Origin of the sequence: Jiella endophytica, from assembly GCF_004519335.1 — a bacterium.
Lineage (GTDB): Bacteria > Pseudomonadota > Alphaproteobacteria > Rhizobiales > Rhizobiaceae > Jiella > Jiella endophytica.
Genome location: NZ_SOZD01000002.1, coordinates 512,971 through 568,103 on the forward strand (window position 1 = coordinate 512,971; position 55,133 = coordinate 568,103).

55 protein-coding genes (1 of these 55 running past the window's edge) are annotated in these 55,133 nt (G+C 66.1%); 25 read left to right on the forward strand and 30 right to left on the reverse strand.

Annotated elements, in window-relative coordinates; translation table 11 throughout:
• Positions 1-7, reverse strand: the 5' end (the start) of a protein-coding gene (locus E3C22_RS07440; RefSeq protein WP_134761375.1) for a LysM peptidoglycan-binding domain-containing protein. Its footprint begins 2,987 nt before the window's first position; 7 of the gene's 2,994 nt are visible here — the first part of the coding sequence; it begins with the start codon at positions 5-7; the stop codon falls past the left edge of the window.
• Positions 8-463: 456 nt separating this feature from the next.
• On the opposite strand from E3C22_RS07440, the gene rpmH reads away from it, so the two are divergent.
• From rpmH to E3C22_RS07470, 6 genes are all read left to right on the forward strand, one after another.
• The gene (rpmH, locus tag E3C22_RS07445; protein WP_084410411.1) at positions 464-598 is read left to right on the forward strand and encodes a 50S ribosomal protein L34; all 135 of its coding nucleotides are present in this window, start codon (positions 464-466) and stop codon (positions 596-598) included.
• Positions 599-630: 32 nt separating this feature from the next.
• Positions 631-1,020: a ribonuclease P protein component gene (rnpA, locus tag E3C22_RS07450; RefSeq protein ID WP_134761845.1), complete on the forward strand. Its 390-nt coding sequence runs from the start codon at positions 631-633 to the stop codon at positions 1,018-1,020.
• Positions 1,020-2,828 (forward strand): membrane protein insertase YidC, encoded by a 1,809-nt coding sequence (gene yidC, locus E3C22_RS07455; protein WP_134761376.1) that lies wholly within the window; start codon positions 1,020-1,022, stop codon positions 2,826-2,828. Before rnpA ends, yidC begins: the two co-directional genes overlap by 1 nt.
• Positions 2,829-2,904: 76 nt before the next feature.
• Positions 2,905-3,543 (forward strand): CatB-related O-acetyltransferase, encoded by a 639-nt coding sequence (locus E3C22_RS07460; protein WP_134761377.1) that lies wholly within the window; start codon positions 2,905-2,907, stop codon positions 3,541-3,543.
• Complete coding sequence (yihA, locus tag E3C22_RS07465; RefSeq protein WP_134761378.1) at positions 3,540-4,208, forward strand: ribosome biogenesis GTP-binding protein YihA/YsxC; 669 nt, start codon at positions 3,540-3,542, stop codon at positions 4,206-4,208. Before E3C22_RS07460 ends, yihA begins: the two co-directional genes overlap by 4 nt.
• A 186-nt stretch (positions 4,209-4,394) precedes the next feature.
• Complete coding sequence (locus tag E3C22_RS07470) at positions 4,395-4,625, forward strand: hypothetical protein (RefSeq protein WP_134761379.1); 231 nt, start codon at positions 4,395-4,397, stop codon at positions 4,623-4,625.
• Positions 4,626-4,804: 179 nt separating this feature from the next.
• On the opposite strand, the gene E3C22_RS07475 is transcribed toward E3C22_RS07470, so the two are convergent.
• The 3 genes from E3C22_RS07475 to E3C22_RS07485 form a co-directional block, all read right to left on the reverse strand.
• The gene (locus tag E3C22_RS07475; RefSeq protein ID WP_245514829.1) at positions 4,805-5,266 is read right to left on the reverse strand and encodes a c-type cytochrome; all 462 of its coding nucleotides are present in this window, start codon (positions 5,264-5,266) and stop codon (positions 4,805-4,807) included.
• A 228-nt stretch (positions 5,267-5,494) separates the two neighbouring features.
• The gene (locus E3C22_RS07480; RefSeq protein WP_134761381.1) at positions 5,495-6,097 is read right to left on the reverse strand and encodes a superoxide dismutase; all 603 of its coding nucleotides are present in this window, start codon (positions 6,095-6,097) and stop codon (positions 5,495-5,497) included.
• A gap of 134 nt (positions 6,098-6,231) precedes the next feature.
• On the reverse strand, positions 6,232-7,116 hold the full coding sequence (locus E3C22_RS07485) for a branched-chain amino acid aminotransferase (protein ID WP_134761382.1): 885 nt from the start codon (positions 7,114-7,116) through the stop codon (positions 6,232-6,234).
• Positions 7,117-7,331: 215 nt separating this feature from the next.
• On the opposite strand from E3C22_RS07485, the gene E3C22_RS07490 reads away from it, so the two are divergent.
• Positions 7,332-7,994, forward strand: a complete 663-nt coding sequence (locus E3C22_RS07490; RefSeq protein WP_245514831.1) for a haloacid dehalogenase type II — start codon at positions 7,332-7,334, stop codon at positions 7,992-7,994.
• Positions 7,995-8,231: 237 nt separating this feature from the next.
• Positions 8,232-8,939, forward strand: coding sequence for a L,D-transpeptidase (locus E3C22_RS07495; RefSeq protein WP_134761384.1), 708 nt, complete (start codon positions 8,232-8,234; stop codon positions 8,937-8,939).
• A gap of 108 nt (positions 8,940-9,047) precedes the next feature.
• Here E3C22_RS07495 and E3C22_RS07500 read toward each other — a convergent pair whose 3' ends face one another.
• Positions 9,048-9,668, reverse strand: coding sequence for a YdeI/OmpD-associated family protein (locus E3C22_RS07500; protein WP_134761385.1), 621 nt, complete (start codon positions 9,666-9,668; stop codon positions 9,048-9,050).
• Between the two features lie 243 nt (positions 9,669-9,911).
• Between E3C22_RS07500 and E3C22_RS07505 the strand changes: the two genes are divergently transcribed.
• The 3 genes from E3C22_RS07505 (at position 9,912) to E3C22_RS07515 (ending at position 12,844) form a co-directional block, all read left to right on the forward strand.
• Positions 9,912-11,489, forward strand: a complete 1,578-nt coding sequence (locus E3C22_RS07505; protein WP_134761386.1) for an FAD-dependent oxidoreductase — start codon at positions 9,912-9,914, stop codon at positions 11,487-11,489.
• Positions 11,490-11,651: 162 nt separating this feature from the next.
• Complete coding sequence (locus E3C22_RS07510; RefSeq protein ID WP_134761387.1) at positions 11,652-12,206, forward strand: sigma-70 family RNA polymerase sigma factor; 555 nt, start codon at positions 11,652-11,654, stop codon at positions 12,204-12,206.
• Positions 12,206-12,844: an NrsF family protein gene (locus tag E3C22_RS07515; protein ID WP_134761388.1), complete on the forward strand. Its 639-nt coding sequence runs from the start codon at positions 12,206-12,208 to the stop codon at positions 12,842-12,844. The genes E3C22_RS07510 and E3C22_RS07515 overlap by 1 nt, the downstream gene beginning before the upstream one ends.
• Positions 12,845-12,856: 12 nt before the next feature.
• On the opposite strand, the gene E3C22_RS24440 is transcribed toward E3C22_RS07515, so the two are convergent.
• On the reverse strand, positions 12,857-13,270 hold the full coding sequence (locus E3C22_RS24440; protein ID WP_167591682.1) for a hypothetical protein: 414 nt from the start codon (positions 13,268-13,270) through the stop codon (positions 12,857-12,859).
• Between the two features lie 178 nt (positions 13,271-13,448).
• Between E3C22_RS24440 and E3C22_RS07525 the strand changes: the two genes are divergently transcribed.
• Together E3C22_RS07525 and E3C22_RS07530 are read left to right on the forward strand one after the other, a co-directional pair.
• Positions 13,449-15,077, forward strand: coding sequence for a long-chain-fatty-acid--CoA ligase (locus E3C22_RS07525; protein ID WP_134761389.1), 1,629 nt, complete (start codon positions 13,449-13,451; stop codon positions 15,075-15,077).
• 174 nt (positions 15,078-15,251) lie between these two features.
• Entirely contained in the window at positions 15,252-16,172 is a 921-nt protein-coding gene (locus E3C22_RS07530) for a DUF1499 domain-containing protein (RefSeq protein WP_134761390.1), read from the forward strand.
• A 20-nt stretch (positions 16,173-16,192) separates the two neighbouring features.
• Here the strand turns inward: E3C22_RS07530 and E3C22_RS07535 are convergent, their stop codons facing one another.
• Positions 16,193-17,113 (reverse strand): MBL fold metallo-hydrolase, encoded by a 921-nt coding sequence (locus E3C22_RS07535; RefSeq protein WP_134761391.1) that lies wholly within the window; start codon positions 17,111-17,113, stop codon positions 16,193-16,195.
• A 135-nt stretch (positions 17,114-17,248) separates the two neighbouring features.
• Positions 17,249-18,412 (reverse strand): DUF3616 domain-containing protein, encoded by a 1,164-nt coding sequence (locus E3C22_RS07540; protein ID WP_134761392.1) that lies wholly within the window; start codon positions 18,410-18,412, stop codon positions 17,249-17,251.
• Between the two features lie 200 nt (positions 18,413-18,612).
• Here E3C22_RS07540 and E3C22_RS07545 point away from each other — a divergent pair, with 200 nt between their 5' ends.
• The 5 genes from E3C22_RS07545 to E3C22_RS07565 all read left to right on the forward strand — a co-directional run bounded on the left by E3C22_RS07545 (position 18,613) and on the right by E3C22_RS07565 (position 23,329).
• Entirely contained in the window at positions 18,613-19,068 is a 456-nt protein-coding gene (locus tag E3C22_RS07545; RefSeq protein WP_134761393.1) for an RrF2 family transcriptional regulator, read from the forward strand.
• A 372-nt stretch (positions 19,069-19,440) separates the two neighbouring features.
• A complete protein-coding gene (locus tag E3C22_RS07550; RefSeq protein ID WP_134761394.1) occupies positions 19,441-20,451 on the forward strand; it encodes a sulfate ABC transporter substrate-binding protein in 1,011 nt (336 codons plus the stop codon).
• A 10-nt stretch (positions 20,452-20,461) separates the two neighbouring features.
• Positions 20,462-21,313, forward strand: coding sequence for a sulfate ABC transporter permease subunit CysT (gene cysT / locus E3C22_RS07555; protein ID WP_134761395.1), 852 nt, complete (start codon positions 20,462-20,464; stop codon positions 21,311-21,313).
• Positions 21,303-22,244: a sulfate ABC transporter permease subunit CysW gene (gene cysW, locus E3C22_RS07560; protein WP_134761396.1), complete on the forward strand. Its 942-nt coding sequence runs from the start codon at positions 21,303-21,305 to the stop codon at positions 22,242-22,244. Before cysT ends, cysW begins: the two co-directional genes overlap by 11 nt.
• A gap of 44 nt (positions 22,245-22,288) precedes the next feature.
• On the forward strand, positions 22,289-23,329 hold the full coding sequence (locus tag E3C22_RS07565) for a sulfate/molybdate ABC transporter ATP-binding protein (protein ID WP_134761397.1): 1,041 nt from the start codon (positions 22,289-22,291) through the stop codon (positions 23,327-23,329).
• Positions 23,330-23,392: 63 nt separating this feature from the next.
• On the opposite strand, the gene E3C22_RS07570 is transcribed toward E3C22_RS07565, so the two are convergent.
• The 3 genes from E3C22_RS07570 to E3C22_RS07580 form a co-directional block, all read right to left on the reverse strand.
• Entirely contained in the window at positions 23,393-24,895 is a 1,503-nt protein-coding gene (locus E3C22_RS07570; protein ID WP_134761398.1) for a vWA domain-containing protein, read from the reverse strand.
• A 165-nt stretch (positions 24,896-25,060) separates the two neighbouring features.
• Positions 25,061-26,386 carry a lysine N(6)-hydroxylase/L-ornithine N(5)-oxygenase family protein gene (locus tag E3C22_RS07575; RefSeq protein ID WP_134761399.1) on the reverse strand — a complete coding sequence of 442 codons (1,326 nt, stop codon included), beginning with the start codon at positions 26,384-26,386 and terminating at the stop codon, positions 25,061-25,063.
• A complete protein-coding gene (locus E3C22_RS07580; protein WP_134761400.1) occupies positions 26,383-27,483 on the reverse strand; it encodes an MFS transporter in 1,101 nt (366 codons plus the stop codon). The genes E3C22_RS07575 and E3C22_RS07580 overlap by 4 nt, the downstream gene beginning before the upstream one ends.
• A 109-nt stretch (positions 27,484-27,592) precedes the next feature.
• Here E3C22_RS07580 and E3C22_RS07585 point away from each other — a divergent pair, with 109 nt between their 5' ends.
• From E3C22_RS07585 to E3C22_RS07595, 3 genes are read left to right on the forward strand one after another with little or no spacing between them, the layout of a single operon-like run.
• Positions 27,593-29,233, forward strand: a complete 1,641-nt coding sequence (locus E3C22_RS07585; RefSeq protein WP_134761401.1) for an IucA/IucC family protein — start codon at positions 27,593-27,595, stop codon at positions 29,231-29,233.
• Entirely contained in the window at positions 29,230-30,108 is an 879-nt protein-coding gene (locus E3C22_RS07590; protein WP_134761402.1) for a GNAT family N-acetyltransferase, read from the forward strand. Before E3C22_RS07585 ends, E3C22_RS07590 begins: the two co-directional genes overlap by 4 nt.
• Before the next feature lie 2 nt (positions 30,109-30,110).
• The gene (locus E3C22_RS07595; protein ID WP_134761403.1) at positions 30,111-31,850 is read left to right on the forward strand and encodes an IucA/IucC family protein; all 1,740 of its coding nucleotides are present in this window, start codon (positions 30,111-30,113) and stop codon (positions 31,848-31,850) included.
• A 36-nt stretch (positions 31,851-31,886) separates the two neighbouring features.
• Here E3C22_RS07595 and lpxB read toward each other — a convergent pair whose 3' ends face one another.
• From lpxB to E3C22_RS07665, 14 genes are all read right to left on the reverse strand, one after another.
• Positions 31,887-33,041: a lipid-A-disaccharide synthase gene (gene lpxB, locus E3C22_RS07600; protein ID WP_134761404.1), complete on the reverse strand. Its 1,155-nt coding sequence runs from the start codon at positions 33,039-33,041 to the stop codon at positions 31,887-31,889.
• Positions 33,038-33,940, reverse strand: a complete 903-nt coding sequence (locus tag E3C22_RS07605) for an LpxI family protein (protein WP_134761405.1) — start codon at positions 33,938-33,940, stop codon at positions 33,038-33,040. The genes lpxB and E3C22_RS07605 overlap by 4 nt, the downstream gene beginning before the upstream one ends.
• Positions 33,941-33,945: 5 nt before the next feature.
• Positions 33,946-34,752 carry an acyl-ACP--UDP-N-acetylglucosamine O-acyltransferase gene (gene lpxA / locus E3C22_RS07610; protein ID WP_134761406.1) on the reverse strand — a complete coding sequence of 269 codons (807 nt, stop codon included), beginning with the start codon at positions 34,750-34,752 and terminating at the stop codon, positions 33,946-33,948.
• A 2-nt stretch (positions 34,753-34,754) separates the two neighbouring features.
• On the reverse strand, positions 34,755-35,222 hold the full coding sequence (gene fabZ / locus E3C22_RS07615; RefSeq protein WP_134761407.1) for a 3-hydroxyacyl-ACP dehydratase FabZ: 468 nt from the start codon (positions 35,220-35,222) through the stop codon (positions 34,755-34,757).
• Positions 35,215-36,276 carry a UDP-3-O-(3-hydroxymyristoyl)glucosamine N-acyltransferase gene (gene lpxD / locus E3C22_RS07620; protein WP_134761408.1) on the reverse strand — a complete coding sequence of 354 codons (1,062 nt, stop codon included), beginning with the start codon at positions 36,274-36,276 and terminating at the stop codon, positions 35,215-35,217. Before lpxD ends, fabZ begins: the two co-directional genes overlap by 8 nt.
• Positions 36,277-36,321: 45 nt before the next feature.
• A complete protein-coding gene (bamA, locus tag E3C22_RS07625; protein ID WP_134761409.1) occupies positions 36,322-38,769 on the reverse strand; it encodes an outer membrane protein assembly factor BamA in 2,448 nt (815 codons plus the stop codon).
• A gap of 196 nt (positions 38,770-38,965) precedes the next feature.
• On the reverse strand, positions 38,966-40,105 hold the full coding sequence (gene rseP, locus E3C22_RS07630; protein ID WP_134761410.1) for an RIP metalloprotease RseP: 1,140 nt from the start codon (positions 40,103-40,105) through the stop codon (positions 38,966-38,968).
• A 252-nt stretch (positions 40,106-40,357) separates the two neighbouring features.
• A complete protein-coding gene (locus E3C22_RS07635) occupies positions 40,358-41,209 on the reverse strand; it encodes a phosphatidate cytidylyltransferase (protein ID WP_134761411.1) in 852 nt (283 codons plus the stop codon).
• A gap of 4 nt (positions 41,210-41,213) precedes the next feature.
• Positions 41,214-41,954 (reverse strand): isoprenyl transferase, encoded by a 741-nt coding sequence (locus E3C22_RS07640; RefSeq protein ID WP_134761412.1) that lies wholly within the window; start codon positions 41,952-41,954, stop codon positions 41,214-41,216.
• 26 nt (positions 41,955-41,980) lie between these two features.
• Entirely contained in the window at positions 41,981-42,532 is a 552-nt protein-coding gene (gene frr, locus E3C22_RS07645) for a ribosome recycling factor (protein ID WP_134761413.1), read from the reverse strand.
• 45 nt (positions 42,533-42,577) lie between these two features.
• Entirely contained in the window at positions 42,578-43,297 is a 720-nt protein-coding gene (gene pyrH, locus E3C22_RS07650; RefSeq protein ID WP_134761414.1) for a UMP kinase, read from the reverse strand.
• A 255-nt stretch (positions 43,298-43,552) separates the two neighbouring features.
• Complete coding sequence (tsf, locus tag E3C22_RS07655; RefSeq protein ID WP_134761415.1) at positions 43,553-44,479, reverse strand: translation elongation factor Ts; 927 nt, start codon at positions 44,477-44,479, stop codon at positions 43,553-43,555.
• 153 nt (positions 44,480-44,632) lie between these two features.
• Positions 44,633-45,457 carry a 30S ribosomal protein S2 gene (rpsB, locus tag E3C22_RS07660; RefSeq protein ID WP_245514835.1) on the reverse strand — a complete coding sequence of 275 codons (825 nt, stop codon included), beginning with the start codon at positions 45,455-45,457 and terminating at the stop codon, positions 44,633-44,635.
• 252 nt (positions 45,458-45,709) lie between these two features.
• Complete coding sequence (locus tag E3C22_RS07665; protein ID WP_134761416.1) at positions 45,710-46,840, reverse strand: EipB family protein; 1,131 nt, start codon at positions 46,838-46,840, stop codon at positions 45,710-45,712.
• A 131-nt stretch (positions 46,841-46,971) separates the two neighbouring features.
• Here E3C22_RS07665 and E3C22_RS07670 point away from each other — a divergent pair, with 131 nt between their 5' ends.
• The 4 genes from E3C22_RS07670 to E3C22_RS07685 all read left to right on the forward strand — a co-directional run bounded on the left by E3C22_RS07670 (position 46,972) and on the right by E3C22_RS07685 (position 49,970).
• Positions 46,972-47,439: a RidA family protein gene (locus E3C22_RS07670; protein WP_134761417.1), complete on the forward strand. Its 468-nt coding sequence runs from the start codon at positions 46,972-46,974 to the stop codon at positions 47,437-47,439.
• Positions 47,440-47,446: 7 nt separating this feature from the next.
• Positions 47,447-48,178, forward strand: coding sequence for a glycerophosphodiester phosphodiesterase family protein (locus tag E3C22_RS07675; RefSeq protein WP_134761846.1), 732 nt, complete (start codon positions 47,447-47,449; stop codon positions 48,176-48,178).
• Positions 48,179-48,217: 39 nt separating this feature from the next.
• On the forward strand, positions 48,218-49,441 hold the full coding sequence (locus tag E3C22_RS07680; protein WP_134761418.1) for a GNAT family N-acetyltransferase: 1,224 nt from the start codon (positions 48,218-48,220) through the stop codon (positions 49,439-49,441).
• Between the two features lie 100 nt (positions 49,442-49,541).
• Entirely contained in the window at positions 49,542-49,970 is a 429-nt protein-coding gene (locus E3C22_RS07685) for an HIT family protein (RefSeq protein WP_134761847.1), read from the forward strand.
• A 302-nt stretch (positions 49,971-50,272) separates the two neighbouring features.
• Here E3C22_RS07685 and E3C22_RS07690 read toward each other — a convergent pair whose 3' ends face one another.
• The 5 genes from E3C22_RS07690 to E3C22_RS07710 form a co-directional block, all read right to left on the reverse strand.
• Entirely contained in the window at positions 50,273-50,635 is a 363-nt protein-coding gene (locus tag E3C22_RS07690) for an AzlD domain-containing protein (RefSeq protein WP_134761419.1), read from the reverse strand.
• Complete coding sequence (locus E3C22_RS07695; protein ID WP_134761420.1) at positions 50,635-51,372, reverse strand: AzlC family ABC transporter permease; 738 nt, start codon at positions 51,370-51,372, stop codon at positions 50,635-50,637. Before E3C22_RS07695 ends, E3C22_RS07690 begins: the two co-directional genes overlap by 1 nt.
• Before the next feature lie 123 nt (positions 51,373-51,495).
• The gene (gene clpA / locus E3C22_RS07700; protein ID WP_134761421.1) at positions 51,496-53,985 is read right to left on the reverse strand and encodes an ATP-dependent Clp protease ATP-binding subunit ClpA; all 2,490 of its coding nucleotides are present in this window, start codon (positions 53,983-53,985) and stop codon (positions 51,496-51,498) included.
• Between the two features lie 8 nt (positions 53,986-53,993).
• Entirely contained in the window at positions 53,994-54,341 is a 348-nt protein-coding gene (gene clpS, locus E3C22_RS07705; protein ID WP_134761848.1) for an ATP-dependent Clp protease adapter ClpS, read from the reverse strand.
• Between the two features lie 232 nt (positions 54,342-54,573).
• On the reverse strand, positions 54,574-55,023 hold the full coding sequence (locus tag E3C22_RS07710; RefSeq protein WP_134761422.1) for a phasin family protein: 450 nt from the start codon (positions 55,021-55,023) through the stop codon (positions 54,574-54,576).
• Positions 55,024-55,133 lie beyond the last annotated feature (110 nt).

Genomic DNA, 55,133 nt, shown 5'->3' on the forward strand with positions numbered 1-55,133 from the left:
GCTGCATGTCACCGCTCAATCAGGGCGGCATGGAACGCGCCGCGAAAAAATGTCGTCTGACAGAGCTTGACATTTAACCAACCAAGGCTTGCGCCACAAGCATTCGCTCGGCCTGGGGGCCAGCCGGCCAGGGGCTTGTCCACCGCCGTGGATGGAAGGGGCCCGGCAATCCTCAGGAAGCCGATGGCGTCCCTCCATCAAAGGCCGGCGGCGACCCCCGATCGAGAAGGCGGCGAACAAGGCCGGCCCGAATCATTTCCCCCTGCCGCCCGGTGCTGCGCCCGCTTTCTGCAGCATCGCAGGAAAAGACGGGAATTGACTTTTGCGCCATCGCCTTCCTATAAGCGCCCAGCGAGCGGGCGGTGCTCCGCGCGATGATGAATTGCGCTCGGATGCCCGCGCCGGATTTCCGGACCACACATGACTGAAGGGCCCGCGTCCTGAAAACGCGCGGGATTAGACGATGAAGCGTACCTACCAGCCTTCGCGGCTCGTCCGCAAACGCCGCCATGGCTTCCGCGCCCGCATGGCGACGAAGGGTGGCCGCAAGGTCATCGCCGCGCGCCGGTCGCGTGGACGCAAGCGCCTGTCGGCCTGACGGAGCGTGTGGCGATCGCACGATCGCCGCTTATGGCCGCTGAAAAGCTCAGGAAGCGCGCGGAATTTCTGGCCGCGCGAAGGGGCCGTCGGCTGAACGGCCCATTTTTCTTCGTCGAGGCGCTGCGGCGCGCCGACGAGGGGCCGGCCCGCTTCGGCCTGACGGTGACCCGCAAGATCGGCAATGCCGTCGAACGCAACCGCATCCGCCGCCGGCTGCGCGAGGCGATCCGCATTTACGCCGAGGCTGACATGGTGCCGGGCATCGATTATGTGATCGTTGCGCGCCGCGAGGTGCTTTCGGCGCCGTTCGCCACCCTGTCAGAGGAATTGCGGAAACGCTTCTCCCGGATGGCCGGGCCAAACCAGAAGACGGACAGAAACGGCGAAGGCCGATCCGAGCGCCGATCGAGGTCTGATTGATGGAAAACAACCGCAACTTCATGGTCGCCATGGCGCTCTCCATTGCGGTTCTGATCGGCTGGCAATATTTCGTCGTCAGTCCGCGCATGGATTCGCAGCGCCAGGCCGCCGAGACCAGCCAGGCCGACCAGGGCTCGCTGCAGACGCCGCAGACGCCTGCCGGCACGAAGCAGGACGAGACGGTCGCCCCTGCGGGTCGCGAAAGCGTCATTTCCAGCCCGCAGCTGCCGGTGTCCGAGGATCGCCAGGCCGTCATCGCCGGCGGCAACCGCATCGCCATCGACACGCCGCAACTGTCCGGCTCGATCAATCTCAAGGGCGCCCGGATCGACGATCTGCGGCTGAAGAAGTATCACGAGACCGTCGAGGATTCCTCGCCCACCATCGTGCTTCTCTCGCCGGAGCAGCTTCCCAACGGCTATTTTACCGAGACCGGCATCATCGTCCCCGGCAAGGGCCCGGTGGTCGGCGCCTCGACCGAGTGGCAGGCGCCGGACGGCGCCAAGCTCACCCCCTCGACGCCGGTGACGCTGACGGCCAAGGCCGACGGCCTGACGGTGAACCGGACGATCTCGGTCGACGACAATTTCATGTTCACCGTCGAGGACGCCATCGTCAACGATGGCGGCGCACCGGTGAAGGTGTCGCCCTATGGCCGCGTCGTGCGGTACTCCAAGCCTGAGGTCGCCTCGGCCTACGTCCTCTTCGAGGGGCTTCTCGGCGTCTTCGGCGACGAGGGCCTGAAGGAAGTCAAATACTCCTCGATCGAGGAGGACCAGAAGGACCCGCAGCCGAAATCGACCGGCGGCTGGCTCGGTATCACCGACAAGTACTGGGCGACGACGCTGATCCCGGAGGGCTCCCGCCCCTTCAGCGGCCAGTTCCTCTACATGACCGGCCAGCGGCCGCACTATCAGAGCGAGTTCGTCGCCGATCCGATCGACGTCGCGCCGGGGCAGACGGCGACCTCGACCACCCGGACCTTCGCCGGGGCCAAGGTCGTCGACATCATCGACGGCTACGAGGACACGCTGAACGTCCGGCAGTTCGGCCAGCTGATCGACTGGGGCTGGTTCTACTTCATCACTCGGCCGATGTTCCATGTGATCGACTACATCTACAAGCTGCTCGGCAATTTCGGCCTGGCGATCATGGCCGTCACCGTTCTGCTCAAGCTCGTCTTCTTCCCGTTGGCCAACAAGTCCTACAAGTCGATGGCCCGGATGAAGACCGTCCAGCCGAGGATCATGGAGCTGCGCGAGCGCTTCAAGGACGACAAGCAGAAGCAGCAACAGGAGATGATGCGGATCTACAAGGAGGAGAAGATCAATCCGGCCGCCGGCTGCTGGCCGATGCTCATCCAGATCCCCGTCTTCTTCGCCCTCTACAAGGTGATCTACGTCACCATCGAGATGCGCCACGCGCCGTTCTTCGGCTGGATCCAGGATCTCGCAGCGCCGGATCCGACCTCGATCTTCAATCTCTTCGGGCTGATCCCGATCACCCTGCCGCATCTCCTGATGGTCGGCGTCTGGCCGCTCCTGATGGGCATGACGATGTTCGTCCAGATGCGGCTCAACCCGACGCCGCCGGACCCGGCGCAGCAGATGATCTTCACCTGGATGCCGGTGATCTTCACCTTCATGCTGGCCTCCTTCCCGGCCGGCCTGGTGATCTACTGGACCTGGAACAACACCCTGTCGATCATCCAGCAGAGCGTGATCATGAAGCGCAACGGCGCCAAGATCGAGCTGTGGGACAATCTGAAGGGTACCTTCCGAAGACGGGAGAAACCCTCGGAGGGCTGACCGGACCCCGGCGGGTTCGCCGCAAATGCATCCGGGTCGGCACGTTGCCGGCCCGTCTCCGCGGAAGGAGCCTGTCATGCACGGGCCATCGCCTGATACGCTCTATCCCCTGCCGGGCTATCCTCGCGCGGTCTTCCTGAAGAACGTCGTCACGCGTCCGAACATCATCGTCGGCGACTACAGCTACTACGACGATCCGGACGGTGCCGAACGCTTCGAAGAACGCAACGTGCTGCATCATTTCGACTTCTACGGCGACCGGCTGATCATCGGGCGCTTCGTCGCGATCGCTGCCGGCACGCGCTTCGTGATGAACGGCGCCAACCATGCCATGGGCGGGTTCTCGACCTATCCGTTCAACATTTTCGAGAGCGGCTGGGAGGCAGGTTTCGACATTTCCAGCTGGACCGGCCAGAGCCGCGGCGACACGCGGGTCGGCAACGACGTGTGGCTCGGCATGGAGAGCCTCGTCATGCCGGGCGTGACCATCGGTGACGGCGCCATCGTCGCTGCGCGTTCGACGGTGGTTTCGAACGTCGCCCCCTATTCGGTCGTCGGCGGCAATCCGGCGCGGGAGATCCGAACCCGCTTCGACCGCGCGACCGTCGCGCGGCTGCTCGCCGTCGCCTGGTGGGACTGGCCGGCCGACAAGATCACCCGCAACCTCGCCGCCATTCGCGGCGCCGACATCGAGCTTCTGGAGGCTGCCACATGAGCGCGGCAGAGCCTGGACAAACGCCCGCAAGCGAAGCCGACAGGCGCTTCTTCGCAAAGCCCTGGGTCTTCGTGCGCGGCGTGCCGGCGCTGAAGTTCCTGCCGCCCGAAGGCCCGCCGGAGATCGCCTTTGCCGGCCGGTCGAATGTCGGCAAGTCGTCGCTGATCAACGCGCTGCTTGGCCAGAAGGGCCTTGCCCGCACCTCCAACACGCCGGGCCGGACCCAGGAGCTGAACTTCTTCGTGCCCGACGGCTTCGGCTCGCCGGAGGCGGGGCTGCCGCCGATCGCCCTCGTCGACATGCCGGGCTATGGCTATGCCAAGGCGCCGAAGGAGCGGGTCGACGCCTGGACCGAACTGGTCTTCGACTATCTGCGCGGGCGCGCCAGCCTGAAGCGGGTCTTTTTGCTGATCGACGCCCGCCACGGCATCAAGGCCAAGGACGAGGAGGTGATGAAGCTCCTCGACAAGGCGGCGATGTCCTATCAGATCGTCCTCACCAAGACCGACAAGATCAAGCCGCCGGCGGTGGAAAAGCTCGTCGCCGAGACGATCGGGCAGATCAGGAAGCGGCCGGCAGCCTTTCCCGAGCTGATCGCGACGTCGTCGGAAAAGGGCGGCGGCATCGACGACCTGCGCGCCACGATCCTCGACCTGGCAGAGTAGCTTGCAGCATCGGCCCGAAAATCGGGATCGATTTTCGGAACGCACGATGCGGCAATTCAATAATACAGAGCGTCCTTTGTACGTCCATTCGGACGCACGGCGCTCTGAAGGCTGCGGCGGCTCGCCGCGGCCATCCGAAATCGACAGTGGTGACTAGAACAAATAAGGAACACACCGGAGGTGCCGGTGTTCCCGACCATTGCCGATCTGCGCCACAGGCGCCTGTGGCTCGAGGTGCGCTGCATCACCTGCCAGCACACGACCTTCCTGCCAGTCGGCCTGATTCCGCCGGGGCTGAAGCAGGACCTGCCGGTGCATCTGGCCGCGGCCTTCTTCCGCTGTCGCTGCGGCTCGAAGCAGCTTTCGACGCTGATGGTGGACCTCGACGCGGCGAAGCCGAAGCCGCCGGGCACGTGAAATTCAAATCGGGTGAGTCGCGCCGATGCGTTCGCAGGAAGCGCTTTCGCCGATGACGTCGGGCGCTGCTCGTTCTTCCTGGCGAGCACAGCGTCCCATTCGCGACAAATTTTGGGGCCCAAAAGCAAACGGGCCGGCGCGGTAGCCGACCCGTCGAGCGTTGTTCCGGTCTTCCGGGCTCAGTTCTTGTCGAGCCGGAAATCCTCGTGGCAGCCCTTGCAGTTCTGGGTGACCTTGCCGAACTGCTGCTTGAAGGCGTCGACGTCCTGCGGCGCGGCGTCGAGCGCCGCCTGGGTGTCTTCCTGATACTTCACCAGGGCCGCCTTGAACTCGTCCGGCTTTTCCCAGATCGCCGGAGCGGCCTCGGTCTTGCCGCCGGTCTTGGAATCCTCCGGGAAATAGTCGCCGAACTTCATCGCGACCTCGTGCATCTTGGTGAAGATCTCCGTCGCCTTGTCGGCGGAGAACTCCGCTTGCCCCTTCAGGATCTGGGCGCCGGCCTTGGTCGCCTTGCCGTTTTCCTCCATCAGGTCCTGGCGGGCCTTGATCGCGTCGAGGTTCTGGGCGATCGCCGGAACGGCGAAGGCCGCCGCGCCGCAGACGGCGAGAACGGCGAGGCTGAAGGGGCGGCTGTCGGTCATCTGGAAGCTCCTCGAAGGATCGCGGCAGGTTGGTTCCGGAACGAGTTGGAACATTTCCAGCCTGGGGCAACGGCAGGATGACGGTCGATGCGGTCACAAACAGTTTTTTGACGGCGTCGTGAGTGTTCGAAACGACGACGCCCCGGCATCGCTGCCGGGGCGTCAAGGATCTGTCGTCTTTCGGCGATCACGCCGGACCGCCCGAAATTCCGGCGGCGCGCGTCCGCGTCAGGCGGTCGCCTTTTCGTAGCATTCGAGGACGTAGTCCCAGTTCACCAGGCTGTCGACGAAGGCGGAAAGATATTTCGGCCGGGCGTTGCGATAGTCGATGTAGTAGGAGTGCTCCCACACGTCGACGCCGAGGATCGGCACGCCGCCATGGACGAGCGGGTTCTCGCCGTTCGGCGTCTTCATGATCTCGAGCTTGCCGTCCTTAACGGCCACCCAGGCCCAGCCGGAGCCGAACTGGCCGGCGCCGGCCGCCTCGAAGTCGGCCTTGAACTTGTCATAGCCGCCGAGATCGGAATCGAAGGCCGAGGCCAGCTTGCCGGGCAGGCTGGTGCCGCCGCCATTCGGCTTCATCCACTTCCAGAAGTGGATGTGGTTGTAGTGCTGGCCGGCATTGTTGAACAGCGCCTGGTCGGTGCCGTAGGACTTCTTGACGATCTCCTCGAGCGGCAGATCGGACATGCCGGCCTTCTCGGCCAGTTCGTTGCCCTTGGTCACATAGGCCTGGTGGTGCTTGTCGTGGTGAAACTCGAGAGTCTCCTTGGACATGTAGGGGCCCAGCGCGTCATAGGCGTAGGGAAGCTCGGGCAGTTCGAAGGCCATGGTCCGTCTCCTTCTGATGGGATTGGTCGAAGCGGGACGCCGCGCTGACGGCGCCCCGGCTTTGCCACGAACATAGGTGGCGATGATGGTCCGTCCACCGTCGGAAGCCGACGGCGGAGCGATGCCTGCGGGCCTCAGCCGGCCTTTTTCGCAAAGGCCATGTAGGCTTCGCGGGCCTCGCGATAGACCGGCCCGGGCTGCATCTCGCGGCCCTCGATCCGCTGCACGGGGACCACCTTGGAATGATTGCCCGTCGAGAAGATCTCGTCGGCATCCATGAAGTCGGCCACCGACAGGCTCTTTTCCACCACCTCCCGGCCGGCCTCGCGCAGAAGTCCGATCACCCGCTGGCGGGTGATGCCATTGAGGAAGCAGCCATTCGGGACCGGCGTGTAGACGACGCCGTCCTTGACGAAGAAGATGTTCGACGTGCCGGTTTCGGCGACGTTGCCGATCATGTCAAGGACGAGGGCGTTGTCGAAGCCGCGTTTCTTGGCCTCCATGATCGCCCGGCCGTTGTTGGGATAGAGGCAGCCCGCCTTGGCGAGCGTCGGCATCGTCTCCGGCGTCGGCCGGCGGAACGGCGAAACGGTGATCGAAAAGCCGGCCGGCTCGATCATCGGCGTCTCGTAGAGGCAGAGGCAGAACCGCGTCGTCTCGGGGTCGGCGGGAACGCCCATATAGCCGCCGCCCTCGGCCCAGTACATCGGCCGGATGTAGACTGCCGTTTCGCCGGAAAAGCCGTTCAGCCCTTCGCGGGCGAGCGCCTCGATCTCCTCGGCAGCGACGGTCGGCTTGAGGCCGAGCGCCTCGGCCGAGCGGTTGACGCGCTGGCTGTGGCGGTCGAGATCCGGCGCGACGCCGTCGAACCAGCGGGCGCCGTCGAAAACGGTCGAGCCGAGCCACATGGCGTGGCTCTTCGGGCCGATCAGCGCCGGGCTCCCCTCGTGCCAAGTGCCGTCGACGAAGGTGCGGGTGCGAAGCTCCGGCGAAGCGCCGTGCGACGAATGCGATGACATGCCGATATTCTCCTTTCGGGCCTCGCGCGAAAGCGGCCCTGCGGCGTCCTCCCGGCTGGCCGGGACGGCGTCCGGCCTCGGCGCGGCTGCCCATCGATCCGACCGGGGTAGCGCCCGCGACCCGACATTTCAATCGCCGGCGATATGGCGAGCGGTGCCCCCTGCCCCATTTTGCCAAAAGGACGCCCGCCGCCCACCCGGAAAAGGACATCGCCTTGCATTCAGTCTACGTCTTCGACGCCTATGGAACGCTTTTCGACACCGGCGCCGCCGTTGCCCGGCATGCCGAGACGCTCGGTGCGTCCGGCCGAGAGCTCGCCGAGGTCTGGCGTCGCAAGCAGCTCGAATATTCCTGGGTGCGCGGACTGATGGGCGACGCCAGCCGGAATTTCTGGGATCTCACCGAGGATGCGCTGGACTATGCCTTCCAGAAGGTCGGCGGCGTCGATCCGGCGCTGCGCGAGCCGCTGCTCGACGCCTATCGCGACCTCGACTGCTATCCGGAAGTGCCTTCGACTCTCCGGGCCCTGAAGGACAAGGAAGCGCGTGTCGCGATTCTCTCGAACGGCTCACGCGACATGCTCTCCCGCGCGGTCCGCTCGGCCGGTCTCGAGGATCTCGTCGACGAGCTCTTCTCGGCCGAGGACTGCGGCCAATACAAGACCGCGCCGGCGGTCTACGAGATGGTGACGACGCAGTACCGGATCTATCCCGACGCGGTCTCGTTCCAGTCCTCCAACCGCTGGGACATCGCCGGAGCGAATCGCTTCGGCTTCCACACCGTCTGGATCAACCGCAAGGGCGAGCCTGACGAATATCTCGACCTGCGACCGGACGCGATACTGCCCGATCTGAAGAACCTCGCCGGCAGGCTGTGAACGCCGCCCACCGCCCTCGGACGATATCGGCTGCCTGACCGGGTGATGATACGCGAAAGAGCCGCCGCCTCGTCCGGATCCGCAGCCGAGATGCCACACCGAACGCGAAAACACGGCGATTTCAAGCGTCTGTGATGCGGGAACCGAAGACGCGCACCATCGTTCGTGTAGAACAAATGGCAAGGATCGGCCCATAGAATGGCCGTATCCCACAAAAAAACGATAAGGCTGGAACTCATGGATCCCACCAAAGATCGGCTCGTGTCGCGGCGCGGCTTTCTGACGGTCGCCGGCCTCGGCGCCGTTGCTGCCGTGTCGGGCTGTTCGAGCGCCTCGCGGGCGCGCATCTCCTCGCTGACGGCGTTTTCCGGCGGCGGCAGCTACGGCAATCCCCGCTACAAGGCGATGTACGGCCGGATGGTCGACCACGGCGAGGTGATCCCGGCCGTCAACCTGTCGCGCGTCCCCGAGCGCTATCTGCGCCGCGAAGTCGCCGATCCGACGGGTGAAAAGCCGGGCACGGTGGTCATCGATACCAGCGCCAAATACGCCTATTACGTCATGCCCGGCGGCCGCGCGATGCGCTACGGCGTCGGCGTCGGCCGCGAGGGTTTCGGCTGGAGCGGCCGGGCCGAGGTGCGGGCGAAGAAAGTCTGGCCGACCTGGACCCCGCCGAAGGAGATGATCCAGCGCAAGCCGGACCTCGCAGAATATGCCAGCGGCATGCCCGGCGGCATCATGAACCCGCTCGGCGCCCGCGCGATGTATCTCTTCCAGGGCAATCGCGACACGCTCTACCGTCTGCACGGCTCGCCGGAATACTGGACGATCGGCACCAACGATTCGTCCGGCTGCATCCGTTTCATGAACCAGGACATCATCGACCTCTACGACCGCGTGAAGGTCGGCGCGCCCGTGCTCGTCCAGGCCGGCGCTTACGTCTGATCGATCCCGACAGTCGGATTTCAGAACACAGCGGGCGTCTTCGGGCGCCCGCTTTTTTTCATGCACGGTCGCCGGACGGGCAAGGCCTGCAGCCGGAGCAATGGCGTCCTACCGGTCCAACGCGCCCTTCCCCGCGAGAATGAGCGGGCGAAACTTGTCGATCCGGGCGATGCGGGTCTCGGATTTCTTCGCTGCGTTGAGATTGATGGCGTAGCTTCGCTGCCGCCCGGGTGTCAGGTTGTGAAATGCCTCGGCGAGTTCGAGATCGCAGTCGAGAGCATCGAGCAGTTCGCCAGGCAGGTCGATCTCCGGCTTCTCTTCCGCAGGCCTCAGTCCCGCCTTGGCATAGCCGATCGCCTCGTCGAGATAGGAGCGGATCACCGCTTCGCGCGCTGCCACGCCGTCATCGTCCAAAAAGCGGATCAGATTGGGATGCCGGCTGTTCGGTCCCGGGCGTTCGAGGACGCCTTCCGGATCCTTCATCAGGGCCGGATGGAAGAAGGTAATGCGGAAATCGTCGCGGAACGACCCGAGAAGGGCGATATTCCGCCCGTCATGCATATAGCAGGGATGGCCCCATTTGACCGTCTCGTCGAGCCCAGCTTCCCGGCAGATCCGGCGGAGTTCGCCGAGACCTCTAGCCCATCTGCGTGCCGAGCAGGCCGGCGTGGCGAAACGCTCGCAGCGCCCGCAGCCATCGGTGAAGAACGCTTCGATATCGGTGATCACGACACTCTCCTCGCGCCGCTGCCGCAGACCCCGGCCGCTCGCACCGGCGGCTTTGCCCGGACGCCAGAAAGATCAGGCGCCCTTCAGAATGCCCGGCTCAAAGCTCAGATGGCAAGTCGAGATCCGGCCACTTCGGGTGATTCGGATTGTCCTCGCCGGCAGGTGAGCGGTGCCAAGGAACCGGTTCTTCGCTGATCCCGTTGGCCTTCCATCGAACGATTCCAGCATTTGAGAGAAGTTTCGATGGAATACGACGTTGCCGCCTTTTCCGAGCTCTCCGACACCGGCCTCCACGAAGTCGAGGCCGGGGAGCTGAAGATCCTCCTCGCCCGCGATGACGAGACGGTCTTTGCCACAGGCGCCCATTGCAGCCACAAGGGCGCGCCACTGAAGAACGGCACGCGGATCGGCAACCAGGTGATCTGTCCCTGGCATCACGCCTGTTTCGGTCTCGAGGACGGCGCTCATGTCGAACCGCCGGGCCAGGGCTGCCTCGCCCGCTTCGAGACGAGGGTGGCAGACGGCCGGGTGCTCGTCGAGGTGCCCGACGGCGCCGGCGAGCACAGGCCGGAGGTCGAGCCTTCCGCCCGCCGGGCCGGCGGCGCGCGGATCTTTGCCATCGTCGGCGGCGGTGCTGCGGGTCTCGCCTGTGCGCAGGAGCTGGTGCGGCGGGGTTTCGACGGCCGCATCGTGATGTTCTCCGACGACGGCGAGACGCCCTACGACCGCACGGCGCTGTCGAAGACCTATCTGCAGGGCAAGACCGGCGACGACGGACTTCCCCTCGTCGGCGAGGGCGGGCTCGATGCGATCGGCGTCGAGCGCATTACCGAGCGCGTCGAGCGGATCGATGCGGCGAACCGTACGATCCACTTCGTCGGCAAGGACGGGGTGAACGAAGGGCTTGTCTACGACCGCTGCTTCGCCGCGCCGGGCAGCGATTCCGTCACCCTCCCGGTCGAAGGCGCCGATCTTCCGGGCGTCTTCACCCTGCGCAGTCATGACGACGCCAGGCGCATCAAGGCTGCCGCGGACAGCGCTCAAAACATCGTCATCGTCGGCTCCGGCTTCATCGGCATGGAGGCGGCCGCAGCCCTTGTCTCTATCGGCAAGTTGGTGACGGTCGTCTCCCAGGAGACGCTGCCCTTCGAGAGCAAATGGGGCGAAGCCGTCGCCGGCCAGATCGTCGGCCAGCACCGGGACAAGGGCGTCGACATCCGCACCAATACCGGCGTCACCGCGATCGCGGAAAAGCGCGGCGCCATCAGTGCCGTGCATCTGTCCAGTGGCGACGAGGTGCCGGCGGACATGGTGCTGATGGCGGTCGGCGCGAAACCGCGGCTTTCGATCTTCGGTGAGGCGGCCGAGGCCGCTGGCGGCGTCGAGGTCGGGCCTGACCTCTCCGTCGATGCGAGCCTCTTTGCCGGCGGTGACGTCGCGAAGTTCCCGCTGAACGGGCGGGGATATTCCGCCCGCATCGAGCACTGGCGCGTGGCAGAGCAACATGGCCGGCATGCCGCGCGGGCGATGCTCGGCGACAGCCTGCCCTTTGCCGGCGTGCCGTTCTTTTGGTCGGCGCAATACGGCCCCATCCACTATGTCGGCCATGCGAAGGACTATGAAGAGTGCCATATCGAGGGCGATCTCGCGGCCGCCAGCTTTACCGCCTTTTACGTCAAGGACGGCAAGGTGATCGCCGCTCTCGGCCGCGGCAAGGCGGACGTCACCGCCGATCTGCATGGCCTGATGATCATGTCCGATCCGACGCCGTCGAAGACCAGCCTCGAAGCGGCCGGCTGGCAGCCGAAGACGCTGCTCTGAGAGCGACTGCCCCATGGTGGCCGTCGGTCACGAGGTCGGCGGCGCCAGATGGCCTCACGGGGTCATGTCGTTCTCACGTGCAAGTGACTTCGAAGGGGTGCGGCGGCGACAAAAAAGCGGCATGGTCGAAACAAATCTCCGCCCTGCCCCGAAAGGCATGTCATGTCGCCTGCCTCATCGTCCAAGTTCCAGGCGCTCGACGACCTACTGCTTCGTGCCGTGGCAGGCGATGAAAAGGCCTATCGAGCGTTCCTGACAGATGCCGCCGTGATCGTCCGCCGTTTTGCGGCGAGTCGAATGCCACGCCATTCGGCCGGCTTCGACGTGGAAGACCTCGTCCAGGAAATCCTCCTGGCTGTGCATGCCAAGCGCCACACCTGGCGGCCCGGCGAGCCGGTTGCGCCATGGCTGTTCGCGATCGCCCGCTACAAGGCGATCGATGCCTATCGCCGCCGCGGCAAGCGGATCGAGATCGACATCGCCGAAATGGGCGACGTCTTCGAGGATCCGGCCGGGGCGCCGACGGCGGTTGCCCACGACGTCGGACGGGCGGTCGCTTCGCTCGCCGGCCGGCAGCAGGCGGTGGTCTCCGCGCTGTCGGTGGAGGGCAAGTCGATCAGCCAGACCGCGCGCGACCTCGACATGAGCGAGGGCGCGGTGCGGGTGGCGTTTCACCGGGGGCTCTCGACGATCGCCAGGAAGTTCGGAAGAGATTGATGCAGACCGACGAACTGATCGCCGAACTGGCGGGAAATGCGGGGAGGCAGGAGAGCGGCTTCGTGCTGCCGCTTTGGGCCGCGGTGGTGATCTCGCCGCTTCTGGCCTTTGCCGTCTTCATGCCGCTGCTGGGGCCCCGGGCGAATTTCCTCACCTCCTTCGGCGCCCTGCGCTTCGACATGAAGTTCGTCACCACCGGGCTCCTCGCCATCACCGCGCTCGGCGTGCTCGTGGCGCTGGCGAGGCCGGCGCGGCCGTGGCGACGGCTTGCGACAATGCTGGTGGTGCCGGTGGCGGTGCTCGTCGCTGCGGTGGCTGTGGAACTTGTCGTCGTTCCGCAGCAGCTGTGGGAGACGCGGGCGCTCGGCGAAAATGCGAGGAACTGCCTGATCGCCATCCCGACCATGGGCGCGCCGGTGCTGGCGCTGTTCCTGTTTGCCCTGTCGCGGCAGGCGCCGACGCGTCCGGCGCTCTCCGGCGGCATCGCAGGCCTTGCCGCAGCGGGCATTTCGGCGATCTTCTACGCTGCCCACTGCCCGGACGATTCGCCGCTCTTCGTGGCGATCTGGTATCCGCTGGCGACCCTGGTGCTGGTCACGGTGGGGGCCCTGGCGGGGTCGCGACTGCTGCGCTGGTAGCGCCACGCAGCCTCAGGCGCGGCCTTCCGGCTCCATCTGGCCGAAGGAGGGCATGCCGTCCCGGATGCGCGAAAGCACGCCGACAAAGGCCCGGGCGAAGCCGTGAAACCGGTCGCCGATCTCCTCGCGGTCGGCCACCCGGATCGCATCGCCTTCGGCGTTGAGCACGGCGAAGAACACCCGGCCATGACCTTCGCCGGCCTCGCCCATGTGGATGGCGGCGATCTCGCTCGCATCCTCAAAGGAGCCGTCCGCCGGCATGGCGAAGAGGAATTCGCCGCCGATCATGTCGGCAGCCCGCCGCACGCAATCCTCGAAGCTGGTCTCGCCGATGTCGCTGGCGCCGAGCGCCAGCTCGAATTCCACAGCCTCGACGCCCTCGCCCGCCTCGAACGGACCCATCTCCACCGCGTGATCCATCTGCATGACGAACTCCCTGTCATTTCGTCCCTTGCAGCGGTTGTGACGGCGGGAAATGTCCAAACTTTGTCCGAGGCTGTGGCACTGGACAATGGCTCGCCGTTCACGACACACTATGTGCAACGAAGGGACGTGGCCGGGGAGGAACGGCGTCGCGTCCGCAAGGACCTGGGAGGAGTTGCTGATGCGCGGATTGATGCAGGACTGGCCCCTGCTCTGTTCGAAGGTGATCGACCACGCGGCTGAGGAGCATCCGCTGCGCGAGGTGGTCAGCCAGTCGGTCGAGGGACCGATGCACCGCACCAACTATCGCGAAGTGCGCGAGCGGGCCCGCAAGATCGCCCAGCTACTGGAGCGCGAAGGCTACCAGCTCGGCGATCGCATCGCCACCATGGCCTGGAACACCTGGCGCCATCTCGAATGCTGGTACGGCATCACCGGCATGGGGGCGGTCTACCACACGCTCAATCCGCGGCTGTTTCCCGAACAGCTCGTCTGGATCATGAACGACGCCGAGGACAGGCTGCTCTTCGTCGACCTCACCTTCCTGCCGTTGGTCGAAGCGCTCGCCGCCAAGGTGCCGAGCCTCAAGAAGGTGGTCGTGCTGACCGACGCCGAGCACATGCCCGAGACCGAGCTTCCCAATGCGGTTGCCTATGAAACCTGGCTCGAGGGCGCCGACGGCGACTTTGCCTGGCGGGAGCTCGACGAGAACACCGCTGCCGGCATGTGCTACACCTCGGGCACGACGGGCAATCCGAAGGGCGTTCTTTATTCCCATCGCTCCAACGTTCTGCATTCGATGATGGCGCAGTCACCGGACGCGATGAACATCTCGTCCTCCTCCCGCATGCTGCCGATCGTGCCGTTCTTCCACGCCAATGGCTGGGGCATCGCGCTGACGACACCGATGGCCGGCTCGGCGCTGGTCATGCCCGGGCCGAAGATGGACGGGGCGTCCATCTACCGGATCCTCACCGAGGAACGCGTCACCTGCACGGCGGCCGTGCCGACCATCTGGCTGATGCTTCTGCAGCATCTGGAGGCCCATGGCGGCGAATTGCCGGATCTGGAGCGGGTGATCATCGGCGGTTCGGCCTGCCCGCGGCGGGTAACCGAGGCGTTCCAGAACCGCTATGGCGCCCAGGTCGTGCACGCCTGGGGGATGACCGAGATGAGCCCGCTCGGAACCCTCTGTGCCATCAAGCCGGAATATGCCGGGCTGACCGGCGACGACCTCCTCGCCATCGAGGACAAGCAGGGTTTTCCGCCATTCGGCGTCGAGATGAAGGTGACCGACGACGCCAATGTCACCCTGCCGCGCGACGGCAAGACCTTCGGCCGCCTGAAGGTGCGCGGACCGTCGGTCGCCAAGGCCTATTACAAGAACCAGGGAGCCGAGCTCTTCGACGAGGAGGCCTGGTTCGACACCGGCGACGTCGCCCATATCGACCAGCACGGCTACATGCAGATCACCGACCGGGCGAAGGACGTCATCAAGTCCGGCGGCGAATGGATCTCCTCCATCGAGATCGAGAACATCGCCGTCGGCCATCCGGACGTCGCCGAAGCCGCCGTCATCGGCCTTGCCCATCCGAAATGGGACGAGCGGCCGCTGCTCATCTGCGTCAAGCGCGAAGGGCACAACCCCAGCAAGGCGGACGTCCTCGGCTTTCTGGAGGGCAAGATCGCCAAATGGTGGATGCCGGACGACGTTGTCTTCGTCGAGGAGATCCCCCACACGGCGGCGGGCAAGATCCGCAAGACGGCGCTGCGCGAGGAGTTCAAGAGCTACGTGCTGCCGACGGCGTGACCTTCGAACCCGGGCCGACGACCGTCACGCGCGGTGGCGGGTCACCATGCCGTCGACTGCGGGCGGGCGTTCGCAGCGCTCGGTCCGCCATGGCTCGGATGTCGCGGAAAAGCGTTTCCCCGGTCCTCGATGATGGGCTAACATCCGGCCGATGATCGCCTTCGGACCCTTTTGATGAGCATGGCCTTCGCCAATCTGCCCGTGAGCGGACACTATGTCCGCAAGCGCCTGCGGCTTGCGGGCTTTGCCCGCTGGCTGGCGCTCCTGGCGATCGTTCTCGTCGTCGTCGGTTTTGCGATCTTCCGGCTCGGCGGCGTCGACCCGCAGGCGCTGGCGGGTCTCCTCCTGCTCGCTGCGGCGCTCGCGGCAATCGCCTTCGCCATCTCGGTCTGGGGGCTGATGCGGGTCTGGGTCTCCGGCCTGATCGGTGGCGGCAAGGCGATCGGCGCCTTCACCATGTCGCTCCTCGCCCTCGCCCCCTTCGGTTTCGCCGCCTGGCTGGCGGTCGAAAATCCCCGCGCCAACGTCGCCTATACCGAGGGGATGGAGCCGGACGCCGTCGCCGAGGTGATCGATGCGCCAGGCCACGCCCTGCCGCGCTGGCAGCGGGCGATCAGCGCCGAGGATCCGCCGAGCATCGTCACCGGCCGGCGCTATCTCTCGGCCGCTCCGGAGATCTACAAGGCCGCCAGGCTGGTTCTTTCCGACAAGGGCTGGAAGGTCGATGCGGTGACGGTCGGCGATCCCAACGAGGCCGCCGACGAGGATGCGAGCGGCGATCTCGGTGTCAGCGGCACGATCGGCATTCCGATCCCGACATCGCGGGCCGAAGCCGAGCAGCTGAGCGCCGCCGATCTTGCCGGCACCAGGGACAGCGACCAGTACCGCATCGACGCGACGGCCCGCGATTTTCTGCTCGGCCTGCCGAGCGCGGTGGTGATCCGCATCGTCGAGGATGGTGCCGAGACCTTTGTCGACGCGCGCTCGACTTCCCGCGAGATGGAGATCGATTTCGGTCAGAACCGGCGCTTTCTCGAAGGCTTCTTCACCGATCTCGACGCCGCCCTGGCCGGCCAGGTCTCGACCGGCTCCTGACATCCCCCGAGAGAACCTTTCTACCCCGCCGGACGATAGGTGCTGTCGCCGTCGCCAATGGCCTCTTCGACGACACGGCCGCGTTCGACGAGATCGGTCAGATGCGACAGCACCGAGAGCCCCGCGGCGCCGACGAGACGCGGATCGAGCCCCGGATAGGTGGCGGCGACGATCGCCGCGATCGTCCGGTCGCCGGCCTCGAGTCGCTTCAGGATGGCCGCCTCGCGCATCCGCCGGTGGTGGATCAGCCCGCGCAGGAACGGCACCGGCCGCTCCACCGGCCCGCCATGGCCGGGAAGACAGCGGGTCTCGCCGCGCGTCAAAAGCTTCTCCAGCGAAGCCATGTAGTCGCCCATCACCCCGTCCGGCGGCGCGACGACCGTCGTCGACCAGGCCATGACGTGGTCGCCCGACAACAGGATCCCGTCAGCGAGGAGCGAGAGCGCCACATGGTCCGAGGCATGGCCGGGGGTCGCCACGACCTCGATCTCGCGCCCGGCAAGGCGAAGCGTCTCGCCATCGGCGAGATGGCGGGCATAGACGAGGCCGCCGGCGGGCGGCGCGTCGAGCGCGTTACCCTTGCTGTCGGCTCTCCCCGCCGCACCGAGAAGCGGCGCCGAGACCTCCTCGGCAAAGCGCATCGCCAGCGCCGAATGGTCCGAATGGCGGTGGGTGAGAAGCACCGCCTCGACGTCACGGCCGCCGACCGCGCCGAGCAATGCGCTGAGATGCGCATCGTCGGACGGACCGGGATCGACGACGAAGCAGCGCCCGCCGTCGCCGACGACGTAACTGTTGGTGCCCGTGAAGGTCATCGGCGAGGGATTGTTCGCCGTGACCCGCAGGATGCCCGGCGCGACCTCGACAGCGCTGCCGTGAGCGGGGTCGAAGGCGGTCGAGAATTCCGGCTCGGCGCCGGTGGCGGATGAATCGTCTGTCATGGGGAGATGTCTAGCAGGCAAAGCGCCGCGCTGCCCATATAGGGAACGAGCGGATGACCAGGTCGACGCGCGTCATCGGCAAGACTCGTTTTCCGCGCGAAGGCCGGCGAAGCACGGACATCTCGCCGGCTCGGGCTATTTCTCTCCCGAGCCGGCGAGTTCGAACACATCGACGGCAATCCGCTGCTTCTCGGCATCCACCCTGTCGTCATGCGGGGAGTCATAGGCGACGAGAAGCCTCGGACCCCTGTCCTCCGTCGCCTCCAGGACGGCGATGCCCTCCGCATGGTCCGAGCCGCGGATGGCGGGAAGGTCGAGGATCCGCCGCAGCGCACCGGAATGGTAGACCTGCCGGTCGGCGGAAAAATTCTCGATCGCGAAGACCGACTGCATGGCTTCGAGATCGGTGGTCGCGCCGGAGAGGATCAGGAGCCGGTCCTCCTGCCAGTTCATGTCGCGGATGCCCTGGCCGTTGAGATCGATGGCGTGTAGGGCATAGCGCTTGCCGTCCTTCAGCTTCACCGGCTTTAGAAATCCTTTGTCGGTGAGCTTCATCTCCATCCGCACGATCATCGCAAAACCGCCGACCACCGGACCGCGCAGGCCGAGAAGCACGGTGTCGCCCTTCACCGCGAGACCCTCGATGTCGAGACCGTTCTCCTTGCAGGGCAGATCGACGAAGGGGCCGATCAGCCGATCCTTCTTCAGCATCTTGCGGATCGGCGTCTTCTTCGAAGCGGTCATCTCGACCATCGCGACAGTCCGACCCGGCGTGCCGTCGAGCGGCTCGATCGCATCGACGAGATCGACCACCCCGTCACCCCGGTCGAGCAGCGGCACGCGGCCGAGGAATCCGCGATTGGAATCCCAGTCGACGTCCTCGAAATCGTCGATGTCGTCGTCGTCCGGGTCGTCGCGCTTCAGGGAATGTGACCCGCAGATCCAGAGATAGCCGTCCGAGATCGCGAGGCCCTCGATATCCATCTCGCCGGAGGGGCCGTCGGGCAGCTGGAAGCTCTGCCCGAGCACGAAATTCCTGTGCTCGCCGGCCGCCTTGCCATGCTCGTCGATCAGCACCCGCTCGACCGTCGACGTCTCGTCGCAGGTGCAGAAGATCGAGCGCCCGACGGCGGCGAGCGAGGAGACGTCCTGCCAGATCGGATCGCCGACGTTGGTCAGCTCGTCGTGATGGGCAAAGAAGAGGTCGAGCTTGTCGACGGGCTTGCGGTCCAGGGCGAAGCCGGCCTTCTCCTCGGCGCTGGCATGATCGGCAAGACGTGTCGGCCGGTTCTTCGCCATCGCTGCTCTTCCTCCTTCACCGTCCCGTCGAACACCGCCCTCGCGCTTTGGCTGTCTGTTAAAACTGCGCTTCCCCGGAAAAACGGCAAGGTGGACGGGACGGATCGCGACGCTGCAACTTGAGCCGGCTCCGGCGGTGGCAATATTTCCAGCGATCGCTTATCTCGATCGACAATATGGGATAAAAGCACAAGCGAGCGATGATCAGTCAGAAAGCGAAATATGCGCTGCGGGCCCTTCTGGCGCTGGCGCGGGCCGGCGACCGGGGACTGGTCACTGCCGAAATCGCCGAGACGCAGACGATCCCGCGCAAATTCCTCGAACAGATCCTGCTCGATCTTAAACGCGTCGGGATCGTCCACAGCCGACGGGGCAAGTTCGGCGGCTACTATCTGCTGAAGCCCGCGGACAACATCACCTTCGGCGAAGTGCTGCGGCTGATCGACGGCCCAATCGCGCCGTTGCCCTGCCTCAGCCGGATCGCCTATCGCCGCTGCGACGACTGCCGCAGCGAGCAGAATTGCGAGATCCGGCGGGTATTTGCCCACGTCGCCCAGTCTGCCCGCGACGTGCTCGACCGCACCACCATTGCCGACGCGCTGACCAGTCCCGGCAAGGCCGAGGCGCTGGCCGACTATTCCACCCAGCCAGCCTGAGGCCCGCCTCTGCGGATCCCACCGTCCCGGCGATGCGTCGATCCAACGACCCGAAGCATCCTATTGGACGCACGGCGCGCCAAATATCCGACCCTCCGCATCACGCTGGGCAAGTTCGATCACCGCCATTGGGTGACAAAGACGCGTTTCCTCGCGTGCTTTTGCTCGATGTGTAATCGCGCCGGCGACTGAATACACGTCTTCGACACCGTCCGACCGGCCTTTGCGGAGGGCTTCCGGCCCGTGCGGCATTGGCGTAACGACAGCCCGCGAGGGGTGTCACTAGGCTATCTCGGCGCCCTCTTGACAAACCCTACCGGATTAATGGAGATTTAATTTCGACTACTCCGGTCGAATTAAAAGGGTTTTGACATGAGCCATCGCATCAAGCCCATGATCGTCGCGGCCGCGGCCGCGCTCTGCATCGCCAAGGCCGCTCCTGCGGCGGACGTTCTGATGAACGTCTCCTACGATCCCACCCGCGAGTTCTACCGCGAATACAACGCCGCCTTCGCCGAAGAATGGCGGCGGACGGAGCATGGCGCAGTATCGGTGCGCATGTCCCACGGCGGCTCCGGCGCACAGGCGCGCGCCGTCATCGACGGGCTCGATGCCGACGTCGTCACCCTGGCGCTCGCGGCTGACATCGACGCCATTGCCAAGAAGACCGGCAAGATCCCGGTAAACTGGCAGGGCCAGCTTCCCGACAACAACTGCCCCTACTCCTCGACGATCGTCCTCCTCGTGCGCAAGGGCAATCCGAAGGGCATCAAGGATTGGGACGACCTGACGCGCGACGGCGTCGCGGTGATCACGCCGAACCCCAAGACTTCGGGTGGCGCGCGCTGGAACTTTCTCGCCGCCTGGGCCTATGCCGAGAAGAAGTTCGGCAGCGACGAAGCGAAGGTGAAGGACTTCGTCGGTGAGATCTACCGGCACGCACCGGTGCTCGATACCGGCGCCAGGGGTGCGACGACGACGTTCGTTCAGCGCGGCATCGGCGACGTGCTGATCGCCTGGGAGAACGAGGCCTATCTCGCCCTCGAACAGTTCGGCCCCGAGGAATTCGAGATCGTCACCCCGTCGATCTCGATCAAGGCCGAGCCGCCGGTCGCCCTCGTGGAGGGCAACGCCCGGAGCAAGGGCACCGAAGCGGTCGCGAAGGCCTATCTCGACTACCTCTATTCCCCGGCGGCGCAGGCGCTGGCGGCCAAGCACTTCTTCCGGCCGTCGCATCCCGAAAGCGCCGCACCGGAGGACATTAAGCGCTTCGGCAGCCTCGATCTCGTGACCATCGCCGATTTCGGCGGCTGGGCGAAGGCGCAGCCCCGCTTCTTCGGCGATGGCGGCGTCTTCGACCAGATCTACGAGCCGGCTCAGTGAGGCACCCGCGATGGTCAGCGCCGTCCTCCCGAAACTGAAGGAGCCGAGCGTCATCCCCGGCTTCGGAACGACCCTCGGCTTCACGCTCTTCTACCTCTCGGCGATCGTGCTTATTCCTCTCGGCGCGCTCGTCCTTCGGGCCGCGGGGCTCGGCCTGTCGGAGTTTCTTACCCTCGCCGGCGATCCGCGAACGCTGGCGGCCCTGAAGCTGTCCTTCCTCGCCTCACTTGCTGCGGCCAGCATCAACGCCGTTTTCGGCCTGCTGGTCGCCTGGGTGCTGGTGCGCTACGACTTCTTCGGCCGCCGACTGATCGACGCGATCATCGATCTTCCCTTCGCCCTGCCGACAGCGGTGGCAGGCATCGCGCTCACCTCTCTCTATGCCCCGAACGGGTGGATCGGCGGCGTCCTGGAGCCGCTTGGTCTGAAGGTCGCCTATACGCCGATCGGCGTCGTGGTGGCGCTGACCTTCGTCGGACTGCCCTTCGTCGTCCGCACCGTCGAGCCGGTGCTGCGCGATCTCGACAGGGAGGTCGAGGAAGCTTCGGCGACGCTCGGTGCCGGCCGGCTCGCGACGGTGACAAGGGTGGTGCTGCCCGCTCTCCTCCCGGCGCTCCTCACCGGCTATGCGCTGGCCCTTGCCCGGGCCATCGGCGAATACGGCTCGGTGATCTTCATCGCCGGCAATATTCCCTACGTCTCGGAGATCGCACCGCTGCTCATCGTCATCCGCCTCGAGGAATACAACTATGCCGCGGCGACGGCGGTGGCCGCCGAGATGCTGGCGATCGCCTTCCTGATGCTGCTCGCCATCAACCTCATCCAGGCCTACAGCCGCAGGAGGTTCGGTCATGCTGCGTGAGGTCTCCGCGCGCCCCGTGGCACCGGTCCCCCGGCCTCGCTTTGCACGATTGGCGCGTCGGCGATCGGCCGACGCCGCGTCGGCCCGCCGCTGGCAGCCGCCGACCACCGAGCGTCCGCTCGCCCGCTGGCTGCTGATTGCGCTCGCCCTCGGCTTCCTCGGCTTCGTGCTCGTCATTCCTCTCGTCCTCGTCTTCGTCGAGGCGCTGAAGAGTGGCATCGGCGTCTATGTCGCCGCCCTCGCCGATCCGGACGCGCTGGCGGCCATCCGGCTGACGCTTTTGATCTCGGCGATCGCCGTTCCGGCCAACCTCGTCTTCGGCCTCGCGGCGGCCTGGGCGATCGCGAAGTTCCAGTTCGTCGGCAAGAGCTTCCTGATCACCCTCATCGATCTACCGTTCTCGGTCTCGCCGGTGATCGCGGGCCTGGTCTTCGTGCTGCTCTTCGGCAGCCAGGGCTATTTCGGCCCATGGCTCTCCGACCTCGGCATCGAGATCGTCTTCGCCGTCCCCGGCATCGCGCTGGCGACGATCTTCGTCACCTTTCCCTTCGTCGCGCGCGAGTTGATCCCGCTGATGCAGGAGCAGGGGTCGGGCGACGAGGAAGCCGCGATCTCGCTCGGCGCCAGCGGATGGAAGACCTTCTGGCTGGTGACGCTGCCGAATGTCCGCTGGGCGCTGCTCTACGGCGTTCTTCTCTGCAACGCCCGGGCGATGGGCGAATTCGGCGCGGTCTCGGTGATCTCCGGCCACATCCGCGGCGTCACCGACACGATGCCGCTGCATGTCGAGATCCTCTACAACGAATACGCCTTCCCCGCCGCCTTCGCCGTCGCCTCGCTGCTCGCCCTTCTGGCGCTGGTGACTCTGTCGATCAAGAGCTTCCTCGAGTGGCGCCATGGCGCCAGCCTGAAGGCCCAGCGCAGCCTCTGACCTCCCCGAGCCACGGCGAGACCAATCTTTTCGGAGCCATCACGATGGACATCAGCGTTCGCAGACTGTGCAAGGAATTCGACCGCTACCCGGCGCTCAACGGCGTCTCGCTGGAGGTCGGATCGGGCGAGCTGATCGCCCTGCTCGGGCCATCCGGCTCCGGCAAGACGACGCTCCTGCGGCTCATTGCGGGGCTCGAATTCCCCACCTCCGGCTCGATCTATTTCGGCAAGGAAGACGCCTCGCAAAAGAGCGTCCAGGAGCGGAACGTCGGTTTCGTATTCCAGCACTATGCCCTGTTCAGGCACATGACCGTCATCGACAACATCTCGTTCGGCCTGAGGGTGCGCGGCCGCAGGAACCGGCCGTCGGATGCGGCGATCCGCAAGCGGGCCAGTGATCTCCTCGACCTCATCCAGCTGCCGAATGTCGCCAACCGTTTCCCGCATCAGCTTTCCGGCGGCCAGCGCCAGCGTGTGGCATTGGCGCGAGCGCTGGCCATCGAGCCGCGGGTGCTTCTCCTCGACGAGCCCTTCGGCGCCCTCGACGCCAAGGTGCGCAAGGAGCTGCGGCGCTGGCTGCGCGAACTCCACGAACGAACCGGACACACCACGATCTTCGTCACCCACGACCAGGAGGAGGCGATGGAGATGTCCGACCGGGTGGTGGTGATGAGCCAGGGCCGGATCGAGCAGGTCGGCACGCCGGACGAGATCTACGACAGGCCGGCCTCGCCCTTCGTGTTCTCCTTCATCGGCGATTCCGGCGAGCTTGCGGTCACCATCGACCGCGGCGAGGTCTTCCTCGATGGCCGCAGCCTCGGGCCACTCGCAGAAGGTCTGCCCGACGGTCGGGCGCGCATGTTCCTGCGGCCCCACGACCTCGAGATCACCGACGACCCGGCAGGCGCCATTTCCGGCGAGGTCGCGACGGTGAGGCGTCATGCCGCCACGCGGCGGATCGAGATTGCCGTCGGCGAGAAGCGCCAGCGCATCGAGGTGGCCGTGCCGGCGACGCGGGGCTTCGTGCCGGAAGGCACCCAGACGTTTCGCCCGGTGCGCTGCCGGCTGTTTCCGGCGAACTGAGGCGCCGCGCACCGCCAACCCGCAGTCGGAGGACTGGCGGCGAGGACCGCCGCGAGATCCTCGTCAGCTGATGATGCGGATCCGCTTTACCTGCTCGGCGATCGCCTGGAACACCGCCTGCAGTTGGCTGGAGTCGGTGACGGAGAAATAGTGGTCGTTGTCCGTCGCACAGCTCTTCAGGAGGCTCTCGTTCCCGTCGATCACTCTGATCGTGTAGATCTCAAGCTTGGTGCCGTCGGGATTGGTCATCGCCTTGGCGTTGGTGCAGGCGAGCTTGGTGCGAGCGTCGATGGAGCTGCTGTCGGACGAGGTGTACCAGCGGTCCTCGGTGTTGTCGCCGTCGGTGAGGACGATCATGATCGCCTTGGTCTTGGCGTCGGTGCTCTTGCCCTGAAGCGGATAGGCCGAGGTCAGTGCCTCCATGCCCCACTGCACGCCGACCGTGATGTTGGTATTGCCCGATGGGGTCAGCGAATCCACTTTGGTCGCCAGGCCGTCAAGATCCTTGGTCAGGCCGACGACGGGCTGCAGGGACGCGCTTTCGCTGCAGTTTGCGGCGCGCATGTAGAGCGTGTCGGTGTTGCTCGCGGTGGCAGCGGCGGCCGTCGTGTCGTAGGGCTGCTTGCGATCGTTGACGCACCCGGACCAGGTGCCCGATGCCGTCGAAAGCGAATAGCTCCGATTGTAGATCGTCGAAGTCGAGACCGAGCAGTTGTTGTAATTGCTCCCGCTGCAGCTATAGGTAGCCCTGTCGACCTTCAACGATCCGGTTAGCGTATCGAGCGCCGTGTAGACATACTTTATGTATCTCGAGCCACTCTTTCCTGCATAATAGTAACCGCTGGTGGTGCCCATGGCGAAGCCGGGCGTGGTGGTCCCGCAATAGTCCTTGTCCGGCGATGACATGTAGCTGCAGTTGACCACCGGCGCGTTGAGCATGGCCATGTTGAGGCTCGAAACACGGACGTTGGTATCGAACGGAATCATCGCCACCTGGACGTTGTTGACGCCGGCCGACGAACCGAAATTTGACAGGAACAGCTTCACCGACGCCTTGAGCTGGGCCATCTTGCCGGAGCTCGCCATCGAGCCGGTGGAATCGAGCACGAGGGCGATGTCGAGCGGCACGTCCGCCTGCTTCGCCGTCGCCTTCACCTCCATGTCGAGTTCCTCGATATGCATCAGGCCGAGAAAGGCCGTCGGCATCGAGAAATCCGCCTGATAGAGCCAGGCATTGTCGACCTTCTTCAGCGCCGTCGTCTGGATCTTGGCTTCCGGGTCGGCATTGGCATTGAAGAAGCGATTGGCGCGCGCGGTCCGCTCGTTCTCGTCGCTGCCGGAATATTTCGCGGCGGCAAGTGCCGCAGCATCGGCGGCCGACTGGAGGCTCGTCCTGACTCGCAAGGCGTTGGAATAGTCGACGACACCGCCGATGGCGAGAACGAGGGGGATGGCTGCCAGCCCCACCATGATGCCGAAATTGCCGGCCGAAGACCTCGCAAAACGCCGGATCGCCCGTTTCACCGAACGATACGAAAACTGACGCGCAACCTCACCCAAGGTCATATCTTTCGAACGGTTTGAATTGATACTCGTGGGTGAAGATCACAGAAAATCCCTAAGGATCCTTGCGCCAGACAGCTAAATTGCTGCGGATCGCCGGCCGGATGCGCGGCAACCCGCCGTTCGCGATACATGTCAGCCGGCAGGTACCGCGCCGGCCAGCGGCGATCAGGATGCCGTCAGGCGCTGCTCGAAGCCGGCGTCCTTGCCGCCAGCCTCCGGCGCCGCCCGCCAGACGACCAGCGGATCGGCCTCGGCAAGCCGGAAGATCGCTCGGCCGCTGAGGTCGTTGAGGATGACGGCGCTGCGCCAGGCAGCCATCGACAGCTGCGGATCGATGACGCCATAGGCCCGGCGGCCCTGGTTAAGGCCGTAGATCGGGCTGTCGTCGGGGCCGTCCCAGACGACGCGGTAGTTCGGCCCGAGCGCCAGCGCGCCGTCGGTCTCCTGGGCGAGGCGCTTGGCAAGGCCGCCCATGCAGGCCGGCGTCGAGGCCCTGTAGCCGGTGGCGAGCACGACGAGATCGGCCTCGATTACCTCCGCCTCGCCTTCGGCACTTTGCGAAACCACCATCTGGCCGCGCCCGCTCGGACGGACATGCAGGAGGTCGCGCCCCGGATAGAGGGCGACGTCGCCGCGTCCCTCCAGATGCCGGCGGCGATAGAGATGGCGGTAGATCTCGTCGGCAGTCGAGGGCGTCAGTCCGTCGGAGGCGAATTTCTGCGAGGCGAGCGCCCGCGCCTGCACCTCCAGCGGCATTTCGCGATAGGCGGCGAGATAGCCGGGGGTGAAGAACTGGTCGACCAGCCCGCCCTCCTGCAGCGTCCAGAAGCCGTCGCGCCGGCTGATCCAGCTGATCGAGGCTGGCGCCGCCGCGCCCTCCTGCTGCAGGAGGTTGAGGATCACCTCGGCGCCGGACTGGCCGCCGCCGATGACCGCGACGCGGCGCCCGGCGGTCTTCGGACGCAGCTCCAGATAGCGGCTGGCATGGAAGCAGTCCGGCCCGGTCACGACGCCTGCCGGGATCAGCGGTACGCGGCCGGTGCCGATCGCCAGCGACCGGGCGATGCAATCCGGCCGTCCGGTAAATTGCAGCCTGAAATGCCCGTCCTCGTAGCGCACGTCCTCGACTGGTGCGGAAAAATGCGTCGAGGCGAGACCGTCCGCCGCCCAGCCGAGATAGGCGCTGAACTCCTGCCGCGAGACCGTCTCGAAACGCGCCGACATGAAGTCGAAGAACCGGCCGCTCTCGACCAGATGGTTGAGGAAGCTCCACGGGCTGGTCGGGCAGACCGGCGTGACGAGATCCTTCAGCGGCGAGGTCTGCAGCATCGCATCGGGAAAGCAGAGGCCCGGATGCCAGGCAAAATTCGCCCGCCGCTCGAAGAAGGCGGTGGCGAGCCCCGGCACGCCGTCGGCCAGCGCCGCGAGGCTGAGATTGAAGGGCCCGATCCCGATGCCTGCGAGATCGACGGTGGTGTCCTGATGACTCATGACGCGGGTTTCCTCGTTCGAGACATTGCCAGCACGGCCGACGCCATCAGGACGCCGGCAAGGGCGACGGCCTGGTTCGCGCCGAGGTGAAGGGCGGCCGATCCGACCAGGGCTCCGGCGGCGAGTCCGCCGGTCGAGACAGTCGCGTTCCAGGCCGCCTGGCTGGTGCCCCGCGCTGCCGAGCGCTCCAGTGCCGTGTGAAGATTGTGGGTGAGGAGCATCGCGCTCGCCCCGCCGACGACGCCCGACGAGATGACGACGAAGGCCGGCTGCGGCCAGAGCGCGATCGCCACGAGCGCTCCGCCGCCGACGAAGGCGGCCAGCCGCAGGCCGGTGCCCTCGACCTTCGACGTCAGAAAGCGGTGTGAAACCAGGAGGCCGAGATTGGCGGCCGCGAGGGCAAAGCCGGCATGGGTCGCCGCGGCAACCGAATTGCCGCCGAGCCGCACCGCCAGCAGCGGCGCCAGCGAGACATGGGTGATCCCGAGGCTGGTCTGGACGAGGAAGGGCAGCACCAGGCTCGGCATCCGCGGCGGCTTCAGGCCACTCGCCTCGCCGGCAGGTGCCGGCTCGCTGCGGCGAAGCGTGGCAAGGCTCCAGACCCCTCCGGCGATCGCCGGCAGCATCGGCAGGACGACGCCGATCGCAACCAGAGGCCCGACCAGGACGGCACTCGCCGCCCGGCCGAGCCCGGCGAATGACTGTGTTGCGGCAAGCCGCTCTCGCGAGCGGGTGGCGTCGGCAAGGCTTGATGTCTGGGCATGCACCAGCACCGTTGCCGCCGACATGCCTTGCGCCAGCCGTAGCAGCAGCAGCGCGCCAAGGGCCGGCGCTGCGGCGAGCGGCACCACGAGCAGCAAGGCGAGCCCCACCGAGCAGACGATCATCGTCACGAGAGCCGGGCCGACGAGACGGCGGCTGCCGGTGAGGCCCATCAGCGGGATCGTCAGCGTCGCCGCCACCATGCCGAGCCCGACCGCCGTCGCGACCGCCGGATCGGACAGACCGAGGCGCCCGGCGATGAGGGGCAGCATGGCCATCAGCGCGGTCTGCTGGAAGGCATGGCCCATCAGGGCCGGGGCGAGCGAGGCGTTCATGGGCCGGTGAAAATTCACAAGGGATGGCGGGCGTCAAGAATAATCTTGACTGTTGGAGTCATATTTATAGGTTGCGGTTCGATCGCTGCCAGAGGAAGCCGTTCCCGCGATGACCGACACCGCCGACATCCCCTCGCTCAACGCCTTCCTGAACGCCGCCCTCAGGGAAGATCGGCTGGAAGGGGCGCATTATGCCGGGAGCGAATTGCGCTTCGCCGCGCCGGACGGCGCTGCCGTGGCGGTGCCGATCGCTGCGCGCAGCAGGTTTCGCTGCCGCTTCGGCCTGCCGGTGACGATCGACGACGCAGCGGCGAGCGTCGAGGCGCTGCTCCGGCGGCTGACCGCAGCGGCCGATCCGGTGTTCGCCGGCCGCGTCCTCGACAGCCTCCGTTCGATCCGCGAGACCAGTGATGCCAGCGGCGATCCGGAGACATGGACCTTCACCGAGGCGGAGACGGCGCTGCGCTTCGGCCACGTCCTTCATCCCAATCCGCGCAGCCGCGACGGCATCTCGCCCGAGGAGACGGCGGCCTATGCACCGGAATCAGGCGGCCGCTTCGCGCTCGAATGGTTCGCGGCGGAACCGGGGGTGATGACGTCGGGCGGCATCGCGGCGGAAGGCTTTGCCCGGCTGGGCCACGCCGACGGGATCGAGCCGCCCACGGATCGGGCCCTGCTGCCGGTCCATCCGTTCCAGCTGTCGCGGCTGAAGAGCAATCGACGCTTTGCCGGGCTTTGCGAGAGCGGCGCGCTCGTGCCGCTTGGCAGAGGGCGCGAGGGCTGGAGTGCCACCGCCTCGATGCGGGCGGTCCACGCCTTCCATGCGCCGTTCATGCTGAAATTCTCGCTGAGCCTCCGCCTCACCAATTCGCTGCGACTGCTCTCGCCGCGCGAGGTGCTGCGCGGGCTCAACGTCAGCGATCTTCTGGCAAGCGAGGTTGGCGCCGAGATCGCTGCCGCCTTCCCCGCTCTGACGATCCTCTCAGAGCCGGGCTTTGCGGCCCTCCTCGACGAGGACGGCGGCCCCTTCGCCGAGACCATCGCCGTTCTCCGCGACAACCCGTTTCAGGACCCAGAACGCCCCGGCCCCGTCATCCTCGCTGCGCTATGCGAAACGCCGCGGGAGGGGATCTCGCCGCTCGGCCGGATCGTCACGCGGCTGGCGGACGGCGACGACCCGGCACCCGTCGCGATGCAATGGTTCGCGGCCTTCCTCGAACACGCGATCCGGCCGGTGCTCGAGATGCGAGCGCGTTGGGGGCTGCTCTTCGGCTCGCACCAGCAGAACATGATGCTGACGCTGGAAAACGGCTGGCCGGCCGGCGTGGTGATCCGCGACTGCCAGGGGACGGGGCATCTGACGACCTTCCACGACAGGCTCGCGGCCTCGTGCCCATGGATTGGCGAGGGCGCGGAGAACATCGTCACTCCCGAAGCGGGCGACGGGCTCCTCACCTACTACGTCGTCGTCAATACGGTGATGAACACCCTCGCCACCCTCGTCCTCGACGGGCTCGCCGGCGAGCCAGCGCTGTTTGCCGTCTGGCGCCGCTTCCTCGAAGGCGCGGCCCGCGAGACACCGGGCGATCCGAGCTTCTACCGCCGGCTGATCGAGCGCCCCGGCCTGACCGCCAAGGCGAATTTCGCGACGTCGCTTTCCGGCATCAACGAGGCCGATGGCGGCTCGGACGGCCAGCTCGCGAGCTTCATCGAACTCGACAATCCTCTCGCCATGACGGAGGCCGCATGACCCTCACCCATCCTCTTCCCGTCGCTGCCGGCGCGCCCGTCCACACGCTCTGGCAGGAGCTCGACCGGCGATTTGCCGAAACCGGCGAGGCGCGGCTGACAATCGCCCCGGCAAGGCTTGCGGAGAGCGGCATCGCCCTGCGGGATCTGCGCTGCGGCTATGGCGCCGGCGACAGCATCGTCATCGAGCGGTCGGGCTTCTACCAGTCTGCCGGGCTCTGGACGAACCATCCGCCGGCGGCGCGCCTCGCCACCGGCCTTCTGCCCGGTCCCGACGGGCGCGACCATCCGCGCCGTCCGCCGAAGCCGGCCGGCACCTTCTATGAGCGCTATGACCGGAAGGCCGAGGCCACCGTCAGCTTCGAGCTTCTCGATCTCAGGCGGCATCTCTCGCTCTTCCATCGCTGGCAGAACGACCCGCGCGTCGCCTTCTTCTGGGAGGAGGACAAGTCGGAAGAGGAGCTTGCCCACTACCTCTCGACCCGGTTGGAAAATCCGAGCGTCATGCCGGTGATCTCCTCCTTCGACGGCGAGCCGGCGGGCTATCTGGAATTCTACTGGGGACGCGAGGACCGGCTAGGCGCCTATTACGAATCCGACCCGTGGGATCGCGGCTGGCACGGGCTGATCGGCGAGCGCAGGCATCTCGGCCGGAAGAAGACCGCCGCCTGGATCCGCTCGCTCAGCCACTACCTATTCCTAGACTGCCCGCTGACCGAGAAGCTCGTCGGCGAGCCCCGCGCCGACAACGTCAAGCTCCTGCGCTACAGCGAGGCGCATGCCTGGCGGAAGGTGCGGGAGTTCGATTTCCCCCACAAGCGCGCCGCGCTGATGCACTGCGACCGCGAAGAATTCTTCGCATCGGCAAGGTTCTGACCATGGAAGAGCTCGTCACCGGCAAGCGCTTCGAGAGGGCGGGCCGCCGCTGGCTCGCCAAGGCGATCAGCGAACTCTCCTGGGAAGAGGTGCTGGCGCCTGAGGCAGGCCGGCTGCAGCTAGCGTCGGGCGTGACTTATGATTTCGAGGCGGTGGCGCGGATCTGGGGCAATCTCGACATCGAGCCGGAGAGCATCCGGCGAAACGGCAACGCCCCCTCGCCGCTGCAGTTCGTCATCGACGCGCGGGCCGAGCTCGGCATGTCTCCGGCGACCGAGGCGATGTTTCTCAAGGAGCTGAAGAACACGCTCCGCCAGGACTGCATCATCGACGCCCGCTTCGGCGAACTTGCGAGCGACGAGCTCTGGCAGTTTCCGACAGACGCGCTGCATGCCGCGCTGGAAGGCCATCCGAAGGCCGTCGCCAACAAGGGCCGGCTCGGCTGGGGTCTCGGCGATCATGCCCGCTACGCGCCGGAGAGCAGCGAGCCGATCCGTCTCGAATGGCTGGCCCTCGATCCGGCCCATGTCCGGCGGGGACGAGGCGAAGGCATCGATGAGACGGCGCTCCTCGATGCCGCGATCGGCACGGACGAGGCTCGCCGCCTGCGGCAGGCGGCAGGCCCGTCCGGCAACGTGCTGATGCCGGTGCATCCCTGGCAGTGGGACAATGTGCTGGCCCAGAGCCTCGTCGCCGATATCGCCGAGGGCCGGGCGCGCCATCTCGGCAGCTTTGGCCGGCCCTTCGTCGCGAGCCCCAGCCTGCGGACGCTGACGCCGCAAGGCGGCGGCCCCTACGAGGTGAAGCTGGCGCTCGCCATCCTCAACACCTCGGCCTGGCGCGGCATGCCCGGCAAATACATCGAACAGGGAGCGGCGATCTCCAACTGGGTGGCGGCGGTGCTGTCGGCCGACCCGGTGACGGCCGGAACGGTGATGGTGCAGCGCGAGGTGCTGGGCCTCTGGTGGCAGGATCCGATCCTCGCCCAGGCGCCAGAGGCCCCCTATCGCTGGCACGAAACGCTGGGGGCGATCTGGCGCGAGCAGGGCGAGGCAGTCTGCCCCGGCCGGCGCGTCGTCATGGCGGCGGCGCTGTTCCACGAGGGTGCCGACGGTCTGCCGCTGGCGGCGGCCATCGCCAGGCGCTCCGGGCTCCAAATCGACGCCTGGCTGAAGCGGCTCTTCGAGGTCAGCGTCGTGCCGCTCTGGCACATCCTTTGCCGCTACGGTCTCGGCTTCATCGCCCACGGCCAGAATATCAGCATCGTCTTCGAGGGCGACGTCCCGGTCGGGATCACGGTGAAGGATTTCCAGGGCGACCTCGACCTCGTCGACCGCGACTTTCCGGAAGCCGAAACCCTGCCAGAGGCAGCCCGCGCGATCCTGCCCCGCAAGCCGCCGGCCTATATCGTCCACAACATCCAAACGGCACATTTCGTCACCGTACTGCGGTTTCTCTCGGCTTCCCTCGCGAGGCGGGAGATCATCGAGGAGAACGCGTTCTATCGCATCCTCCGCGGCGCGCTCGTCGCCCATAAGCAAGCCCATCCGCAGCTTGCCGAGCGCTTCGCGCTGTTCGACCTCTTCCAGCCGAAGATGCCGCGCGTCGCCATCAACCGGGTGCGGTTCCAGATCGGCTACGAGGATTCGGCGACGCGACCCCTGCCGGCACGGGGAACCGACCTCGACAATCCGCTGGCGCCCGAACCGGAACGTCCAAGCCAAAGCGTCGCCGCCGAATAAGGCGGTGACCGCCGTCCCGCCTCGAAGGTCCGTCAGCTATGCCCGTCTTTGGATCAGATCGAGCACGATCGAAGCCGCCGCCTCGCCAGGCGCCCTATCGATCGCCATCATCCTGCGGATCTCGTCGAATCCGGCGAGTTGCGCGTGGCGCTCCGGCGTGTCGGTGAGGAGCCTCGCCATCCTGCGGGCGAGATGCTCCGGCCGGACGAATTCGTGGAAATGTTCAGGTACCAGCGGATGGCCGACGATGAAGTTCGGCATCGCCGCGGTCCAGGCCGTCACGAGATGGCGGAAATAGTAGGCGACGGGGTCGAGCTTGTAGCCGAGCGCCATCGGAATGCCGGAGAGCGCAAGCTCCAGCGAAACCGTACCGGACGCGGCAAGCGCGGCATCCGCCTCGGCAAAGGCACGCCATTTCGCCTCGCCGCCGGTAACGATCTCCGCCTTCACCGGCCAGCTGGCCATCGCCGCCTCGATGCGCCCCTGGTGGCGCGCCAGCGTCGGCAGCACCGCCGTCACCCCCTGCAGGATCTCGCACAGCCGCGCCAGCGTCCGGCCGAAATCGCCGGCCAGACGGTCGATCTCGCCGCGGCGAGAACCAGGCAGGATGACGAGCCGCGGCGGCGAGCCGGGTTTGCGCCCGGCCAGTGGGCGCGGATCGGCCATGATCGCCGCAAGCCCCGGCTCCTTCATCAGCGGATGGCCGACATAGGTCGCGGGCGGGCCGCCAAGACGCTGCATGACAGCCGGTTCGAAGGGCAGCGCGCAGATCGCGTGGTCGACATAGGCGCGCATCTTCGCCGCCCTGCCCTCGCGCCAGGCCCAGACCGTCGGCGGGATATAGTTGACGATCGGAATCTCGGGCAGCCGCGCCCGCACCATCTTGGCGACGCGGTGCGAGAAGGTCGGGCTGTCGATGACGACCAGGGCGTCCGGCCTCGCGGCGACGATCGCATCGGCGGTCTGGCCGACACGGCGCAGGAGCTGCGGCAGGCGCATGAGGATCGCCGAGATCCCCATGATCGAGAGCTCATCGATATCGAAGAGCGAGGTCATGCCTTCCGCCTGCATCGCCTCGCCGGCGAGGCCGACGAGTTCGAGGTCGCCCGGATTGCGCCCCTTCAGCGCCCGGATGAGATCGGCGCCGATGGCGTCGCCCGAGGGTTCGCCGACGACGAAGGCGATCTTCATCGGCCGTCCTCCGCGGGCATGCCACCGGCATCCGCCGGAAGCGTCACGCCACCGGCCGGCAGGCCGACCACGGCGATGCGGGCTTCCCGCGAGGCTGCGACGAGCGCCTCGTAGTCGATGACGAGGCTCTTGCCGGCGCTGACGCCGATCGTGCCGATCCCGGCGCCTTCGGCTTCGAAGATGGTGGAGACACCGATACTGGGTAGATCGAAGCGCTCGTCCTGGTCGGGCTTGACCGCCTTGACCAGCGCCAGCTTCTCGCCTCGCCCGAGCCGCCCGCGGGCGCGAAGATCGGCCACCCGATGCAGCATTTCGCGGGTGCCCTCGGCGGCTTCAAGCGCGATCACCCGCTCCTGCGAGGCGACCGCCGCCTGGCCGACATCGAGGCCGCCGAGCGTTCGCGCGGCGGCTAGGCCGAGTTCGAGCGCCCGTCTCTCGGCCGCGTCGGGCTCGCGCCCGGCGATCGGACCCTCAGGCGCCAACAGGCGAGGCTCGATGTCCTGCACGGCCATCGGCTCCAGCCCCTCCGCCTTCAGGAAATTCGCGACGCTGCGCAGCAACCGGTCATCGCCGCCGCGAACGATGCGGAAGGCCGTCGGCAACACGAACAGCGTCGCGAAACTCGGCAGGATGGAGCGGAAATCCGGTCGGCGGCTGACAGTGCCGCAGGTGACGACCCGGTCGACGTCGCTGCGCTTCAGGAAGCGAATGGCGTCGCCGGTGCGTCCCCAGGGGTAGTATCCCCCGGCAAAGCCTTCCCAGTCGTCCTCGATCGCGTCGGCAATCCGCACGACGATCGGCGTGAAGCCATGGGCCCTTGCCGCCTCGGCGACGATCCGCGGCAACCGGCCGCCGCCCGCGATGAGGCCGAGCGGCTCGCCAGGAAAGCGCGGTTCCATCGCCGTCAGGAAAGCTGCGAGTGACGCGGGAAACAGAGCGCGCGGTCGCCGCCGGATCGGATGAAGCCGAGGAGGTCCTGCACCAGCGGATCCTCGGGGAACTCGCTCTGCACCTCGTCCATGTTCTCCTTGAAGGTCAGATCGTCGGAGAACAGCATGCGATAGGCCCGGCGGACGTTGCGGACCGCCTCGCGATTGAAGCCGGCGCGCTTCATGCCGATGATGTTGAGGCCGGAAAGATAGGCCCGGTTGCCGAGCACCATGCCGAAGGGGATGACGTCGCCTTCGACTGCCGCGAGCCCGCCAACATAGGCGTGATGGCCGATGCGGGTGAACTGGTGGATGCCGCAACCGCCGGCGACGGTGGCATATTCGCCGACGGTGCAGTGGCCCGCCAGCATCACGTTGTTGATCAGCGTGACATTGCGCTCGATGACGCAGTCGTGGGCGACATGGGCACCGGTGAAGAAGGCGCAGTTGTCGCCGATCGTCGTCTCGGATCGCCCCTGCACGGTGCCTGCGTTCATCGTCACCTGCTCGCGGATCAGGCAGTTGTCGCCGATGACGAGGCGGGTGTCCTCACCGCGGTATTTCAGGTGCTGCGGCGCATGGCCGAGCGAAGCGAAAGGCCAGATCTGCGCCCCGGCGCCGATGACGGTGTTGCCCCAGATGGCGACATGGGATCTGAGCCGGCTGCCGGCTCCCAGCCGCACCTGCGGCCCGATGTGGCAGAAGGGGCCGATCTCGCAGCCTTCGCCGATCTCGGCACCGGCCTCGATCACCGCCGACGGGTGAATTGTCGTCTCTGTCATCGTCACTCGGCATCGTGCGAGACGAGCATGGCGCTCACCGTCGCTTCGGCGACCTTCAGGTCATCCACCTTGGCGAGGCATTCGAACTTCCAGATGTTCGCCCGCCGCTTGGTCTGCTTGACGTGGTATTCGAGCCGGTCCCCCGGGACCACCGGCTTGCGGAACTTGGCATTGTCGATGGTCATGAAATAGACCAGCGAAGGCGCTTCGCCGCCCCGCGATAGCGCGCAGATCGCCCCGGCGGTCTGGGCCATGCCCTCGATGATGAGAACGCCGGGCATCACCGGCGCCGAGGGAAAGTGGCCGAGAAAATGCGGCTCGTTGACGGTGACGTTCTTGATGCCGATGGCGCTCCTGTCGCCGTCGATGTCGACGATGCGGTCGATCATCAGGAACGGATAGCGATGGGGCAGAAGCTCCATGATCCGGTTGATGTCAGCGCTCTCGAGCGTCGTCGTCTCGTCAGTCATCCCGTCCATTCCTCGGCGAGCGCCCCTTCTTGGCAAGTTCGATCAAGAACCGCGTTTCCCTGATCCATTCCCGCATCGGCCTGGCCGGGATCCCGCCCCAGCGCGACTTTGGCGGCATGTCGACGGCCACGGCGGAAGCCGCGGCGATCTGCGCACCGTCGCCGATGGTCACGTGGCCATTGATTCCGACCTGTCCGCCGATCATCACGCCGTCGCCGATGGTGGTCGAGCCGGAGATGCCGACCTGGGCAACGATGACGCAATGCCAACCGACGGCGACGTTGTGCCCGATCTGCACCTGATTGTCGATCTTGGTGCCCTCGCCGATGACGGTATCGCGGATGGCACCGCGGTCAATGGTGGAATTGGCGCCGATCTCGACGTCGTCCTGGATGATCACGCGGCCGACCTGCACGACCTTTTCGAGACCGCCAGGCCCCGGCGCGTAGCCAAAGCCGTCCTGGCCGACCTTGACGCCGGGATGGAGGACGACGCGGTTGCCGAGGAGCGCGTTCGACAGGGACACGTGCGGGCCGATGCGGCAGTCGCGGCCGACCGTGCAGCCGGGGCCGATCACCGCGCCTGGAGCGACGATGGTGCCGCGGCCGATCCTGGCACCGCGCCCGACCACCGCGAAGGCTTCGATGGTGACGCCCGGCTCGATATCCGCCGCCGGGTCAACCTCGGCGCGCGGCGAGACGCCTTCGAGGCCAGTGATCGAGGCCGGGACGAGAGCTTGCGGAAACAGCGACCGACCGACGGCCGCAAAGGCCGCCTGAACGTTTGCCGCGATGAGATGGGGCCGACCGGCCGGCAGCAGCGCCAGATGCTTCGGCGCGATCAAGATCAGACCGGCCCGGGTCGTGGACAGCTGGTCCGAATAGCGGGGACTGTCGAAGAAGGAGAGTTCCGACGGGCCGGCGCGGTCGAGCGGCCCGATGCCCGTCACTGCCGTCGCCGGATCCGTGCCCTCGCCGAGTTCAGCCCCGGTCAGCGAGGATATGCCGCCCGCATCAAGGCCCGCACCACGAGCGAAGAAGGACGTCTCGGACATTGCGAACCGGCGGGGAAGCCTTCCTCCCCGCCCCTTTTGCTGGCGTCAGAAGCGCGACGAGAAGCCGAAGGAGAACTCCTGCGTGTCGTCGAAGTCTTCCTTCTTGAGCGGATGGGCGTAGTTCACCCGCAGCGGTCCGAAGGGCGACGCCCAGATCAGGCCGACGCCGGCCGAAGCCCGCAGGGAGAAGTCGGTGCCTTCGACGCCGGGCTCCCCATCGAACTCGCTGCCCCACAGCGAACCGGCATCGGCGAAGACGGCGCCGCGGAAGCCGAGGTCGCGGTTGAGGCCCGGGATCGGGAAGGTCGCCTCCGCTGAAGCGTTGACATAGTTCTGGCCGCCGATGGCGACGTCGTACTGGCGGGGGCCAATGCCACGCGTGTCGAAGCCGCGGACAATGTCCTGGCCCTTGAAGAAGTTATCGAAGACGCGAAGCTCTTCGTCGCCGAGCGTCGTGACGTTGCCGGCACCGCCGGAGAGCTGGCTGACGACGTCCCACTCCTCGCTGAGGAGGTTGAAGTAGGAGGCCTTGCCGGTCGACTTTATAAAGCGCGCGTCGCCGCCGATGCCGGCGAATTCCTGGCCGATCGAGCCAATGAAGCCGTTGCGCGGATCCTGGTTGTTGTCGAGCGTGTTGTAGGTGAACTGGTAGGACGCCGAAGAGGTCGTGTAGTCGCCGGCGCAGATCGCGGCATTGATGATCGGCGAGTCCGTGAAGGACGGCGCGGTAATCGGATTGCCGCCTTCGTCGACCAAATTGCCTTTCGGATCAGGATTTGCGCAGGTGCTGTCGATGTACTCGTCGGGATCGACCGGATAGTCCGGATTGCTGACCGTGATGCCCGTGCCGTCGCCGTAGCTTTCCTGCTTGAAATTGTACGCGACCGTCGCCGTCAGGTGATCGGTGATCGGTGCCGAGAAGCGAACATCGCCGCCGGTCCGCTCAACGTCGTAATCGTCGGTCGAGGTCTTGCTGTAATAGACGTCGAAGCCGGCTGCGAGGCGCTGGCCGAGGAAATACGGCTCGGTGAAGGAGAGCTGGTAGCTGCGGCTGTTGGTGCCGACGCCGGCGGAGACCTTGATGAACTGGCCGCGCCCGAGGAAGTTGCGCTCCTGGATGCCGACTTCGGCCACCGGGCCGGAGGAATCACCCGAGGTGGTGTAGCCGCCACCCACCGAGATCTCGCCGGTCGCCTTCTCGTTAACGTCGACGATGACGATGACACGGTCAGGCTCGGAGCCTGGCGCCGTCGAGATCTTCACCGTGGTGAAGTATTTCAGGTCCTCGAGACGCTGCTTGGCCCGCTGCACCAGCACCTGATTGAACGCATCGCCTTCCGAGATGTCGAACTCGCGGCGAATGACGTAGTCGCGGGTCTTGGTGTTGCCGCGGATCTCGATGCGCTCGACATAGGCCCGCGGCCCCTGGTCGATCACATAGTCGATCGCGATGGTGTGGTTGGTGAAGTCTCGGTCGCCGCGCGGCGTCACCTGGGCAAAGGCATAGCCCTTGTTGGCCAGCGCATTGGTCAGGTTAACCAGCGAGTTCTCGACTTCCTTGGCGCTGTAGATGTCGCCCGGCGCGGTGTCGAGTTCGCTGTAGAGCGCCTGGGTGTCGACGCCCTCGATGGTCGAGTCGATCTTCACGGCACCAAAGGCGTAGCGCTCGCCCTCGTCGACGGTGAAGGTGATGAAGTAGGAGTTCTGGTCCGGATCGAGCTCGGCGACGGCCGAAAGGATGCGGAAATCGGCATAGCCGTGATTGTAGTAGAAGCGGCGGACCGTCTCCTCGTCGGACTGCAGCTTGTCCGGATCGTAGACGTCGTCGCGCTGGATGAAGCTGAGGATGCCGGTCTCGCGCAGCGAGATCACCTGCTTCAGCCGGGCGTCGGAAAAGGCATTGTTGCCGACGAAGCTGATCGAGGCGATCTTCGTGCGGTCGCCTTCCTGGATGTTGTAGATGACGTTGACGCGGCCCTGGCCGATCGGCTGGGTCTGGGCGGTCACCACGGCGTCGCTGCGGCCGATCGAGACATAGGCGCGCTTGATCGACTCGACGTCGGCGTCGACGGTCGTCTGGGAATAGGCACCGCGCGGCGCCGTCTGGACGGCCGCGGAGAGCTGCGCGTCCTTGATCTTCGAATTGCCCTGGAAGAGCACCTGGTTGACGATCTGGTTCTCGTCGACGGCGACATTGAGCGTGCCGCCCGACTGGCTGATCCGCACGTTCGAGAACAGCCCCGTGGAGTAGAGACGCCTGACGGCGGCATCCTGATCGGCGTCGGTGACGTTCTGGCCAGGCTTGATGTCGATGAAGCCGCGGATCGTATCGGCATCGACGCGGCTGTTGCCACTGACCGCGATGCGGCTCACGGTCGCCGCCTCGGCGATGGTCGTCGTCGCGAGCTGGATCGTCAGCGTGGTAGCGGCAAGCAGGGTCGAAGACAGCGCGATGGCAGTCGCTGCGCGCAGGGTTTTCGTTCCAGCCGTCATGTTTCCAACCACCTTGTCGTCTTCTTGCTATTCAGCAGGACGTTATCCAGAACCTGCCTTGTACCGGCTTTGCCCGCCGGTTCAAGCAAACTCCACGCAGTGGATTGAGGAATCGGAAACGCCGTTGCAAGGCGGTCACGAACCATGGCGACATGGTTACCCAATTCTTTCCCCCGAACCCCCGGCCCTGCGTCCCTCACACCTGGCCTGAAATGTCATTCCAAAAGGCAAATATCATCAGCATCGTGACGAGAGCGAGACCGATCCGGAAGCCGACTTCCTGGACCCGCTCGCTCAGCGGCCTGCCTCTCACCGCTTCGAAGGCATAGAACAGGAGATGGCCGCCGTCGAGCATCGGCACCGGCAGGAGATTGAGGATGCCGATCGAGATCGACAGAAGCGCCGCGAGATTCAGCAGCGCGGCAAAACCGATGGTCGAGACCTGGCCGGAGACCTGCGCAATGCGGATCGGCCCGCCGATCTGGTCGGCGCTCTGGCGGCCGGTCACCACCTCGCCGATGAAGCCGACGGTCTGGCTGGCGACGAACCAGGTCTGCGACACGCCGTATTGCAGCGCCTCGAACGGGCCGAGTGACTGGACGCGGAAGCTGCCGTTGGAATTGTCGGCACGCAGACCGACGATCGGCATGGTGAAGCTGTTGCCGAATTCGTCCTCGCGCGTCTCGAGGCGCGGCGTCACCGTCAGCTTGACGGGCTCGCCGCCACGATCGACCTCGAATTCCACCGGGTTCTCGCCGACTGCCGCGACGTGGCGCTGCAGGTCGGAAAAGTAGTTGATATCCTCGCCATCCGCCGAGACGACGCGGTCGCCCGGTTGGAAACCGGCCGCGGCCGCCGGCGAATCCGGCTCAACGGCGGAGACGACGGGATCGCCAACCACCCGGCCGGTGAAGAAGACCACGGCCGCGAAGATGACGATCGACAGGATGAAATTGGCGATCGGCCCGGCCGCGACAGTCGCCGCGCGCCGCCCGACGCTGGCGGTCGGGAAGGCGTGTCGGCGCTCCTCGGCGTTCATCCCATCGACCGCATCGCGATCCGGAACCGAGGCGGCGTTCTCGTCGCCGAGAAACTTGACGTAGCCGCCGAGCGGGATGGCGGCGAGCTTCCAGCGGGTGCCCTGGCGGTCGGTGAAACCGACGATCTCCGGCCCGAAGCCGACCGAGAAGGTCAGCGCCTTGATCCCGCAGAGCCGGCCGATCAGGAAGTGGCCGAGTTCGTGGAAGAAGACGATGATCGTCAGGACGAACAGAAACGGCACGATGTAGATCAGGCCGTGGCTCCAAAGGCCCGAGGTGATCGCTCCGATTTCCATCTGCGGGTTCTCCGTTGCGGCGGCACGCCTTAGAGCGCCGTGCATCCGAATGGACCCACGAAGGACGCTCCAACACTTTGACCGTACGCATCGCGATTTCCGAAAATCGATCCCGATTTTCGGCCGATGCCGCAGGCCGCCTGCCTCATTCTATAGCAGCGACCTTGCGCGGTGCAAACAATCTGCAGCGGCGCTTCGACCGCTCCCCCGACGGGCGAGCCAACGGGGCGGCCTTTTCGCCTAACACGTCGATCAGGCGGGAAACAGCCCGCTCGCCGGATCGCTGAAGCCACTCGCCACAACGCCGACCAGCCAGGCGACGGCGATCGCCACGATCAGCGCGTCGATCCGGTCCATCAACCCGCCATGGCCGGGGATCAATCTGCCCGAATCCTTCACGCCAAAGCGTCGCTTGATCCAGGATTCATAAAGATCGCCCGCCTGACCGGCGATCGACAGCAGCGCCGCCAGGGCGACGATCGACAGGCTGATGCCAGTGCCCGCTGCGTGGGCGAAGAGCGCGCCGCAGACGATGGCGGCGGCAAGGCCCCCGACGGCTCCCGAGATGGTCTTCTTCGGCGACACCATCGGCATCAGCTTCGGCCCGCCGAAGGAGCGGCCGGCGAAATAGGCGAAGATGTCGGTCGCCCAGACGACCGTCACCAGAAAGGCGATGGTGAGGAGGCCGGCGGTGTCGTCGCCGCGCAGGAAGGCCGGCGGAAACGTCGCGGCGCCGGCATAGACGAGCCCGCCGATCAGCCAGTCGGCCTTGCGCTCGGTGCGGTCGATGAAGGCGAGGAAGGCCGTGCCGGCGGCGAAGATCGCCACTGCGAGAAGGGAAAAACCAAAGGCGAAAGCGATCAGCGAGAGATAGAAGACCCGCCGCCCGAAGGTGAAATGCGGCCGCAGCCGCCTGGCACGGGTGATCCTGGTCCATTCGTCGAAGACGATGAAGCCGGTCGCGCAGCACAGGAGCCGGAAGCCCCAGCCGCCGGCAAAGACCAAGAGGCAGACGAGGATGCCGAGAACGAGAGCGGAGAAAAGCCGCGAGCGAAGGTCGCTCCAGCTTCCCTCGGCGAAGAAGCGTCTGACGCCGAGCCCCATCTCGTCAGGATGCGATTTCCCGCGACAATCCTCCAAAGCGGCGATCGCGGCTGGCATATTCGGCGATGGCGTCCTCGAACGACTGCCGGTCGAAATCCGGCCACAGGCACGGCATGAAGACGAATTCGGAGTAGGCCGCCTGCCAGAGCAGGAAGTTGGACAGCCTCAGTTCGCCGCTGGTGCGGATGATCAGGTCGGGATCGGGAATGCCCGCCGTGTCCATGTGTTCGCCGAGATAGTCGGCGGTGAGCGCGTCGAGGGTCACCTCGCCGGCGGCGAATTTCTCGGCGATGCGCTTGACCGCCCGGGCGACCTCGTCGCGGGCGCCGTAGTTGAAGGCGATGACGAGGGTCTGGCGGGAATTGTCCCGCGTCAGGTTCTCGGCCTCCTCGAGCAGCGAGCGGATGTCGGCGGACAGATCGTCGCGGCCGCCGATCACCCGGACGCGCACGCCCTCCTTGTGGAGGTCGGCGAGGTCGCGGCGGATGAAGTGCTTGAGCAGGCCGAGAAGTTCCTCGATTTCGTCCTTCGGTCGCCGCCAGTTTTCCGAGGAGAAGGCGAACAGCGTCAGATATTCGATGCCGAGTTCGCCGGCGGCCCGCACCGCCGCCCGGACCGCCTCGACCCCGCGCCGGTGGCCCATGCTGCGTGGCAGGCCGCGCGCCCGCGCCCAGCGTCCGTTGCCATCCATGATGATGGCCACATGTCGGGGATGCCGCACTGTCCTCGCCCTTCCCTGCCTCATCGCCGCGAGAAAGCGGCAGTCAGACCCTAGACCTGCATGATTTCGGCTTCCTTGACGGAAAGCAATTTGTCGATTTCGGCAATCGTATCGTCGGTCATCTTCTGGACCTTCTCCGACTGCTGCCGGCTTTCGTCCTGGCCGATGTCGCCGGCCTTCTCGCTCTTCTTCAGGCTGTCCATGCCGTCGCGGCGGACGTGGCGCGCCGCCACCTTGGCGCTTTCGGCATACTGATGCGCCACCTTGACCAGTTCCTTGCGCCGCTCCTCGTTGAGCTCGGGCAGCGGAATGCGCAGCGTGGTGCCGTCGGTGATCGGGTTGAGGCCGAGGCTGCTCTCGCGGATCGCCCGCTCGACCTTACCGACCATCTGCTTGTCCCAGACTGTCACGGAAACCATTCGCGGCTCCGGCACCGTGACATTGGCGACCTGGTTGAGCGGCATCTGCGAGCCGTAGGCCTCGACGGTGATCGGGTCGAGGAGGTTGGCGGAGGCGCGGCCGGTGCGAAGACCGGCAAGATCGCTCTTCAGGCTGTTCACGGCCCCGTCCATGCGGCGCTTCAATTCGTCGAGTTCGGCCATGTCACGTGTCCTCTCTGGAAATCCTTGTTGGCTTTTCGAAAACCGTCAGTCCGACACGACCGTGGCGCGGCCGGCGCCGACGAGGATCCTGGCAAACTCGCCCTTCTGGTGAATGGAGAAGACGACGATCGGAATATGGTTCTCGCGGGCGAGCGCGACGGCGGCGACGTCCATGACGGCGAGCCCGCGCTCCAGGACCTCGGCATGGGTCAGCCGGTCGAAGCGCGTGGCGTCGGGCACCTTCTTCGGATCGGCCGAATAGATGCCGTCGACCTGGGTGCCCTTGAACAGCGCCGCGGCGCCCATCTCGGCGGCCCTGAGGGCGCCCGCCGAATCGGTGGTGAAGAACGGATTGCCGGTACCGCCGGCGAAGATGACGACCCTGCCGGCCGCCTGATGCGCCAGCGCCGCGCGCTGGGTGAAGCTCTCGCAGATCTCCGGCATGGCGATCGCCGATAGAACGATGGCATCGACGCCGAGCTTGATCAGCGAGGTGCGCAACGCCAGCGCGTTGATCACCGTGCCGAGCATGCCCATGTGGTCGCCGATCACCCGGTCGCCGCCCTTGGACGCGACGGCGACGCCACGGAAGATGTTGCCGCCGCCGATCACCACGGAGATATCGACCCCGAGCGCCCGGCCTTCGGCAATATCTGCGGCGATCCTGTCGACCACGGCGACGTCGATCCCGAAGCCCTGCTCTCCCATGAGCGCCTCGCCCGACACCTTCAGCAAGACGCGGCGATAGCGGATGTCCGAGGTCATCGAGTCTCCTGTCCAACTGCGGGGCGCAGCGACGCATCATCCGTCCACCGGCCGTCCGTTCCCATCGGCTGGTTCCGGCCGGCGGCGGATCGAGCCGCACCTTCCGGCGCTTTGACGCGAACCCCTTTCGCCTGCCGATACAATAAGGGCGCCCGCTTGTGAAGCGAGCGCCCGATCTTGCGTCACCTGCGAAAGCAGTTGATCCGACTGGCAGGCCGCCTCGCCGGGACGTTTCCGGCAGGCGGTATGCCAGGCTTATTTCTTGCCGGCGGCAGCAGCGACCTCGGCAGCGAAGTCGCTCTCCTCGCGCTCGACGCCCTCGCCGAGGGCAAAGCGCACGAAGGCGGTGATCTTCGCCGGAGCGCCGATCTCCTTCTCGGCCTCGGCCAGCGCCTTCTCGACGGTGAGGTCCGGATTGATGACGAAGTTCTGCTTGAGGAGGACGACCTCTTCATAGAACTTCCGCATCCGGCCCTCGACCATCTTCTCGATGATGTTCTCCGGCTTGCCCGAAGCGCGGGCCTGCTCGGAGAAGATCGCCTTCTCGCGCTCGGCGACGGCCGGATCGATCTCTTCGGCGGTCAGCGCCAGCGGGTTGGTCGCCGCGACATGCATCGCCACCTGCCGGCCGAAGGCATTCAGCTTGTCCTTGTCGCCGGTCGATTCCAGCGCGACGAGAACGCCGAGCTTGCCGAGGCCGTCGGCGACCTGGTTGTGGATGTAGGTCGCAACGACGCCGTCGGAGACCGACAGCATGGCCGAACGGCGCAGGCTCATGTTCTCGCCGATGGTGGCGATCGCATCGCGGATGGTGTCGGCAACCGACTTGTCGGACGACGGATAGGTCGCGGCGGAGACCGCCTCGACGCTGCCGTCGGTGCCGAGCGCGACCGTGGCGATCTCCCGGACGAGCGTCTGGAAGGCCTCGTTGCGGGCAACGAAGTCGGTCTCGGAATTCACCTCGACGACGACCGCCTTGGTGCCGGCGCCGGCGATGCCGACGAGGCCCTCGGCCGCGGTGCGGCCGGACTTCTTGTCGGCCTTGGCGATGCCCTTGGTGCGCAGCCAGTCGATCGCAGCTTCCATGTCGCCATTGGTCTCGGCGAGCGCGGTCTTGCAGTCCATCATGCCCGCGCCGGTCTTCTCGCGCAGGTCCTTCACCATCGAAGCGGAAATTGCCATCTTGGTCTTCCTCGGAAATGAATTGGCGCACCGGCTCAGTATGAACGGGTGCGCCGAAACTGTGACGCGGTGATTACAGCGTTGGCGGGATCTCGCGAAAGGCGCCGGTCGGCGCCTTTCATGTCATCCCGCCGCGCGAAATCGTTTCGCGGCTTACTCGGCGGCCGAGGCGTTCTCGGCCAGATTGGCGGCCTCGGTGGCCGTCTCGCCGCCGGTCGCCGCCTCTTCCGGCAGTTCCTCGACCGGCGCTTCCTCGAGCGCACCGATATCGACGCCCATGTCGCCCTGCTGGCGGGCAAGACCGTCGACGGCGGCGCGGGCGATCAGGTCGCAGTAGAGCGAGATGGCGCGGGCGGCGTCGTCATTGCCCGGGATCGGGTAGTCGATCGGTGCCGGATCGCAGTTCGAATCGACCACCGCGACGATCGGGATGTGCAGCCGTTTGGCTTCCTCGATGGCGATCGATTCCTTGTTGGTATCGATCACGAAGATCATGTCCGGCACGCCGCCCATGTCGCGAATGCCGCCGAGCGCCCGGTCGAGCTTGTCGCGCTCGCGGGTCAGCGTCAGCCGCTCCTTCTTGGTGAAGGCCTGGGCCTCGCCGCCGGCGAGCATCTCGTCGAGCTTGCGCAGGCGCTGGATCGACGCCGAGATGGTCTTCCAGTTGGTCAGCATGCCGCCGAGCCAGCGGGAGTTGACGTAGTACTGGGCCGAACGCTGCGCCGCATCCGCGATGAGGTCAGACGCCTGGCGCTTGGTGCCGACGAAGAGCACGCGGCCGCCGCGGGCGACGGTGTCGGAGACGGCGAGCAAAGCGCGATGCAGCAGCGGCACCGTCTGGGCGAGATCGAGGATGTGGATGTTGTTGCGCGCGCCGAAGATGTAGGGCGACATCTTCGGGTTCCAGCGGTGAGTCTGGTGACCGAAGTGGACACCAGCCTCGAGGAGCTGGCGCATGGAATAGTCTGGCAGAGCCATGGTGTGATCGTCCTTTGACCGGTTATGCCTCCACGGAAAGAAGCGGCCGGAGAGCCGCCACCGGTGGGTGAGACCTGACCGGAACGAGGTTCCGATCGATCCAACCCGGTTTCCGTGTGTGGAATGGGGCGCGCCTTACAGCAATCCGGCCGACTTGGCAACTCGGACGGGACGGAAGAGCGATGGTCGGCGCGCTTCGCGATAGATGCGGGCGACGTTCACAGCTTTCAAGATGGAGCCGTCGTGCGGCCTTCAATCGGCCGGACAGCGCGGCGCTTCCTCGAATTCCAGGCTGGCGAGCCGCGCCTTCAGCGAATAGCCATCGAATTTCAGGATCTGATTGCCGGTCACGCCGTTCTCGAAAAGCGTGTAGGTCGTCTCGAACACAGGCAGGCCGTTCTCGTCGCTGTCGGAGTTGTAGAAGGCCTCGGTGATCCGCCAGGCCTTCAGGCCGGCAAGACGTTCGGCGATAGCCGCGGGGTCGCTGGCCCCCGGGTCAGGGCTCGGCGCAGCGGCGGGATCGCCCGGTTCCGGGCCGGCATCGGAGGCGTCCGGCGAAGCCGCGCCGTCCGGCGATGAGTCAAGCTGACCGTCCATCGCGGCGGCCGGTCCCTCGCGTCCGGTCTCCGCATCGCCGTCGGGCGTCGTCGCCTCGCCGTCCTGCGGGGCTGCGGATCCGTCCTCCGGCATGGCGTCATCGCCGTTCCCGATCGGCGCATCCGGCGCCGCCTTCTCCTTTGGCTCTTCAGTCGTCCCGTAGCCGGCGATTTCGTTGGATAGTTCCGCCGCTTCCAGGGGCGTTACGATCACCGTGCTGGTGGTGTTCTTCTCGGGGTCGGAATCACCTTGGAAGACCGGGGATTCGATGATCGGCACGCCGGCCTTCGCCGCCTCGATGATCTGCTTCGTATGGTGAAGCGGGAAGACCGACTGGGGCAACGTGACGTCGCGCGCCTCCGGCTCCTCATAGGCGACGACGGTCTTCTTGCCGTCGGTCGTCGCCTTGCCGCTGGTGGTCGAGTCCGGCAGGGAGTCGACGAAGCTCTCGGCGTTGAAGTCGAGATGCCTGCCGTCGCGGCTTTCGGTGAGGCGGATCTGCTGGTCGGTGACGACGATGTCCTGCTCCTTCAGGAACCGCGCGACGAAACGATAGTCGATGCCGTAGCTCTGGCAGCCACCCGGCTGCTCCATCGCGACGGCGATCCGCCCGTCGACGCCCAGCAGGTTGTCGCTCGAATCCACGAGGCCGACATCGTAGGAGGCCCGGTGCGGGGCCAGCGTCACCGCCTCCGCCGCCGCGGCGGGTCCGATCGGATCGCACAGGCTCAGGGCCGCACCGAGGCTCAGAGCGGAAATTCCGGCTGCGAAGGCTGATCGCGTCATCAAGTTCGATCTTTCACTCACACTGAGGATCGGCTACCGAACGCTTCAAGCGCACCGCACCCATCGCCGCGGTCCTCCGCCACCCCGCGGGACCCTTGGTCCTATTCGCGTCAGAAGAGGAAGACAACATCATGGCCGATACGATCGAAAGCCGTCTCGAGGCAGCCGGCGTGACCCTCCCCGAGGCCGCGGCCCCCGCCGCCAACTACGTGCCGACCGTCACCTACGGCGCGATCCTGCAGACCTCCGGCCAACTGCCGATGGACCAGGGTGCCCTCGCGGTGATCGGCAAGCTCGGCGCCGAGGTCGATGTCGCGACCGGCCAGAAGGCCGCAAAGCTCTGTGCCGTCAACGTTCTCGCCCAGGCAAAAAGCGCCCTCGGCGGCGATCTGTCGAAGATCGGCCGGCTTTTGAAGCTGACGGTCTTCGTTGCCAGCGACCCGTCCTTCACCGAGCAGCACAAGGTCGCCAACGGCGCCTCCGACTTCATGGTCGAGATCCTTGGCGAAAAGGGCCGCCACGCCCGGTCCGCGGTCGGCGTTCCGGCGCTGCCGATGAATGCCGCGGTCGAAGTCGAAGCCACCTTCGAGATCGCCTGACGTGACCATGCAGTATGACGGGCCGTTCCGCTGGCTGGTGGAGCGGCCGATCGCCCATCGCGGCCTTCACGACGGCAATCGCGCCATCCCTGAAAATTCGATTTCGGCAGCGCTCGCGGCGATCGTCGCGGGCTATGCCATCGAGTGCGACGTGCAGATGTCCGCCGACGGCACGCCGCATGTCTTCCACGACGCCACCTTGAACCGGATGACCGGCCGCCACGCCGCGATCGGCTCGCTCTCCGACAGGGCGCTCGCCGAACTCACCCTCGGCCGCACCACGGCGACGATCCCGACGCTCGAGCGCTTCCTCTCGGTCGTCAACGGCCAGGTGCCGCTGGTCGTCGAGCTGAAGGGTGCCGAAAAGAGCCGCGACCCCGACTATTTTGCAAGGGTCAAGCCGCTGATCGACGCCTATGGCGGCCATCTGGCGCTGATGTCCTTCGAGGACTGGCTGATCGACCAGATGCTCGCCGACCGGCCGAAGGATCGACCGATCGGCCTGACGGCGGATGGAAAGCGCGCCGGCGTCCTCGCCATCCATCGCGAGATCTTTACCCGCGGCTGCGACTTCGTCTCCTACGACGTTCACGATCTGCCCAATGCCTTCGTCGACTGGGTCCGCGCCGAGCGAGGCGCGCCGGCGATCTCCTGGACGGTGCGCAACGAAGCAGAGCACCGGGTCGGTACGCTCCACGCCGACCAGATCACCTTCGAGGATTTCGCGCCGCAGCAATGATGTCTTGCGCCGCGTCGCGAAAGCCTTACCTCTCACCCCATGAGGCAGCAGCAGGGCGCCGGCGAAGCGGCGATCACCATCAGGGTGGCCGACAGGATCGCCGCGGTCGACGCGGCGCTCTGGGACAGGCTTGCCGAAAGGCGGGCCCGCGGGTCCGGCAGCCAGACCGGCACGGCGACGGATGCCGGCGTGCCGGGCAATCCGTTCCTCAGTCACGCCTTCTTGAAGTCGCTGGAAGATTCCGGCTGTGTCGGCGAGCGTGCCGGCTGGTTGCCCCAGCATCTCGTCCTCGAGGACCCTGCCGGCGAAATCGTCGGCGTCGCCCCAGCCTATCTGAAATCCCATAGCCAGGGCGAATACGTCTTCGATCACGGCTGGGCCGATGCCTTCGAGCGGGCCGGCGGCGACTATTATCCCAAGCTGCAGATGTCGGTGCCGTTTACCCCGGCGACCGGCCCGCGGCTGCTCGTCGGCGCGGGTGAAGAGGCAGATGCGCGGCGCGTGGCACTTGCCGCCGGAGCGCGGGCCTATCTGTCGCAGACCGGCATTTCCTCGGTCCATGCGACGTTTCTCGAGGAGGCCGATCTCGAAGCGCTTTCCGGCGCCGATTGGCTCCATCGCATCGACCAGCAGTTCCACTTCTTCAATCGCGGCTATGACAGCTACGACGCTTTCCTCGAGACGCTCGCCTCGCGGAAGCGAAAGGCGCTGAAGAAGGAGCGCCGCGAGGCGCTGGCGAACGACATCGCCATCGAGTGGCTGACCGGCCCCGACCTCACCGAGGCCGCCTGGGACGCCTTCTTCTCCTTCTACATGGACACCGGCAGCCGCAAATGGGGCCGCCCCTATCTCAACCGCCGCTTCTTCTCGCTGGTCGGTGAGCGGATGGCCGACCGCATCCTCCTCGTCATGGCAAAGCGCGCCGGGCGCTACATCGCCGGGGCGCTGAACTTCATCGGCACGGACACCCTCTTCGGTCGCAACTGGGGCTGCATCGAGGACCACCCGTTCCTGCATTTCGAGGTCTGCTACCATCAGGCGATCGACTTCGCGATCGAGAACAGGCTCGCCGTCGTCGAGGCGGGCGCACAGGGCCAGCACAAGCTCGCGAGAGGCTATGAGCCGGTGATCACCCATTCCGCCCACTACATCGCCCATCCTGGCCTTCGCCGCGCCATTCGCGACTATCTCGAAGCCGAGCGCGACGAGGTGGAGCGGGTCGGCGAGGTGCTCGGCGAGCACACGCCGTTCAAGCGGGGGTGACGTCCGCGGTCCCGGGCTTTCTCATGGACATGCGAGGCTCCTCGCCTACCATCCAGCTCGACGAATCATAGCCCCGGGAGCCCCGCCCATGAACACCTCGATGCCGTCCTATGACGACAGCAACATCTTTGCGAAGATCCTGAAAGGCGAGATCCCGAGCGAGACGCTTTTCGAGGACGACGTCGCGATCGCGATCATGGACGTGATGCCGCAGTCGAAGGGCCATTGCCTGGTGATCCCCAAGGCGCCGTCGCGCAACATCCTCGATGCGTTCGACGAGACGCTGCAGGCGGTGATGCCGCTGGTGGCCCGGCTTGCCCGGGCGGCGAAGGCGGCATTCTCGGCCGACGGCGTGCGGGTCGCCCAGTTCAACGAGGAGCCGGCCGGCCAGACCGTTTTCCACCTGCATTTCCACGTCATCCCGATCTATGAGGGCGTCGAATTGAAGCGCCATGCCTTCGGCGATGTGCCGATGGACACCATCAAGGAGCACGCGGAAGCGATCCGGGCGGAGTTGGCGAAAGGGTAGGTCCTTCATGCGGCCGCCGCCGCGGCCTGCCGGCGGCGCCGCCTTCCTCACAATGCCTTTGCGACGCGCATGGGTGGGCGGCCGTTGTGCCGCGACGTTTGCTGCGAGGGTTTTCCCAATCCTCATCTGGAGTGCAAGCGCACCTGAGCCTCGGTGAGCGAGCAGATGTACGAACGTCGTTTCCCACCGCAACGCCTGCCGCGAGCGTATCCCGATCCATCATCCTCAGGTGCGAGCCCAGCGAGCCTCGAGGGGCAAGGGATTGGCGGCACGGCGCGAGAGCCTCGCGTCGCTCGCGCTCTTCACGCCAACGCCACCAGAAGCGCCCAACCGCCGATCACCAGTTCGGCGGCGAGGATGCCGAGGAGAATCCGCCGGCGCGACAGCTGAAAGGCGGCAAAGCCCGCAGCCAGCGAGATAACACGGATTGCGGTCGGGATTTCGGCAAGGGCGCCCGAGGGAAAGAACACCAGCTGCGCGATGACTGCCGCAACGAGCGAGGTCGCGATGGTGCGGGCGAGCGATGCGGCTTCGCTGGTCTCGTCGATGCGGTTCGCCGAGACGACGCCGAGATAGCGCCACATGTCGGTGGGCAGCCAGCCGCCGAGAAGGATGAAGACATAGGGCCACCAGGGAACGGCGTTGGAATAGACCCAGTCGGACATCAGCCCCTCTCCCGCCGGCCGTCGATCAGCTTGCCGCCGAAATAGGCGACCAGCCCGCCACCGATGCCAGCGACGAGCAACTCATATCCCGGCGACAGCCAGTGCGCGGCAGGCAACGCCGCCATGCCGCAGAACAGCGCCAGCTTGCCGGAAACGTCGCGGGCCGAGCCATAGAGCGAGGTGAAGAAATAGACCGGCGTCAGGAAGGCGAGAGCCCCGGTCGCCAGCGCCGGCAGCTGACCCATCAGATTGAACACGATCGCGACGAGGATGGTGTTGACCGTCGTCAGCGTTGCCGCGAAGCCGCCGAAGAACGCCGTGCGCTTGTCCCGCGGCACCTGGTCGAAACGCTCCATGGCGAAGACCCAGGCGGTGATCGCGACGAAATGCGACAGGAAGAGAAGCGTCGAGGTCCGGGTCTTCGGCCCGCGCATCTCTGGCATCAGGGCGACGACCATCGGCGTCATCCGCAGCGACGACAACCCGACGGCGAAGGCTGCGGCCGGCAGCGATGTGCCGGCGGTGATCGCGCCGACCAGGATGATCTTCGCCGGCAGCGCCCAGACCACCGCGGTCATGAAGGCCGCCTCTTCCCAGGAGATGCCGGCCTCGCGGCAGAGCCCGGCAAAGCCGAAGAAGGCGGTGGTGAGGATCAGCGCCGGCGGGCTGAAGATCCCCTTCATGCCAAGGAGGATCCAGCCGGCGGTGGTGCGTTCGGGCGGTTCGGAGAGGGTCATGAGCCGGAGCGGCTTTGAAGGGCGGGCTGAAAGACGAAACGGCCCGGCCGGCGATGGTCGCCGGCCGGGCCGTTCATTCATAGGGATCGACGGCGGGCGCCGTCAATCGGAGCGGCGACGCGCTCAGTTCGAGCGACGGGGCACCTTCGGCACCGAACCCGAGCGGCGGTTCTTCGGTGCCGGCGACTTCGCCGGGCCCTCGTCGCCGGAGCCTGCAGGTCCGTCGTCATCTACGTCGGAGCCGTCGGCCGCGACCTTCGCCCGCTTTTTCGCCTGGGACGCGCCCTTTTGTTCGGAGCGCCGTGCCCGCGGCGGCGGCACGTCGTCGGCGATCGTCTCGAGCGCGATCTTCTTGCCGCCCTCGCCGTCGTCCTCGACCAGCACCCGCACGGTTCCGCCGCGCTTCAGCTTGCCGAACAGCACCTCGTCGGCGAGCGGCTTCTTGATGTGCTCCTGGATGACGCGGGCCAGCGGCCGTGCCCCCATATTCTCGTCGTAGCCCTTGTCGGCGAGCCAGACGACGGCCTCCGGCGTCAGCTCGAAGATCACGCCACGCTCGGAGAGCTGCGCCTCGAGCTGCATGACGAACTTCTCGACCACCTGGTGGATCACCGGCGTCGGCAGCGGGCCGAACGGGATGACCGCATCGAGACGGTTGCGGAACTCCGGCGTGAACAGGCGATTGATCGCCTCCTCGTCGGCGCCGGTGCGGCGCGAATGGCCGAAGCCGATGGTCGCCTTGGCCATCTCGGAGGCGCCGGCATTGGTCGTCATGATCAGGATGACGTTCCTGAAATTGATCTGCTTGCCGTTGTGGTCGGTCAGCCGGCCGTGATCCATGACCTGCAGCAGGATGTTGAAGAGGTCCGGATGGGCCTTCTCGATCTCGTCGAGCAGCAGCACGCAATGCGGATGCTGGTCGACGCCGTCGGTCAGGAGGCCGCCCTGGTCGAAGCCGACATAGCCCGGAGGTGCACCGATCAGCCGCGAGACCGTGTGCCGCTCCATGTATTCCGACATGTCGAAGCGCAGGAGCTCGACGCCGAGCGAAGACGCCAGCTGGCGCGCCACCTCGGTCTTGCCGACGCCGGTCGGGCCGGAGAACAGGTAGGAGCCGATCGGCTTGTCCGGCTCGCGCAGGCCCGCCCGCGACAGCTTGATCGCCGAGGCGAGGCTCTCGATCGCCTGGTCCTGGCCGTAGACGACGCGTTTCAGCTGCTCGTCGAGATGGGCGAGCACTTCCTCGTCGTCCTTTGAGACGGCCTTGGCCGGGATCCGCGCCATGGTGGCGATGGTGGTCTCGATCTCCTTGACGCCGATCTGCTTCTTGCGCCGGGATTCGGGCAGCAGCATCTGCGAGGCGCCGGTCTCGTCGATCACGTCGATCGCTTTGTCCGGCAGCTTGCGGTCGGTGATGTAGCGAGCCGAAAGCTCGACTGCCGACTTGATCGCGTCATTGGTGAAGCGCACCCGGTGGAAGTCCTCGAAATAGGGCTTCAGCCCCTTGAGGATCGAGACAGCGTCCTCGACCGAGGGCTCCTTCACGTCGATCTTCTGGAAGCGGCGCACCAGCGCCCGGTCCTTCTCGAAGAACTGGCGATACTCCTTGTAGGTGGTCGAGCCGATGCAGCGGATCGCCCCCGAGGAAAGCGCCGGCTTCAACAGGTTCGAGGCGTCCATTGCGCCGCCGGACGTGGCGCCGGCGCCGATCACCGTGTGGATCTCGTCGATGAACAGGACGGCGCCCGGATAGTCCTCGAGCTCCTTCACGACCTGCTTCAGCCGCTCCTCGAAATCGCCGCGATAGCGGGTACCGGCGAGCAGCGTGCCCATGTCGAGGGAGAAGATCGTCGCGTCGGCGAGGACGTCCGGAACGTCACCCTCGACCACCCGCTTGGCGAGGCCCTCGGCGATCGCCGTCTTGCCGACGCCGGGATCGCCGACATAGAGCGGATTGTTCTTCGAACGCCGGCACAGCACCTGGATGGTGCGGTTGATCTCCTCGGCACGGCCGATCAGCGGATCGATCCGGCCGTTGCGGGCCTTGTCGTTGAGATTGATGCAATAGGCGGTCAGCGCATCGGGCGCCGCCTTGCGCTTGCCGTCCTCATCCTGGCCGATGGTCGACTGCTCGTCCTCGGCGCCGCGCAGCGGCCGGCTCTCCGAGGCGCCTGGGCGCTTGGAAATGCCGTGGGAGATGAAGTTCACCGCGTCGTAGCGGGTCATCTCCTGCTCCTGCAGGAAATAGGCGGCATGGCTCTCGCGCTCGGCGAAGATCGCGACGAGCACGTTGGCGCCGGTGACTTCCTCGCGCCCGGAACTCTGGACGTGAATCACCGCGCGCTGGATCACCCGGTGGAATCCGGCGGTGGGTTTGGAATCCTCCTCGTGTCCGGTGACGAGATTCGCCAGTTCGGTGTCGATGTAGGAGGTCAGGTTCTTTCGCAGGAGGTCGAGATCGACGCTGCAGCCCCGCATCACGGCTGCGGCGTCCTTGTCCTCGAGAAGGGCCAGGAGCAGGTGCTCGAGCGTCGCGAATTCCTGGTGACGCTCGTTTGCAAGTGTCAGGGCCTGATGAAGTGCCTTCTCAAGGCTTTGCGAAAATGTCGGCAAGCTTCACCTCAATTCTTTTCCATCACGCATTGCAGCGGATGCTGGTGCTGGCGGGCGAAATCCATGACTTGGGTTACCTTGGTCTCGGCCACTTCGAAGGTGTAGATGCCGCATTCGCCGACGCCGTGATTGTGCACGTGCAGCATGATCCTCGTTGCGGCTTCGTGGTCCTTCTGGAAGAAGCGTTCGAGAACGTGGATGACGAACTCCATCGGAGTGTAATCGTCGTTCAGAAGCAGGACTCTGTAAAGGCTGGGCCGTTTGGTTTTCGGCTTGGTCCGGGTGATGACCGAGGTGCCGCGGTCGGTGCCGCCGTCCTTGTCGTCGCCCTGGAGCCTGACCGGTTTCGCGCCCAGCCTCTGGTTCATCCCCGCTTCCGTCCGTTCAGCCAGCATCGCCATGGGTCGTATGTATGCACGTGTCATGAGAATTTAAGGAGCCCCCGCGACGCACCCCTCGCGGTGCCTGCGCTCGCCCGGGCAAGGAGAAACTCTAACGCAAAAAGGCCCGGCTGGAACCGGGCCCTTCGATCAATTTCGTCATTCACCCACGCGCCGCCCGTCGGACGGAGCCGCGGCGAGCCGACTTTCAGTTGGCCGCCTGGGCGGTCTTCTTCTCGGCGGTCTTCACCGCGTCCTTGGCGGTCGCGGTGGCTTCGCCGGCGGCCTGGCTCATCTGGGCGGCGGACTTGTCGGCAAGCTTTGTCATCGTGCCGGAGGCGGCCGTCGCGGTCTGCTCGAACGGCTTGTAGGTCTCCTTGGCGATGTCGGCGTAGATGTCGCCCATCTTGGTCATCTGCGCGACCCAGGTCTCGTAAGAGGACTTGGCATATTCGCTCTGCAGCTCGATGGTCTTGTCGAGCGTCTTCGCCTGGAAGAGCTTCTCCATCATCGCCGTCTGATTCTCGTAGGACCGCTTGGTGAAGTCGGCCGTCTCGGCAGTGATCTGCTGGAAGCCCTTGGTCATCGCGGCGAAGGATTTCAGCGCGTTGTCCATCGCTTCCTTGGTGAACTTGCCGGCGTCTTCGTACATGTTCATGATTGTCGTCCTTTCCTGTTCCATACGGTCTTAGCGGAGGACGGAGGATGTTGTTTTCGGCGGCGTGACGTCGCCCCGCTTGATGCCGCTTTCCTGCTGCAACTCAACAT

Excerpts from the sequence above, each read along its gene's own strand:
- fabZ (WP_134761407.1), bottom strand. The coding sequence starts at position 35,222 with ATGACTGACGAGACGACGACGCTCGAGAGCGCTGACATCAACCGGATC.
- pyrH (WP_134761414.1), bottom strand. The coding sequence starts at position 43,297 with ATGACCTCGGACATCCGCTATCGCCGCGTCTTGCTGAAGGTGTCGGGC.
- E3C22_RS07640 (WP_134761412.1), bottom strand. The coding sequence starts at position 41,954 with ATGAGGCAGGGAAGGGCGAGGACAGTGCGGCATCCCCGACATGTGGCC.
- E3C22_RS07550 (WP_134761394.1), top strand. The coding sequence starts at position 19,441 with ATGAGCCATCGCATCAAGCCCATGATCGTCGCGGCCGCGGCCGCGCTC.
- E3C22_RS24440 (WP_167591682.1), bottom strand. The coding sequence starts at position 13,270 with ATGCAGATGGATCACGCGGTGGAGATGGGTCCGTTCGAGGCGGGCGAG.
- rpsB (WP_245514835.1), bottom strand. The coding sequence starts at position 45,457 with ATGGCTCTGCCAGACTATTCCATGCGCCAGCTCCTCGAGGCTGGTGTC.
- yidC (WP_134761376.1), top strand. The coding sequence starts at position 1,020 with ATGGAAAACAACCGCAACTTCATGGTCGCCATGGCGCTCTCCATTGCG.
- E3C22_RS07460 (WP_134761377.1), top strand. The coding sequence starts at position 2,905 with ATGCACGGGCCATCGCCTGATACGCTCTATCCCCTGCCGGGCTATCCT.
- rnpA (WP_134761845.1), top strand. The coding sequence starts at position 631 with ATGGCCGCTGAAAAGCTCAGGAAGCGCGCGGAATTTCTGGCCGCGCGA.
- E3C22_RS07480 (WP_134761381.1), bottom strand. The coding sequence starts at position 6,097 with ATGGCCTTCGAACTGCCCGAGCTTCCCTACGCCTATGACGCGCTGGGC.
- lpxA (WP_134761406.1), bottom strand. The coding sequence starts at position 34,752 with ATGACAGAGACGACAATTCACCCGTCGGCGGTGATCGAGGCCGGTGCC.
- E3C22_RS07675 (WP_134761846.1), top strand. The coding sequence starts at position 47,447 with ATGCAGTATGACGGGCCGTTCCGCTGGCTGGTGGAGCGGCCGATCGCC.
- E3C22_RS07670 (WP_134761417.1), top strand. The coding sequence starts at position 46,972 with ATGGCCGATACGATCGAAAGCCGTCTCGAGGCAGCCGGCGTGACCCTC.
- E3C22_RS07505 (WP_134761386.1), top strand. The coding sequence starts at position 9,912 with ATGGAATACGACGTTGCCGCCTTTTCCGAGCTCTCCGACACCGGCCTC.
- E3C22_RS07565 (WP_134761397.1), top strand. The coding sequence starts at position 22,289 with ATGGACATCAGCGTTCGCAGACTGTGCAAGGAATTCGACCGCTACCCG.
- E3C22_RS07595 (WP_134761403.1), top strand. The coding sequence starts at position 30,111 with ATGGAAGAGCTCGTCACCGGCAAGCGCTTCGAGAGGGCGGGCCGCCGC.
- E3C22_RS07545 (WP_134761393.1), top strand. The coding sequence starts at position 18,613 with ATGATCAGTCAGAAAGCGAAATATGCGCTGCGGGCCCTTCTGGCGCTG.
- E3C22_RS07515 (WP_134761388.1), top strand. The coding sequence starts at position 12,206 with ATGCAGACCGACGAACTGATCGCCGAACTGGCGGGAAATGCGGGGAGG.
- lpxB (WP_134761404.1), bottom strand. The coding sequence starts at position 33,041 with ATGAAGATCGCCTTCGTCGTCGGCGAACCCTCGGGCGACGCCATCGGC.
- E3C22_RS07590 (WP_134761402.1), top strand. The coding sequence starts at position 29,230 with ATGACCCTCACCCATCCTCTTCCCGTCGCTGCCGGCGCGCCCGTCCAC.
- E3C22_RS07585 (WP_134761401.1), top strand. The coding sequence starts at position 27,593 with ATGACCGACACCGCCGACATCCCCTCGCTCAACGCCTTCCTGAACGCC.
- bamA (WP_134761409.1), bottom strand. The coding sequence starts at position 38,769 with ATGACGGCTGGAACGAAAACCCTGCGCGCAGCGACTGCCATCGCGCTG.
- E3C22_RS07570 (WP_134761398.1), bottom strand. The coding sequence starts at position 24,895 with ATGACCTTGGGTGAGGTTGCGCGTCAGTTTTCGTATCGTTCGGTGAAA.
- tsf (WP_134761415.1), bottom strand. The coding sequence starts at position 44,479 with ATGGCAATTTCCGCTTCGATGGTGAAGGACCTGCGCGAGAAGACCGGC.
- E3C22_RS07680 (WP_134761418.1), top strand. The coding sequence starts at position 48,218 with ATGAGGCAGCAGCAGGGCGCCGGCGAAGCGGCGATCACCATCAGGGTG.
- frr (WP_134761413.1), bottom strand. The coding sequence starts at position 42,532 with ATGGCCGAACTCGACGAATTGAAGCGCCGCATGGACGGGGCCGTGAAC.
- lpxD (WP_134761408.1), bottom strand. The coding sequence starts at position 36,276 with ATGTCCGAGACGTCCTTCTTCGCTCGTGGTGCGGGCCTTGATGCGGGC.
- E3C22_RS07475 (WP_245514829.1), bottom strand. The coding sequence starts at position 5,266 with ATGACCGACAGCCGCCCCTTCAGCCTCGCCGTTCTCGCCGTCTGCGGC.
- E3C22_RS07685 (WP_134761847.1), top strand. The coding sequence starts at position 49,542 with ATGCCGTCCTATGACGACAGCAACATCTTTGCGAAGATCCTGAAAGGC.
- E3C22_RS07605 (WP_134761405.1), bottom strand. The coding sequence starts at position 33,940 with ATGGAACCGCGCTTTCCTGGCGAGCCGCTCGGCCTCATCGCGGGCGGC.
- E3C22_RS07525 (WP_134761389.1), top strand. The coding sequence starts at position 13,449 with ATGCGCGGATTGATGCAGGACTGGCCCCTGCTCTGTTCGAAGGTGATC.
- rpmH (WP_084410411.1), top strand. The coding sequence starts at position 464 with ATGAAGCGTACCTACCAGCCTTCGCGGCTCGTCCGCAAACGCCGCCAT.
- E3C22_RS07540 (WP_134761392.1), bottom strand. The coding sequence starts at position 18,412 with ATGGCGAAGAACCGGCCGACACGTCTTGCCGATCATGCCAGCGCCGAG.
- E3C22_RS07485 (WP_134761382.1), bottom strand. The coding sequence starts at position 7,116 with ATGTCATCGCATTCGTCGCACGGCGCTTCGCCGGAGCTTCGCACCCGC.
- E3C22_RS07575 (WP_134761399.1), bottom strand. The coding sequence starts at position 26,386 with ATGAGTCATCAGGACACCACCGTCGATCTCGCAGGCATCGGGATCGGG.
- E3C22_RS07580 (WP_134761400.1), bottom strand. The coding sequence starts at position 27,483 with ATGAACGCCTCGCTCGCCCCGGCCCTGATGGGCCATGCCTTCCAGCAG.
- E3C22_RS07635 (WP_134761411.1), bottom strand. The coding sequence starts at position 41,209 with ATGGGGCTCGGCGTCAGACGCTTCTTCGCCGAGGGAAGCTGGAGCGAC.
- E3C22_RS07695 (WP_134761420.1), bottom strand. The coding sequence starts at position 51,372 with ATGACCCTCTCCGAACCGCCCGAACGCACCACCGCCGGCTGGATCCTC.
- E3C22_RS07530 (WP_134761390.1), top strand. The coding sequence starts at position 15,252 with ATGAGCATGGCCTTCGCCAATCTGCCCGTGAGCGGACACTATGTCCGC.
- rseP (WP_134761410.1), bottom strand. The coding sequence starts at position 40,105 with ATGGAAATCGGAGCGATCACCTCGGGCCTTTGGAGCCACGGCCTGATC.
- E3C22_RS07665 (WP_134761416.1), bottom strand. The coding sequence starts at position 46,840 with ATGACGCGATCAGCCTTCGCAGCCGGAATTTCCGCTCTGAGCCTCGGT.
- cysT (WP_134761395.1), top strand. The coding sequence starts at position 20,462 with ATGGTCAGCGCCGTCCTCCCGAAACTGAAGGAGCCGAGCGTCATCCCC.
- E3C22_RS07510 (WP_134761387.1), top strand. The coding sequence starts at position 11,652 with ATGTCGCCTGCCTCATCGTCCAAGTTCCAGGCGCTCGACGACCTACTG.
- yihA (WP_134761378.1), top strand. The coding sequence starts at position 3,540 with ATGAGCGCGGCAGAGCCTGGACAAACGCCCGCAAGCGAAGCCGACAGG.
- E3C22_RS07710 (WP_134761422.1), bottom strand. The coding sequence starts at position 55,023 with ATGAACATGTACGAAGACGCCGGCAAGTTCACCAAGGAAGCGATGGAC.
- E3C22_RS07535 (WP_134761391.1), bottom strand. The coding sequence starts at position 17,113 with ATGACAGACGATTCATCCGCCACCGGCGCCGAGCCGGAATTCTCGACC.
- E3C22_RS07690 (WP_134761419.1), bottom strand. The coding sequence starts at position 50,635 with ATGTCCGACTGGGTCTATTCCAACGCCGTTCCCTGGTGGCCCTATGTC.
- cysW (WP_134761396.1), top strand. The coding sequence starts at position 21,303 with ATGCTGCGTGAGGTCTCCGCGCGCCCCGTGGCACCGGTCCCCCGGCCT.
- E3C22_RS07495 (WP_134761384.1), top strand. The coding sequence starts at position 8,232 with ATGGATCCCACCAAAGATCGGCTCGTGTCGCGGCGCGGCTTTCTGACG.